The organism is Ottowia thiooxydans DSM 14619 (genome assembly GCF_000422885.1).
GTDB lineage: Bacteria > Pseudomonadota > Gammaproteobacteria > Burkholderiales > Burkholderiaceae_C > Ottowia > Ottowia thiooxydans.
This window is the reverse complement of sequence record NZ_AUGX01000009.1, coordinates 171439-229109: the sequence shown is the minus strand read 5'-3', so window position 1 is coordinate 229109 and position 57671 is coordinate 171439. Positions and strand designations below refer to the sequence as shown.

The following is a 57671-nucleotide window of genomic DNA, read 5'->3' as shown; positions in this document are numbered from 1 at the left end:
CTGCTAAAAGCCTCAAAGAAGCGCGCTATCACCTGCGTCATTCACGCGACTGGGTCATTCGGCTCGGCGATGGCAGCGATGAGTCTCACAGACGTGCCCAAGCCGCCGTGGACCACCTCCTGCCTTACACAGATGAATTCTGGGTGCCTCACGCCGTGGAACGAGACGTGGACGCCAGCGGTGCTGGGGTTGACGTGGCCGGTCTGCGTTGTGAGTGGGATGAGATCGTGAACGAAGCCTTGGAAGAAGGCACGTTGAAACGCCCCGCACCCGTCAAAGGTTACGTCACGCAGGGCAAGCAGGGCATTCATTCCGAACACCTGGGCTATCTGCTCGCGGAAATGCAAAGCCTGGCCCGCGCCCACCCCGGAGCCATCTGGTGAGCCCATTGGCCAGCGTTGAACATCTGCCTGCTGCACACGCCCCAATCGCTGGCATGCAGCAGGCCGAGTTCGACCGCATCTGGGAAGCTTTGGACGCGCTGACCGATCCAGAGATCCCCGTAGTCACGCTTCGCGAGATGGGGATCCTGCGGGACGTGCGGCGAGGCCTCGATGGCACCATTGAGGCGGTCATCACCCCAACCTACAGCGGCTGCCCGGCCATGGAGCAAATCGCTGATGATGTGGCTGCTGCGCTGGAACGCGAAGGTGTGACCGGGCGCGTGGTGACGCAACTCGCCCCCGCCTGGACTACCGACTGGATGACCGATGTCGCTCGCGAGAAACTGCGCGCCTACGGCATCGCACCGCCGCATTGCGCTAGCACCGCAACGCAGGGAAGCGTCATTCAGTTCTCCTCCAACAGAATCTCTGCGAAAACCCAGGCTCACGCGGTTTCATGCCCGCAGTGCGGCTCCGCAAATACCACCGAAATTTCTCACTTCGGCTCCACCGCGTGCAAGGCGCTTTACCGCTGCCTCGATTGCATGGAGCCGTTTGATCACTTCAAGAGAATCTAGAAATGTCCACCCCGCGATTTCACGATCTCACCGTTGCCCGCGTCAGCCCTGAAGCGGCCGGTGCCGTTGCCATTACTTTCGCCGTACCGCCAGAGCTACAAGAGAGCTTCCAGTTCGAGCCCGGCCAGTTTCTTACCCTGCGCAAGAACCTGAATGGCGAAGACATCCGGCGCAACTATTCCATCTGCTCCACACGCGGCCACTACACCGCCGCGAGTGAGCTGGAGGTGGGCATCCGCCCCATGGAAGGCGGCATTTTCTCCAACTGGGCCGCAGCCGAACTCAAAGCTGGAGACACGCTTTCCGTGATGCCACCAGATGGCCGCTTCGTATCCAGGCACCCACGTGCACTGCATCGCGTGGGCTTTGCCGCAGGCTCAGGGATCACGCCCATTCTTTCCATCATTGCCAGCACGATGGAAGAACACCCCACGGCCAAGTTCACCTTGGTCTATGGCAACCGGCGCATGGCCAGCGTGATGTTCAACGAGGCCTTGCAAGATCTCAAAGACAAATACAAAAACCGGCTGACGCTGATCCACATTCTCTCGCGCCAAGCTCAGGAAGTGCCTTTGCTGGAAGGTCGTATTGATGCGGCGAAGGTGCAGCAACTCCTTAGTACGCTACTGCCTGCGGCCAGCATGGACGAAGTGTTCATCTGCGGCCCCGAGGAGATGATTGAAGTCACGGAGACTGCGCTGAAAGATGCCGGCGTGCCAGCAGAGCGCATTCGTACCGAACGCTTTACCTCGCCTCGCCTGGAAGCCATGAGCGCTGAGGCCCGCCGCGCAGCCATCGCGCAATCAGACCCGCAAGCACCTGCGGGGCAAGTTCAGCTCACCGTGATGATCGATGGCAAATCGCATGAGCTTTCGATGCGCAGCGATCAGCACGTGCTCGACGTAGCCCTTTCCGCTGGCCTGGATCTGCCCTACTCCTGCAAGGCCGGCGTGTGCTGTACTTGCCGCGCCAAGGTCATTGAAGGCAGCGTCAGCATGGACAAGAATTTCACGCTGGAGCAAGACGAGATGGCGCAAGGCTTCGTGCTGAGCTGCCAGGCACGCCCGACCACTGACAAGCTGATCGTGAGTTACGACGAGCGGTGAGCGGGTGTGGCGATTAGCTCGCGGATCCGAGTTCAGCTATTCGCGACAAGCCGCCATACCCTCACCCCACCCTATCTCACGGGTGAGGGGAATTGCTCCAATTAGTCGCTAGATGCGGAGGCAGTCGAGCTGGCGACCAAGTCGCCATTTCCTGTTTCCTGCACTTCTTTCAACACCACCGCATCATGGCCACGCGCCTTGATACCCAATGCTGAAGCGGCCGCTCCGCTGAGATCAATCACGCGCCCACGCGCGTAAGGTCCGCGGTCATTGATGCGTACAACTACCTGCTTGCCGTTGCGCGGGTTATGCACCAATACACGGGTGCCAAACGGCAGGGTTTTATGGGCTGCTGTCATCTCACCCATGTCAAAGCGCTCGCCGTTGGCGGTCTTGCGGCCATGAAAGCCCGGCCCGTACCAAGAAGCAATTCCGCTTTGCAAATCTCGTCCGAGCCGCACAGCCGAGCCGACGAGCGCCTCTTCCGGAGCAGCTGAAGTACTTCGCGTTTCGGCGCGCAGGCTCAACCGACCCTTGAAACCAGAGTAATTAGAGCAACGCATGTCATGAACGGCCTTGGCCGAAGAGCAAGACAGCGAAGAGGAGGAGGAAGCGTCCGAGCGCACCGTCTGGGCCGAAAGTGGCCCAGTCACCAGAAAAAAAGCGCCAATCAACAAATATCGGCCTACTGGTGAACGGTGAGCACTTCCCGGAGCCGACGCGCATTGAGGCACGCCGGGAGAGGTGTCCCGTAGCATTGGGCGGATTCTAGCGACTTTCAGCCTGTGAGGAAATGTCGGGTTGTTACATTTCGCACGGACGGCTGCGTTTTGACGGCTAAGTCGATAAGAAGGATTCGCTCATACCTTCTCCGGAATTCATCCCACCCGCTTCATCAGCTCCAAGACCGCTGCAGTTTGATTCAATGTGTAGATATGCAGCGCGGGCGCGCCGCCATCTCGTAAGCGTTGGCAGAGATGAGCGACTACGTCGGCGCCAAAGTCCTTGATGGAGGCAACGTCGTCGCCATAGGACTGCAAGCGCAGGCGGATCCAGCGCGGCACTTCTGCGCCACAGGCATCAGAGAATCGCAGCAGCTGGGTCGAATTGCTGATGGGCATGATCCCTGGAATGATCGGAATATTCATGCCGTGCTTGCGCAACTCTTCCCTGTAGCGAAAGTAAGCATCCGCATTGAAGAAATACTGAGTGATGCCGGTGTCTGCGCCTGCAGATACCTTCGCCTGGAAGGCGTCCAAATCAGCCTGAGGAGACCTGGCTTGAGGATGCACCTCTGGATAGGCCGCCACAGAAATGTGAAAAGCGTCGCCCGTCTCGCTGCGAATGAACTCCACCAACTCGCTGGCATAGCGGAATTCGCCACCCATGCCGTAGCCGCTAGGCAAATCACCCCGCAGGGCCACGACGCGCTGCACACCAGCGGCGCGGTAGCTCGCTAGCCGTTCGCGGATAGATTCACGGGTCTGACCGATGCAGGACAGGTGTGGAACGCCCGAAACACCTTCCAAGAGAACTTCTCGCACGGTGTCCAAGGTGCCCTCTTGTGTGGAGCCACCGGCACCAAAGGTCACGGAGCAGAATTCAGGCTTGAGCGCATACAGCTGCTGCCTTGTCGCGCGCAGCTTCTGGGCGCCCTCAGGCGTCTTGGGTGGAAAAAACTCCAGGCTCAGGGGAAAGCTCATGATGCGACCAGTGTTGAATACCACACTAAGTGGCATGAATGAAAAATTCGCGGTTGCCGTCGCCGCCAGCAATGGCGCTATCGAACCAGCCTGCGACGCTCAGCCCTGCATCAGCGCAGGCCTGGCGTAAGCGTTGTTCTACGACTGGGTAAAGTGCCGCATCGCGCACGATGCCCCCTTTGCCCAGTTGCCCTGGTTGCAGTTCGAACTGCGGCTTTACCAGCATCAACAAGGCCCCATTCGGGGCCAGCAGTGGCGCTAGCGCGGGTAGAACCAGCGAAAGCGAAATGAAAGACAGATCGCCAGTGACGAGATCAAAGCCAGGTGTCTCCACGCCAGCGGCCCGCAGCCCGGCTGCGCTCAACTCACGCGCATTCAGACCTTCCAGGCAACGTACACGCGCATCGGCTCGCAAACGCGGATGCAATTGGCTATGGCCCACGTCCACACCCACCACCTGCGCGGCACCTTGCTTCAGCAAGCAGTCGGTAAAACCGCCTGTGGATTGCCCCACATCGAGGCAATGCCAGCCAGTGACATCAAGCGCAGCCGCGCGTAGCGCGCCTTCAAGCTTCAAGCCACCTCGCGAGACGTAGCGCGCCTCTGCGACGTCAAACAACTCTATGTCTGCATCGGCCGGCAGATCATCGCTTTTGACAAGGGTCCGCCAACCGCTGGGTGCGTGCCAGCGTCCGCCTGCCGCGATCAAGCGCTGCGCTTGACTGCGGCTGGCGGCCAGGCCGCGTTCAACGAGCAGTTGATCGGCCCGCATCTGCCTTAGTAGCGGTAGGTGTCCGGCTTGTAAGGGCCGGTCTTGGCCACCCCAATGTAGCGCGCCTGCTCGCTGGAGAGCTCGCTCAGCTTGGCATTGAGCTTGGCCAATTGCAGGCGTGCCACCTTCTCATCGAGGTGCTTGGGAAGCACATAGACCTGGCCCACGTTATAGCGGTCTGAGTGAGCAAACAACTCGATCTGCGCGATGGTCTGGTTGGCGAAGGAAGAAGACATCACGTAGCTCGGGTGGCCAGTGCCACAACCCAGGTTCACCAGACGGCCCTTGGCCAGCAAGATGATGCGCTTGCCATCCTTGAAGATAACGTGATCAACCTGCGGCTTGATCTCTTCCCACTTGCACTTCTCTTCAAGACCAGCCACATCGATCTCGTTGTCGAAATGGCCAATATTGCAGACGATGGCCTGGTCTTTCATGGCCTTCATGTGCTTGTAGGTGATGACATCCTTGTTGCCTGTGGCGGTCACGAAGATGTCAGCCAGCGGCGCGGCGTCTTCCATGGTGACCACACGGTAACCTTCCATGGCGGCCTGCAATGCGCAGATGGGGTCGATTTCCGTGACCCACACCTGGGCGGAAAGCGCGCGCAGTGCCTGGGCAGAGCCCTTACCCACGTCGCCGTAGCCGCACACCACGGCCACCTTGCCTGCCACCATCACGTCGGTAGCGCGTTTGATGCCATCTACCAGCGATTCGCGGCAGCCATAGAGGTTGTCGAACTTGGATTTGGTAACTGAATCGTTCACGTTGATGGCACGGAACATCAGCGTACCCTTGGCCGACATCTCATTCAGGCGATGCACCCCGGTGGTGGTTTCTTCCGTCACGCCCATGATCTCTGCGCTCTTGCGGCTGTACCAGGTAGGGTCTTCCTTGAGCTTGGCCTTGATCGCCGCGAAGACAATCTTTTCTTCTTCGCTGGTGGGGTTGCTGAGAACCTTGGGATCTGTTTCGGCCTGCTTGCCCAGGTGCATCAGCATCGTGGCATCGCCACCGTCATCCAAAATCATGTTCGGGCCTTCGCCTTTGGAGCCTTTGGGGCCAAATTCGAAGATACGGTGTGTGTAATCCCAGTAATCCGTCAGCGTTTCGCCCTTGATGGCGAACACCGGCGTGCCGCTGGCCGCAATGGCCGCAGCGGCGTGATCCTGTGTGCTGAAAATATTGCAAGAAGCCCAGCGCACTTGCGCGCCCAGTGCTTGCAACGTTTCGATCAGCACCGCAGTCTGAATCGTCATGTGAAGGCTGCCCGTGATGCGAGCGCCTTTCAACGGCTTGGATTTAGCAAATTCCTCGCGGATGGCCATCAGACCAGGCATCTCCGTTTCGGCGATACTGATTTCCTTGCGGCCCCAACCGGCCAATTGGATATCTGCGATAGCGCTGTCTACGACAGCGGTTTTTTTCAGGCGTGCGTTCATGATGGCTCCAAAACAACTTGTGTTGAACCACTAAAGCAAGCGGGAAATAAAAAAGCTCACCGCACTTGCATCAGTGGATGAGCGTCGTTGCAAAGAAAGGTGTCCGAGCCTCACGCCTGGCAGTAAATGCAGGCGCTGCAACGCTCCTCGGAATGTGGGGATTATAGAAGGCTACGCGAACCTTCCACGTAGGTGCCATCGCGTTAGAGCGCGATGGCGTGTCCTAATCCCAGGCATCTGACTCAATTCCGCGCGAAATCTCGGATGGCCCGGTAGAACTGGTCAGAACCGTCCTTGGAGTTGTCAGGGCGAATTTCCATTCGATTAACCCCGTTCTCTGCTGCGCCCTTGAATCTGTCGGGCACGAGAGAAAAATACATTGGGCTAATAAAGCGGGCACCGGCGTCGTATTGCTCGCGCAGTGCAGCCATAGCGGCGTCGGGTTGCTTCCACTGTTGTGGGTGGAACTCCGGTGCACCGTAGTCAGTCAGGTCGCGCTCCTTCATGAAGCCGCGCAGCCAGGCGCTGTGGGTGGTTCCGCCATACATATTGATACCGGGCCGCCATGGGAGGTTGCGCTGCAAGCTGCTATCCACGGCGAACAGCTGGGGATTCCATGACGAGTTGATGCGCGGAATGATCTGGTGGGAAAACAGGTTTTGCGCTGGCAGGCCGGCTTCCCGAGCGATATTGAAAAATGCCGTCATGAAGGCCACCGTCTGGTCATCCCGATAGCGATTCCATTCACGGGCAAGAGGGTTGTAGTAGACATCCTGCAACGACCTGGGCATATCGAGCCAGGAACGTACACCTTGCAATGTTGTGGGGTTGGGCAGCGGTCGGTTAAACCCGAGTTTGCGCAGTACCTTGTCCAGGAACGCCCTGACCCGGGAAACCGAACCTTCAGTTTTCAGATCTTGCACCCCGGCTGGTAAGTCATCCGACACCTTGGCCTGATCGCGCCCAACCACCACGAAGGGGGCTTCTGCCAACAGGTAACGATCTTTACCAGAGACGGCCACAACTTGTGCGCGGTGCCGCCCCACGGACATGGCACTGAAATCCAGGTCATACCGGAATCCCGTGTTGGGGGTAGTGATCTCTTCCACGGCACGATACACATCCAGGCGGTTCATGCCGCGCTGCACAGGCCCCACAAGCTTGCCATCTACATAGAGCAGCAGTTCATTGACTCTGTTCTCGGGATCGAATAGCCAGCCCGATACCGGGAGATGGCCGTCCGCCCAGGCATCGTAATGTTCACTGAAGCGGGTCAAGCTTTCCTTGCGAATGTTCTTGCTGGGCGCGGGAACGGAAGCGAAGGACGTTTCACTGAGCCCCATGGCGGCATTGAGCTTTTCTATGCTGCCGTAGCGCTTTTCCAGCATGCGCCGAAAACCCGCCACGGAAGCGGCGCTGTAGTCTGTCACGCGAATATCTTCGTACGCTCCCATGCCGTTTTCGAAGTCCGGGAAGAGCTGATGCGCTTCGCCCGCGAGCGATATGCCAACGATCCGCTCACGTGCTTCAGCAGGAAGCGCCAGCATGCGCTTGATGACATGCCGCAGTGCCGCAAAACGATAGGCATTGACCGGCAAAGACATATCGGTTGAAAGCGTGAACGGCGCGATGGCAAAACCGAAATACCCCAATTCCGGCGGTTTCCCATCGGCAAAAAGCAAAAGGTTTCGCGGGTCTTTGGCCAGTGCAGTCGGCAGTGGACCTTGAGTGTCGAAGTGGGTGGACTGCAGATAAACCACCGCTGGCCGTTTTACCTCGGTCAGCATGCGCAGCAAACTATCCACGCGTCTTTCGTCAATGACCCATTCTTTGCCCTGCGCCTTGTAGAGGCTAAGCAGTTGTACCGTGAGCAGGTAGCCAACCTGAACCTGCCCCTTCGCGCCACCTGGCTCCAATTCCTCCAGCAGGCGATTCAGGGCAGCGGAACCACCCCGCCCTTTGACTTCACAGGCGGCTTGCGCCTGTGCAAAATTAACTTGCTTAGGGTCGTTACGAGCCTCGTCGCAGAAAAGAAGGCCTTCCACCGTCGGTACGATGTAGAAAGGCTTGCGTGCGGGTAAGTCGGCTTCGGCGGCTGAACACACCGTAGCGCTGAGAATGAAAAACGCTGTAAAGACCGATTTCCGGGAGAAGCGCGCGATAGGGCGAATGACATGCAGCATGCGCTTAGTTTCCCACAGCGCGCTCTTGGCCTCAGCCCTCAAATTCCCAGAAGCTGAGGCTCCGATCCGGCCACTACCCGGATTTGCCTGAAAATAGCACCTTTCGCAGGGTTTCACGCCCTGCTTCGCTTTTACCGGAATTCCGTTTTGTCTATCGTCTCCGAAACGCGGCGCCGCCGCACCTTTGCCATCATCAGCCACCCCGACGCCGGTAAAACCACGCTGACGGAAAAACTACTGCTGTTCTCCGGCGCGATCCAGATCGCCGGCAGCGTGAAAGCGCGCAAAGCCAGCCGCCATGCCACCAGCGATTGGATGGAAATTGAGAAGCAGCGCGGCATCTCCGTGGCCTCATCGGTGATGCAGATGGTTTACCGTGACCACGTCGTCAACCTGCTTGACACCCCTGGCCACAAGGATTTCTCGGAAGATACCTACCGCGTGCTCACGGCGGTGGATTCCGCGCTGATGGTGATCGACGCCGCCAACGGGGTGGAATCGCAGACCCGTCGTCTGATCGAAGTTTGCCGCCAGCGTGACACGCCCATCATCACTTTTGTGAACAAGATGGACCGCGAGGTGCGCGACCCGCTGGACATCATGGACGAAGTCGAGCGTGAGCTGGGCATGCCTTGCTGCCCCATCACGTGGCCCGTGGGCCAGGGGAAAGCCTTCGGCGGAATCGTTAATCTGCGCACCCGCAGCATGACCGTATTCCAGTCTGGCAGCGAAAAGCGCCCGCAGGATTTCGAAGTGATCTCTCTGGACGAAACCGACAAGTTGCGCGCTCGCTTTGGCCACGCGTTTGACGAAGCCCAGGGGAGCATGGAACTGGCAGTGGGCGCGTCGGCCGAATGGGATCATGAAGCTTTCCTGGCCGGAAAGCTCACTCCTGTGTTCTTCGGCTCGGGGGTCAATAACTTCGGTGTGATGGAAGTGTTGGATGCGGTGGTAGACATGTCGCCCTCCCCCGGCCCGCGCAAAAGCTCCTTGCTGGTGAACAAGCAGCCTGTTGAAAAAATCGTTCAACCCGAAGATGAAGGCTTCTCTGGCGTGGTGTTCAAGGTGCAGGCCAATATGGATGCCAACCACCGCGACCGAATTGCCTTCGTTCGCGTGGCATCTGGCAAGTTCACGCCGGGCATGAAGATGAAGGTGCAACGTACGGCCAAGGAGCTGCGTCCCACCAGCGTGGTCACCTTCATGAGTCAGCGCCGGGAGGCCGTGGAGGAAGCGTACGCAGGCGACATCATCGGCTTTACCACGCACGGGGGCGTGCAGCTTGGCGACACCATCACCGATGGCGCCAACCTTCAGTTCACCGGGTTGCCTTTCTTCGCACCCGAGATGTTCATGACCGTGGTCCTCAGAAACCCGCTGCGCACCAAGCAATTGCAGCAAGGCCTGATGCAGTTGGGAGAAGAAGGCGCTATTCAGGTCTTCAGACCTGAGGCTGGCGGCAATATGCTGCTGGGTGCCGTGGGTCAGTTGCAGTTTGAAGTGGTGCAACACCGTTTGAACAACGAATACGACTGCGACGTGCGCCTGGAAGGCTGCCAATACACCGGTGCAAGGTGGATCACGGCCGACACTCCCGCTGAACTGCGTGAGTTCGAAAATGCCTATCCGCTGCGTATGGCGCGAGATGCGGCGAACACACTGGCCTACCTATGCACCAGCCCTTACGACGTCAGGCTGGCGCAGGAGCGGTTTCCGAAGATCCACTTCCATCCGCTGCGCGAGCATGCGGGGTTGGCGCTGCAATCGGGCCACTGAAGTGAAACGTGATGAGCGGTAAGGAATTTGTCCGAAAATAGCGGTTTTCCTACAGGCGCCGTGTTTTGCGCCTTTTTTTAAGCGGAAACCGCATTGCCCTTCGCTTTCGACAAAAACAAGCTATCGTTTCAGGGCGGATCCTTGTCATGGCGAGCGATCATCCTTGTACTTCTGGCCGGCGCCGCGCTGCTCCGGCTTTACGGCCTGGGAAGCGAATCGCTCTGGCACGATGAGCTTTTCTCTGCAGATATTGCGCTCAATCGCGCCTTGCTTTCGCATCCTGGCGTTCCATTCTTCGAGCGCATCAGTCTCAGGGATGTGGGCACCAGTGAATCCTTCTGGACGATCAAGGCGGCAGACCAGTCGCCTCCCTTCTTTGAGCTGCTGAACAAGGTTTCCATTTTCTTGTTTGGTGACAGCGAGGGCGGTGTCAGGGCGCTGAGCGCGCTTTCCGCCCTGGCCTTCCTCGCCTGGCTTGGATGGCGCACCCACCGCTATGCCGGTACAAGATTGGGATTTTTCTACCTGGCCACTCTGGCGATATATGCCACCTCCGGGTTCATGATTTTCTACGCGCAGGAGGCGCGCGCCTATAGCTTGGGCGCGGCACTTTCGGGCACAGCGGTCATCCTGTTTTTCGAACGCGCCTTGCATGGCTGGAAGACAGCGCCCCTGCCCAAATGGTCGGAGGTGTGCCTTTTCATCGCCGCGGCCATGACACACTACAACCTGACCGCCCTGGCGGGAATGATCCTCAGTGTCTACTGCCTGGAAGCGTGGCGCCGCAAAGATTGGCACGCCATACTGCGCATGTCATTGGTGCTGGTGGTCGTGCTGGCCTGGTTGTCGGTGAACCGTCAGTCTTTCCTCAATACCACCGAGGGGCAATTCGGTTGGGTTCACGTGAGCTACGGCGAAGCTCTGGTGATCGGGCTCAGGGGCGTGGCTGTTGAGGTACTGGGCTGGCTCAATGCGGTAGCTGTCCTGGCCACTGTCATGGCAGCTGTCTTCCTCGCTGCGCGATTTCGTCAGCCAACATCGGGCGCCACGGCGGCATCGCAGGAAAATTGGAAGCACGCCACCTGCGCTCTGGCGATCTTGGCCGCCGCTTACTTTCTCGTGATGACATGGATCATGCAGAAGAGCCAGATTCTTCATCTGCGGCACTACATTTTTCCTGCGACCATTTTCTACCCCCTCTTCGCCATCGCGGTCTCGAAGATCTGGCAGAGATCAAACCGGCTGGGCTGGATTTTTCTGGCCATCATCATCGCCACCCAATGGCCGCTCATCCAGAGCTTTCGCTCTGCGCAAAAGGCAGATTTCAGAGGCGCTGCAGCCTCAATAGCCGCGCACCTGAATGACGGAGACATCGTGTTCACAGATTTCATGCTGAACCCTGCGGGATACGACTACTATCTGAAACGCAAAGGCTCCAAGACCTTGGTTCGCCAGCCTTACTACATTCCGGAAAATGTCCCTCAAGTTTGTCAGACCATCCAGGGACGCCCGCGCTTCGCACTTCTGCGAGCATCATCCCGAGATGATCTGAGCGATGCTTTGAGCAAAGCATGCGGTCAAGGCTACAAGATACAAAGGTCCGAATTCTTCAAACTCACCACCGAAATCTGGGAAAAACAACCATGACCCAGCCAGCCATCGCTTACCGCGCTTTCTGACATATGACGACGACCTCACGTCGGCCTCTGGTCATCGATCTGGACGGCACCCTGGTCCTCACCGACACCCTGCACGAGCAGGCGCTGGCGCTGATCAAGGCGCGGCCGTGGCACGGATTGCTCCTTCCTGTCTGGCTGCGGCATGGCAAGGCGAACCTTAAGCAGGAACTGGCGGGGCGCGTGGTCCTGGATGCCGGCACACTCCCCTACAACACGGAACTGCTGGATTGGCTTAGACAAGAAAAAGCCGCAGGCCGCACTCTGGTGCTGTGCACCGCCGCCGACCAACATACCGCACAAGCCATCGCACAGCATCTCGGCATCTTCGATGAAGTGCTGGCCAGCGATGGCGAAACCAATCTGTCTGCCAGCCGCAAAGCTGATCGGCTGATACAGCAATTCGGCCCGCAAGGCTTTGACTATGCAGGTAACTCGCAAGACGACCTGCCTGTTTGGCGAGCCGCGCACCGGGCGATCGTCGTGAATGCGTCCGCCTCAACCTTGGACACGGCGCGCCAGCACGGCAACGTGGACAAGGTGGTTCCCGCGCTCAACCCTCCAATGCGCCACATCACGAAGATGATGCGCATGCACCAGTGGCTGAAGAACTTGCTGTTGTTCGTGCCCCTGCTCGCCGCGCACCAATTGACCAACGCCGCAGCCTGGGGCACCGTGCTGTTGGCATTTTTCTCGTTCAGCTTGTGCGCGTCGGCGGTCTATATCGGCAACGACTTGCTGGATCTGAACAGCGACCGCCTGCACCCCCGCAAGCGCCTGCGCCCTTTCGCCAGCGGGCGCGTGCCCGTAGCTTGGGGCGTGGCCATTGCGCCCCTGCTTCTAATCGTCAGTTTCGGATTGGCCTGGGCAGTGGGGCCAAGCTTTCTTGCATGGCTGGTGGTGTACTTCCTGCTGACCAGCTGGTATTCAGTCTCGCTCAAGCGCTTGGTGTTGCTGGATTGCATGACGCTAGCGGGCCTGTATACGCTACGCATCCTTGCAGGTGGAGCGGCAGCGGATCTGCAAGTGTCCCACTGGTTGCTGGCAGTGTCTGGCTTTCTGTTCCTGTCGCTGTCCCTCCTCAAGCGCCACACCGAGTTGCACACACTCATACAACGCGGTGAAACCGCCACCACCGCCGCGCCCGGGCGCGGGTATGTGACGCAAGACATCGCACTGGTACAGGCCCTCGGCATCGCCGCAGGGTACGCTAGCGCCGTGGTACTGGCGCTGTACCTGCATGGTGAAACCGTGCAGGCCCTGTATGCCTGGCCGGAGGCCATTCTCGCTTCCGTGAGCGTCCTGGTGTACTGGATCAGTTGGTTGTGGCTGAAATCCCATCGGGGCGAGATGCATGACGATCCATTGATCTTTTCCGTGAAGGATCGCACCAGCCTGGCCTGCGGGGCCGCATTCGTAGCTTCGCTGGCGATGGCCACCGTGGGTTCTCCCTGGTGATGCGCGTCAGTTCCTGGGGCCGCCTCAGCGCCGACCAGCACCAGATATTGCCGCTGGATGGCCAGAGTGGCCCTATGCCGAAGCCGGACGTCGGCCAAACTGCTCTACCCTTCGGCATGGGCCGCAGCTACGGAGATGCCTGCCTGAACCCAGGCGGTGCGCTGTGGCTGACGCGAGGGGCGGATCACTGGCTGAATTTCGACGCCGTCAACGGTCTGTTGAGCTGCCAGGCCGGCGCGCTGCTGGCCGATATTCAGCGCCTGCTGATCCCGCGCGGTTGGATGCTACCCGTCACGCCTGGCACGCAGTTCGTCACCGTGGGCGGAGCCATTGCCAACGATGTACACGGCAAGAACCATCACGTGGCCGGGTCGTTCGGTCATCACGTGCGCTCTCTAAGCTTGCAGCGCACCGATGGCCGCACCATCATTTGTGGGCCGGAGTACGAAGCTGAATGGTTTCGGGCCACCGTGGGTGGTCTCGGCTTGACTGGCCTCATCACCCAGGCCACGCTGCAATTACGGCGTGTGGCAGGTCCTTGGCTGGACACAGAGACCATCGCCTTCGATTCGCTGGCGCGCTTCCACACATTGGCAGCCGAATCAGACGCCCATTGGGAATACACCGTCTCCTGGATAGACTGCCTGGACAAACGCGGACGCGGTTTGTTCATGCGGGGAAACCATTGCGCCACGGGCTCCCCGGTTCCGGCCAAAGAGCCCAAAAAAAGCGGTTTGGCGATGCCCTTCACGCCACCGCTCTCATTGGTCAATGCCATAAGTTTGCGCCCCTTCAATGCGCTCTACTACCAAGCCCACAAGCTCCGCACTGAGAGAACCGTTAGCCATTACAAGCCCTTCTTCTACCCGCTGGACGGCATTGCTGACTGGAATCGTATGTACGGCCCCCGTGGCTTCTACCAATACCAGTGTGTGGTTCCATTCGAGGGTGGCGAGTCAAGCATCGAGGCCATCTTGGCCCAGATCGCCGAAAGCCGACAAGGCTCTTTCCTGGCCGTGCTGAAGACCTTCGGCAACCAGCCCTCGCTCGGCCTGCTGAGCTTCCCCCGGCCTGGGATCACGCTGGCGCTGGATTTCCCCAACCAGGGAGACAGAACTTTGCGCCTGTTCGAGCGGCTGGATGCCATCGTCAGCGAGACGGGTGGGCGCATCTATCCCGCCAAGGATGCGCGCATGCCCGCCAGTCTGTTCCAATCTGGCTATCCCGAATGGACAAAAATCCAGCCCTTCCGCGACCCCGGCATCAGTTCGGCCATGTCGCGCCGCCTGCTGGGTAGTTAGGGCGTGTTCACATTAAATTCACCTCCGCGCTTCCAAATGAGCCAACCCAAACGCATCGTCATCGTTGGCGCCACTTCCGCCATTGCGCACCAATGCAGCCGCCTCTGGGCGCAGCAAGGCCCGTGCGACATCCTGCTGGTCGCCCGCAATGCCCAGCGTGCCGAGCCACTCGCCACTGATCTGCGCCCACGCGGGACACACGTCACCGCACGCGTCACGGAGTTGCGCTTCGACGATATCGAGGCCATCAAGGCCCTCGTCCTGGACGCAACCAGTTCAGGCCCACTCGACATCGTGCTGATCGCCCATGGCTCGCTGCCTGATCAGAACGCATGTGAGAACGATCTACATACCGCCCAGGAAGCCATTCGGGTAAATGGCCTATCTCCTGTACTGATCGCTGAAGCCTTCGTTGGTGCCATGCAGCGCGCAGGCAGCGGACGGCTGTGCATCATCGGATCGGTGGCGGGCGACCGAGGACGCAAGAGCAACTACGTCTATGGCGCCGCCAAGGGCTTGGTAGAACGTTATGCGCAGGGGTTGCAGCATCGGCTTGCGCTGGCGGGAAGCGCTGTGCGCGTCACACTCGCCAAGCCTGGCCCCACGGACACGCCGATGACCGCGCACCTGAAACAAGACGGCGCCAAACTGGCCAGCGCAGAGGCTGTGGCCGAGGCCATCGTCAAGGCGGTGGAAGCAGGTCGCCCCGTGGTGTACGCACCCGGCAAGTGGGCGCTCATCATGCTCATCATCCGCCATCTGCCGCGCTTCGTATTCAACAGGATGGATGTCTGATCCTGTGCGCGTTGCTCTGCTCTATACGCTTTTTTGCGTCATCGCCATTGCGGTCAACATCGGCTCGCAAGAGCTTGCGTTGCGGCTCTGGCCCTCGATCATCTGGCTATCGATCATCATCGGTACCGGCACTGGCCTGATCGTCAAATACATCCTGGACAAGCGCTTCATCTTCCGCTTCAAGCCACAGAACGCAGGCCACGATAGCCAGACTTTCGTGCTCTACACCGCAATGGGATTGGCCACCACCGCCATTTTCTGGGGCTTTGAATACGGTTTCTGGTGGATGTTCGAAACCACCCAAATGCGCTACCTTGGCGGCATCATCGGCCTTGTCATCGGCTACTTTGCAAAGTATCACCTGGACAAGGCATTCGTGTTCAAAACGCCGCAGACGCATCCAAGCGCCTGAAGTTGACGACGTTCAGAGCTGGCCCCTTTCCCTCAGCGCTGGCCACTACACCAGCGTCCACTCAAAGAGCCGCTGCTCATCATGCCCCGGTTCGGGCCAGCGCCTTTTCTCCCGGCTCTGGCGGCTGAGTCGACGCGGAACCCTGATCAGAATGACCTGTGACACGGTCGATAAAGTAGAGCGGGCGGCCTTTAGTCTCGTTGAAGATTCGGCCAATGTACTCGCCCAAGATACCAATGAACATGAGTTGCATACCGCCAAGAAATAGCAACGTGACCATCAGCGACGGATAGCCCGGCACTGGGTCACTCCATACCAGGGTCTTGAAAATCACCCAGAGCCCGCGTAGCAACGCTGCGAGGGCGATGAGGCTTCCGAAATAGGTGGCGAGCTTCAGCGGCACGATGGAAAAGGAAGTGATGCCTTCAATGGCAAAGTTCCAAAGCCGCCAAAAATTGAATTTGCTGCCACCCGCCGCGCGTGCATCCCGGTGAAAAGTGACCGCCTTGGACGGATAGCCAATCCAGGCGAACAAGCCTTTCATGAATCGATGGTGTTCCCGTAATTGCCTCACCGCGAGCACGGCTCGGCGGCTTAGCAACCGGTAATCACCAGTGTCGGGAGGGATCCTCACACTCGACATGCGCCCAATCAATCGATAGAAACCCGCCGCAGTGCTTCTCTTAAACCAACTGTCACCGTGACGGGAAAGGCGCTGGGCGTAGACCATGTCGTAGCCGCTCTGCCACTCGTCGATGAAAGCTTGCATGAGCTCAGGCGGATCTTGCAAATCTGCATCTATGAGGATAGTGGCGTCTGCGTCGGCATGATCAAGACCTGCGGCCATGGCCACTTCTTTGCCGAAGTTTCGCGAGAGGTGAACTACGGTTATACGGGCGTCCGACGCAGCCATGGCATCGATCAAGCGTGCGCTAGCGTCGCGGCTGCCATCATTTACCAGCAGTAGGTGCCAGCTGTAGGCAGGCATGGTGTCCATGACTTCAGATATACGCTGGTGGAAGGCGGGCAAAACCTCCTCTTCGTTGTAGACCGGCACGACGATGCAAACACTGGGTTTCATGAGGTCTCTCCGACTGGGAGCTGTACGTAGGCATGCCGGGATGAAGCCCTTGCCAACGGTTGAAAAATCGTCAGGACCCGCAAAGTATCGCGCAAGCTGAATGCCTGCTGATCTGGATCGTAAATTTACCCGACAGTTTTCAACTCTGGCTTCCAGGGCCTGAGGTCCGACTACTCCAGGTGTTGAGGCCTACAGGCGCTCGCTATTTCTATGAGGGCGCAGGAGCAACTACGTCTATGGCGCCGTTAAGGCTCGCCAGCGCGGGAAGTTGCCAATATTCAAAGCCGGTTCTTCAGCCTCAGCGCCGGCTTCTCCACCAGCGTCCACGACAGCCATGCCAACACTACGGTAATAGCCGCAGCCAACGCCAGCCCCAAGCCGAAAGGCAGACGGTTGTCGCTCAGCCAGACTACCGTTTGCTGAACTGGGTAAGCGTATATGTAGAGGCCATACGATATATCTCCAAAACGCCCCGTGCGCCGAAGCACCGGAAGTGAGCCCGTAGCGAACAGCACAACCATCAACGGCACGCCCAAGGTATACGCGATCTCCGGCTTTCCACCGAACCATACGCATAGGATAGCTGCCAAAGATCCGAACCAGACCCAACTGCGATACGGCGACCAAGCCGCGCGTAGCTGGTAAAGGGTGGCTCCACAGAAAAACACAACGGCCATTTGCAAATGCAAGCGGATCGGATGGTCATAGCCCGTTTTGAACAGGAAGAAAAACCAGATCGCAAAGGCCACGAATGCCACTGGAAGCATCCATGTGCGGCGCATCAAACCAAGCAAGCCCACAACCATCAAGGCCAGATAGCACCGGATTTCGATAGGAATCGTCCACAGCGAGCCATTGGCGCTTTCGGGTATGGGGTTGCCCATGAAAGCACCTGGCAAGTGGCTCTTGAACTGCCAGAGGTTCAGTTGCGAGAGATAGTCCCAGGTCGCGGGCGACGCGAAATACGCCCTTGGACCAAGCTGGCTCACCGCTGGACCAAGCACCAGCGCCACCAGCAGACAAACCACGATCAAGCCTGGCCAGATGCGCAGCAAGCGCCGCGCAGTGAAACGCCATGCACTCGGATCGTGACTCCAGCTTCCAGCCACGAGATAGCCGCTGATGGCAAAGAACACCAGCACACAAAAGCCCCCCAAGCTGGACCCAAGCATGACCGGTTCGGGACGCCCCGTCAGGGAAAACTGATGGCTGATCAATACGCCTGCAGCAGCCGCTACGCGCACGAAATCGAAATTGTTGTCTTTATGGGGTTCGGGCTGCATGAAAAAGTTGTAAACAGTGGATGGGCCAGATCTACCCAAAAATAACATCTTTCTCCCGGCGAGATGTCTAACCGCGGTTCATCGGGCGGCCTTCACTGCGGCGCTTGATCGGTAACGGAGTGATCGATCGGCCTTCTATGGAAAGCGCGTGTCACGAGCCTGCGCGACCATTGATGCAGCGGTATTTCAACCAAACGGAAATACACCCAAGACATCACGAGGCAGGTTCCGATATAGACAAGCAGCGACAGCTTGCCACCCCCAACCCATAACAACGGCCCCAAACGCGGAAAGAGCACCCCATACAAAATGACGAGAAGCGGTATGTGCAGCAAATACAGCGCATACGAAGCATCACCCAGCTTCTGAGTCAAACGCAGGAACCAGGAGCGCCCTTCGGGAGCTATGGCCGCCACGGCTACCCACCCCAGAGCCGCGCTGCCAAACAGCAACGCGCGCTCGGGGTAATACAGATAGGCGGCCATACCCACCCCTTCCAATCCTCCCCATTTCTGCACCCACACGCTGAGACCAGTCATCAGCAATGCAAATGGCAGCCAAAACAGCAACCGTTGCCTCGGGAAGCGATGCAATAAGCCGTTTAGCAGATAACCCGCCATGAACTCAAGGATGAGCGGTGAAGTCAAGAACGTGTCGAGTACCAGGTCCCACCGGTTCGAGCCCGGTACATAAAAACCCCGCTGGTGCTGCACGAGTACGTATAGCGCCAGCAGGACGAACAACCCCGCAATCACAGCCATCGCCCGTCTGCTGGTGAAGCATAGGATGACGCCAATTAGCAAATAAAAGAGTAACTCGTAGGTGAGCGTCCAGGCCACGTTCAGCAGGTACTTCTCCTGCGGTAGTAAAAAGAACGAACCCAAGCGGCTAATTTCCGGTTCCTGAAACACGCCCAACCAGACACTGAGGAATAAGACGAGGAAAAAAGCGGGCCAGTACCCGGTATAGATCCGTAGAAAGCGCCTGGCGATGAATTCGGATCCGGCATGCAGACCGCCAGGGCTTTGCCTTGCCGTCTGCGCCATGATGAAGCCGCTAATGACAAAAAAAATGTCTACCCCGGCAAACCCATACAGGGATAACTCAGTGAAAAAATGCGGGATCCGAGCGTAGTGAGCGGGGTGAACGTTAGGTGGCAACGTATGGTGTATCAGAACCAGGAATGCAGCCACAAAACGTAGGGATTGGATGTTCTTGATGACCAAAATGACTTCCCAAGTGATGCCTGCCTGTGTCCATCGGCGCAGCATGCGCCATTGTAGGAGGCCCAGGCAGCATGCTTGAACCGTGCGGGTGCCAGCCACGGCGGCCAATAGCAGGAAGGCATGGGCATCTGCTCCGACTCAATGTACGTCTTCCAGACCAGCGTAAATCCGGATCTGGCGCGTCGGCTTGCGGTTTACGCCTTTCTCGTGTCCTGTCTGGTCGAAGAACATCTTGAGCTCAAGCACCACGCGATAATGCGCATCAGCTTTGAAGCGCTGTTCCTCGTTCTGTAGACCAGTCTCGCCACCGCCGGCTGGAGGAGGCGGGCAGCATTTCCTCCGGCGTTCAGCTCACCCGTCTCTGATTACGAAAGCACCTAGCCGGTATGAATGTGCCTACCGCCCACGAAAAACCCGCCCACCAAGCCAATAATTTCGATGCCATTCGCATCATGGCAGCCCTTTCGGTCTTAGTCAGCCACCACTTTGCTTTGTTGGGGCAATTAGAGCCCTCGGTGCTGCGTATCAATACATTGGGCGGCTTCGCGGTTCTTATATTTTTCACTATCAGTGGATATTTAGTCACAGCGAGTTGGTACAACGACCCACATCTTTTTCGTTTCGCGCAACGCCGCGTCCTGCGCATATTTCCTGCGTACATCGCCGTCATCGTCTTGACGGCCTATGTGCTCGGTGCTTCTCTGAGCAGCCTTCCTCTAAGGGAATACGTACAACACGACTTGACCAGAGCTTATTTATCCAATATATGGATGGGATTAAGCTCCACACTTCCCGGCGTTTTTGAGAAAAATCCACTCCCTGCAACTGTCAATGGCTCTCTCTGGACCATCCCCATTGAAATACAGTGCTATGTAATTCTCGCATTGGCGGGAATTATTGGAATTTTGCGCTCTCGAATTGCTTGGCTCTCTCTAATTGTTGTCACGCTTATTTGGCATCAATTTTCGTATGGCCCCGATTTCCATACAAACTGGAAATTGAAATATGAAATGATTGCCTACTTCCTAGTAGGCTCAGCCATTTTTATACTACAGCCTCATTGGACAAAACGGCCTTCATTTTATTTTATAATTCTCGCTGGCGCAGGGCTATGCATTTGGCATCTTGGCTTTAGATATCTCGCATTTTTGATTGCAGTACCTTATACGATAATATATATAGGCACCAGATCTACGCCTATTCTTAGGCAGTTCGGCCGATGGGGGGACCCATCTTATGGCATGTATCTTATCGCCTTTCCAATACAGCAAACTCTAATTCATTTCCTCTGGCCTTCAGTCGACTCCATGGGAATTTTAGCAATTTCTATCATTATTACCACTATATTGGCATATGCCTCATGGCATGGCCTGGAAAAGATCGCACTCAAGATAAAGCCTCTAAAACCTCAAGAAAAAAACAGCCCAAAGGAGTACGAACTGCCAAAACTACTACAACGTTCTTCTTATCGGTTCGCGCTCCTGTTTCTTTTGCTGGGGGCGTTCTACATTGCATGGATGATTGCTTGCTGGCCAGGAGTTCTGGGCCAGGATAGCCTCGCGATCATGCTGGAGGTCGAAACCGATCGAGAGAGACAGGCGGGCAAGCCGGCTTTCTGGTACCTGTATAACCTGTTGCTCTATGGCCCCTGGCGCTTGGTTGAGATCCCCATTCTGGTTCAAACTTTCGTCAGCGTTACTGTTTGCGCGCGTATCTTGAACTGGATGCTCGGCCACCGACTTTATAAGAGCTTCTGGTATTGCTTATTTTTTGTTGGCCTCGCCCCCAGCGTGCTCTTTTACTCCTCAGCCTTGTACTCCGACGGCATCTACGCCATGGCAATGATGGGCATGCTATTCGAGATATGGATTTGTTACCGCACTCGGCGCATCAATCTCGTCTCAGGCTGCATGTTGGCGTTGACCGTGCCTTTCGCACTTTTCGCCCGCCCCAACGGGTTCATCAATGCTATCGCGCTGATAGCTCTGTTTTTCGCACTTCCCCGACTGCATCGCTGGAAGTTATTGGCAGTTGTTCTGCCGTGGTGCATAGTCGCAATTTTCGCAAACTCACAATACAAATACCGCACTCCTATAGGCAGCGTGTTCCCGCTTGCACTCTATGAAACAGTAGGCTTCCTGGAGCACCGCCCTATGGGGCTATGGGAGTACAACGAACCGCGCATATCGAAAAAATCAGCGGAAGCGTTGACCTCCACCGGAAAATCCCTCGAACACATATCGAAATTCTACGATCACTATTACTGGGATCCGCTTATTTTTTTCCCTGAAGGACCTGCACTCCTTTTCCTCTCAAAGGATGCGAAGAAAACCATTATTCAGGAGTTTTTTAAATACAATTTATGGCACAATCTTCCAGCGTTTTCAGCAAGCAGAGTTAATATTTTCTTGTACTCCGCCCTTGCTAGCGGTGGAATACCCGGCCCACAATCAGCTGACTACATTCTCTCTCAGACCAAATCAAAATCGGAACAACGGTACCGGGACACCCGGCTGCATAAAACGTTGATGCGTTGGTATGATTTCACACTCAAGAATCGCGCCATTTTCTGGGCTCCCTGGCTCGGGCTATTCTTGATCGTCGCTGCCACCGCCCGCGCATGGCGCCAGCGTGACCGTAGCAGCTTGGTGGTGTGCAGCGTATTTGTGTTGCAGCTAACTGCGGTGTTCTTTTTCTCCATTGCGGGAGAATATCGATATCTGCTCTCCTTCTTCACAGCCCCTCTTGTGCTCCTTCCCGTGTACATCTACACCAAAGCAGGAGCTAAAAGCCCTTTCGACGAAAATTCAAGCGCCTCACCAACATAGAGCGCAACATGCCTCCAACACAAATCATTCGGCCCACGCCATGACCCCGTTGCTTACCAGTATTACCGTCCTCTGTGTCCTAGGCATTTCGCTCGGGCAGTTGCTCTTCAAGAAAGCAGCGCAGTCCATTGTCGACGCATCCAACTGGCAACAATGGGTGTTTAACGGCTGGCTCATCACCGCTCTGGCTCTGTACGGTGTCACCACCCTGGTGTGGATCTGGGTGCTGCGCCATGCGCCGTTGCACATCGCGTACCCGTTCATGGGCTTGGCCTTTTTGATCGTGCCGGTGCTGGGCTGGATGATGCTGGATGAAGCAATTACCTGGCAAACATTGGCCGGCGGCGCGTTGATTCTGGCCGGGGTGACCCTGGCCTCCGTGGGTGGACAGGCTTGACATGACACGTATTGCCGTTGCTATCCCCTGCTATAAGGTCCGCGCCCAGATCCTTGGCGTGATTGCCGCTATTCCACCTTTGGTGCAGCGCATCTATGTCGTTGATGACAAGTGTCCGCAAAACAGCGGAGCGCTGGTGCAAAGCGAGTGCCAGGATCCGCGTGTGCGGGTGATCTTTCACGAGGAAAATCAAGGCGTAGGGGGTGCTATTGCCAGTGCCTACCGCGCTGCGCTTGAAGAGCCAGTGGACATCGTGGTCAAGGTGGATGGCGACGGGCAGATGGATCCCACGCTGATCCCGCATTTCGTGCGGCCCATCGCACGCGGCAAGGCCGACTACACCAAGGGCAACCGCTTCTATCGACCCGAATCGCTCAAGGGAATGCCACCGGTTCGGCTGTTCGGAAATGCAGCCCTGTCATTCATCAATAAGCTGAGTACGGGCTATTGGTCAGTGATGGACCCTACCAACGGCTACACGGCTATCCACACCAGCGTGCTGCGGGAGTTACCACTGCACAAACTGGAGAAGCGTTACTTCTTCGAAACCGACATGCTCTATCACCTCAACACCGTGCGGGCAGTGGTGCGAGACATTCCCATGGATGCCGTGTATGCAGACGAGGAATCCAGCCTGAAGGTCTCCAAGGTGTTGCCGGAGTTCATGGTCAAGCACGTCACCCGGTTTTTCAAGCGCTACGTCTACCTCTATCTTCTGCGCGACTTCAACCTGGGCAGCCTCTACAGCATCCTTGGTGGGCTTTTATGCCTGATGGGTGCGATTTTTGGCCTCATGCACTGGGCTATGAGCGATGCGACAGGCCAACCGGCCACTAGCGGCACGGTCATGCTGGCAGCGTTACCGCTGATCATCGGGATCCAGTTCCTGATTGCATTTCTGCATCACGACGTGGAACATGTACCGACAGAGCCCCTATCGGTTGATTTGGCAGATGATGAATGAGCCTTCGCTGATACCGCTGGAACAAAAGCCGAAAGGTGCCTGGCAGGGCGTGCAAGGCGTCTTCACGGACATTGACGACACACTGACCACCGATGGGGCCATCACCGCAGAAGCTCTGGACGCCCTCTCCGCCCTGAAATCCGCAGGCCTTCAAGTGATAGCAATCACCGGCCGGCCCGTGGGCTGGAGTAAGCCTTTCGCGCAAGAGTGGCCAGTGGATGCCATCGTGGCAGAAAACGGTGCTGTCGCATTGATAGAGCGCGAGAAGCTCTATCAGGAAGATGAAGCTACACGTGCCATCAGGTTTGCCCGTCTGCAGGAAGTCGCGTCTTGCGTTCAACGTGAAGTGCCCGGCGCGGTTCTGGCACGCGATTCACACGGCCGTGAAACAGATATTGCCGTCGACCATAGTGAATTCAATCACCTGAACGAGTCACAGATTGGCCATGTGGTGGATGTCATGCGGCGCGAGGGCTTGAATGCCAGTGTGAGCAGCATTCATGTCAATGCGTGGATCGGCGAGCACGACAAATGGCAAGGCGCCTGCTGGATCGTGCGCACTCTGTTTGACCGCGATTTGGCGAAAGAACCAGATCGCTGGGTCTATGTGGGCGACTCCACCAATGATCAGGTGATGTTCCAGCACCTGCCGAACAGCGTGGGCGTGGCCAATATTCGACGTTTCGAAGCGGGGCTGCTGCACAAGCCTCGCTACATCACTCAGGGCGAGCGCGGCGCCGGGTTTGCGGAGATGGCTCGCGCCCTGCTCATCGATCGGCGCACCTGAGATGTTGTTGATCTCCCCACCTCGGAACAAGCCATGAAACTGAGCCGTAGGCTGCTGTGGTTCGGAATAGCGGGCGTTCTGGGCCTCCTGGTAGATGTGGCCGTGCTGACCGCACTGCGTGACACCTTGGGCGTTTACGGCGCTCGGGCAGCGTCCTTCCTGGCGGCCGCTACTGCCACCTGGCTAGTCAATCGCCACCTTTCGTTCGCGGGGCGCTCGGCGGGGGTCAGCCTCTGGCACGAGTATCTGCGCTACCTTGGCCTCATGCTGGGCGGTGGCGCGGTCAATCTGGCCGTTTACTCTTTCCTTGCCTGGCGCTTCTCGCAAACGCCATTTTGGTTGGCCGTCTACGTAGGTGCAGGTAGCTTGGCAGGCATGACCATGAATTACCTGGGCGCCAGCCAGTGGCTGTATCGCCATAAGGCGCCTGACCAACGCTCCTAGCAGCGCGGGCGAACGCCGCTGAGCGTTCACCCGCAACGGGTAAGGCACCACGGCCTCCGATGGGGAAGGGAACTGTTTGGAGCGATCGGTTACTCAAGAGAGTGCCGAGCGCTTAGGTGACCGTCGGGCTTGGAAATCGACGGCCGCAAGGCGCCAAGTAACGATCCTTCACAGTACCCCCTGCATTCATTGCACTGATATCGGCTCTCCCAGCATCACCAAGCTGTCTTCGCTTTTTGCTCCTCTCGCGGAGCCGCCTACGGCCGCTCACGCCCCGAAACGATAGCAGCCAGGCAGCAGTGCAGGCTTCAACAGCTCCTATTTCCCCTTCCCTCCCAGCCATGCCTTTTTGTTGCTTCAAATCAAGTTCAGTCTCCACCAAAAGCGAACGTCCCGCGCCTTCCACGGAGCTTCAGAACAGGCCAACCCACCGCCCTATTGCCGGGCCGGTGGTCGGTACTACGGGTGTGGGTGCACAGCTCACTGCAGAGCGCCAGCTGGAAGAAAATGCCCAACACGTTCCGGAGTCATCGTTCGACGAGCAAGACATCTGCATCCTGGTTGATCCTTCCGATTCTTCTCCTTCTTCAGTCGAGACGGAATCCTTCGATATGGATCATCGATCACATCAAAACTCGACAGACGTCCTCAACCGATCAGATCCTGGCCGCGTGGCGGTACCAAGGCCTCGCACCAGGTCTGAGCGGCTCCAGTCGAGCAGAGAAGCCTTGAATCCTTCGTATGCCGCATCTTTATCAGACACCACACAAGGTCCATTTACGCGTTCCAAGCACACGCCGACGCATCGAAATCGCCTCACTCCTTTGATGACAGCTTCGCAGTCAGGAGAGATCGAGCTGGTGAAAAGTCTGCTGAAACAGCCTGATGCTCAAGTCAATGCCAAGCTCATCCCCTCAGGCCAGAGCGCGCTGACCTTGGCGATCAATAGGAAGCATCAGAACGTGGTCGACGCCCTGCTCGAATCCAAGGCGAATCCAAACTCCTACATTCCAGGCGGCACGAGCGCATTAGGGCTGGCCATTGGAAGTAAGCAACCGGTTGCTGTGGAGGCGTTGTTAAACGCCGGTGCTCAAGCGAATGCCACGTTCAGCAATGAAGTGACTCCATTAACGCTTGTAGCAACAAAAGGATGCCTGGATACCCTGTACGTACTCTTGAAAATGGATCCGGAAAGCGGCTCCGCTGCCAACCTGAATGCCGCGCTTCGGGTGGCCGCAAACTTTGGGCACGTGGAATTCGTCAATGCCCTGCTACAGCTGGGCGCAGTAGCTTCAGCGAAAACCCTTCAAACCTTGGTGGAGAACCGGATCGACGCCAATCCAGCCTGCGGGAGCGCGAAGCTTGAGTTAATAGCCCTACTGAAGCAAGCGGCTCAGCGTAACTGCTGGAATTTCCTGGATGCGATGCTGGAATTTGAAATCCCGATGCATCCCAAGAATCTGTTCGCCGCTCCGCTGTGGCCTCAAGACGAATCCAATCTCAGCGAGATTGACGGCGCATTTATTCATGCAAAAAATATGGGGTGCCGGAACCTTGCCGAACGATTGTTAAATCTGCGTAGAGCGGTCTTGTCCGCAATGGCCCTCGGAACGCTTAGGACCGGGCCGCCGCCTCACTCCCGCCCAAGGCCTTCCAGAGCGTCACACGATTAATCTGCTCCGCCAGACGAAGGGTCAGCAAGGTTTGTTGAGCAGCGTACAGGCTACGCTGGGCGTCCAGCACTGTCAGATAGTTGTCTGCACCGGAGGTGAACCTGGCCTCTGACAGATCGAACGCTTTCTGAGTTGCCTGCACCATGCCTTCTTGCGCACGCAGCCGCTCACTCCATTGAGCTCGGTCCGCCAGCACATCAGACACTTCTCTGAATGCCGTTTGCACGGCTTTATCGTATTGCGCCACGGCAATGCGCTGATTGGATTCAGCCACCAAGACGCCAGCACGCGAGCGCCCGCCGTCAAAAATGGGAAGCCTGACCAACGGGATAAAGCTCCAGGTAGAGTTTCCGCCGCCAAACAAACCGTTCAGTTCATTGCTTCCCGTACCCAGGCTACTGGTGAGCGAGATGGTGGGAAACATGGCTGCCCGCGCCGCACCAATGTTGGCATTCATGCCACGCAGGCTATGCTCTGCCGCCTGCAGATCAGGGCGTTGAAGCAGCAAGTTGGAGGGCAAGCCTTGGGGCGACGGCAAGAGGGTTGCGGCCCCGCCGTTCGAAGCGCTCAAAACGCTTTCCGTAGGCAGCAGGCTTTCTGGCACAAGCCCGCCCACAAGCAACTGCAAGGCATTGCGGCTGCGGTCTGCCTGAGAAGTGAACGCAGCGACATCGCCCCGAGCAGTCTCCACCGTGGAGAGGTTCTGTGCCAACACCAAGCCCGAGGTCGAGCCGATGTCAAATATCTTCTTGGTCAGCTCATAGGATTTCTCCCGTGCAGCCAAGGTAACTTTTGCCAACTGCAGGCGAGACGTATCAGCCGCCAAGGTGAGCCAGGCATTGCTGACATCTGCCACCAAGGCGATTTGCACATTGCGCTGGTTGTCTTCCGATTGAAGGAACGCTTGCAGCGCAGCCTCATTGAGATTGCGCACGCGCCCCCAGAAATCAATCTCGTAACTGGTGAACCCCAGTTGCGCCGTGAACTGATTGGCCAGGCTGGACCGCCCCGTCGTGGTTAAGTCTGCGGCGGTGCGACTACGAGAGCCCTGCGCCTGTGCATTCACGCTGGGCAGGAGATCGGCACGTGTGATGCCGTACTGCGCACGGGCCTTTTCAATGTTCTCGATCGCCACACGTAAATCACGGTTGTGACTGAGAGCAAGTGCCACCACCTCGCGCAGTTGTGCGGCTTGGATCCATGTCTGCGCCTGTGCAAAAGCCAGACTGGCTTCATTGGCCACCACCGGCGTGCCGGTCCCCAGCGAGAGCGTCTCAGGCACTGCCAAAGGAGGTTGCTCGTACTTCGGCGCAACATTACACGCAGAGAGCAAAACGGTCGCAAGTACAGCAGCTACCGCCGGCTGCATGGTCAGGATGCTTTTCTTCATGCCGCAGACGTCTGTGTGGGTGGTTCTGTTGAAGAGGCAGATGCCGTTGCTGTCGCTGTTGGACTCTTGGCTTCAACACTGTCATCAAGACGGGACCGGCTCTTGAACCAACTGCGTATCAGAAGGAAGAACACAGGCACCAGGAACAAACCCAGAACCGTGGAAGCGACCATACCGCCCAGTACCGCCGTGCCGATGGCTTTTCGTCCGCCGGCACCTGCACCGGTACCCAAAGCCAGAGGCAACACGCCAAAACCAAATGCCAGGGAGGTCATCAAAATGGGGCGCAGCCGAATGCGAACGGCTTCCACAGTGGCATCGAAAACGTCTTTTCCTCGCTCTTGCAACTGCACCGCGAACTCCACAATCAAGATGGCGTTCTTGGCCGCCAGCCCCACTGTGGTCAACAGACCGACCTGGAAATACACGTCATTGGTCAAACCGCGCGAGTAAGTGGCCAGCAAAGCACCCACCACGCCAAGTGGCACAGCCAGGATCACAGAGAGCGGCACGGTCCAACTCTCGTAAAGAGCGGCCAGACACAGGAAAACGAACAAAATGGAAATGGCGTAGAGCAGAGGTGCCTGGGCGCCTGACTGACGTTCCTGCAGCGAAGCGCCGGTCCATTCATAGTCAATGCCACTGGGCATTTCCTTCAAAATGTCCTGCACGATCTGCATAACCAATCCTGAGCTTGCGCCCGGTGCGGCGTTACCCGCCAGCTCATACGCCGGAGCGCCGTTGTGGCGCATCAACTGAGGCGAGCCGTAGGCCCAGTAGGAAGTCGAGAAAGCGCTAAAAGGCACCATTTCGCCGTTCCTGTTGCGCACCGTCCATTTGGCAACGTCTTGCGGGAGCATGCGGTGCGGAATATCGCCTTGGATATATACCCGCTTGACACGACTATTGTTCAAAAAGTCATTGACGTAGGTGCCGCCCATCGCACTCGAGAGCACGCTATTGATATCGGCATAAGACAGGTTCAGCGCCGCCGCTTTCCGGTCATCAATCGAGATTCTCAACTCGGCTGCATCGTCCAGGTTAGTGGATCGCACGTTGGTCAACTCAGGGCGCTTGCGTGCCTCCGTGAGAAACTTGTCCTTGGCTGCGAGCAAGGCCGGGTGCCCCAGATCATTCATGTCTTTGAGCATGAGGTTGAAGCCCGCGTTCGAACCCAGGCCACGCACTGCGGGCGGCATGTTCACGAAGATGCGGGCATCGCGAATAGACGCCATTTCACGCGTCGCTTTGTGGGCAATGGCCGAGGCCGATTGCTCTTTGAGCGTGCGCTGATCCCAAGGTTTGAGGCGCACAAATCCGCGCGCTGAACTCTGGTCACCGCTCAACCCGGACACCTGGTTGAAGCTGATGACATCTGGTTGCTTGGCAAAGTACTCACGCACCTGGTCCAACACATCCTGCAAACGGGCATCCGCCGCACCCGAAGGCAAGTTGACGGTGACCGTGACATAGCCTTGATCTTCATCGGGAAGAAACGATGTCGGAAGGCGGCTGAAAAGCAACCATGCCACAGCCACAATGGCCAAGAAGATCAGCATCATCCGCTTGGAGCGGCGGAGTATTCCAGCCACACCCCGCTGGTATCGATCTGCGGTGATGTCGAAGTGATGGTTGAACCAGCGAAAGAACCGGTCACTCAACCCGAACAATCCACGGCGCGGAGCGGCATGGGGGTCCATGTGCGCTGGTGGTTTCAAGATCGTGGCACACAGCGCAGGGGTCAGTGTCAGCGCGACGAAGACCGAAAGGGCCATGGCAGCCACGATGGTGATCGAGAACTGCCTATAAATCACGCCGGTTGAGCCGCCAAAGAACGCCATGGGCACAAACACGGCCGATAGCGTCACTCCAATACCGACCAAAGCCGGTGTGATCTCTCTCATGGAATGCCTGGTCGCCTCCTTGGCCGCCATGCCAGTCTCATGCATCACGCGCTCAACGTTCTCAACCACCACAATGGCGTCGTCCACCAACAAGCCAATGGCCAACACCATGGCGAACATGGTGAGGGTGTTGATGGAGTAGCCAGCGGCTGACAATATGCCCAGAGTCCCCAGGAGCACCACAGGTACGGCAATCGCGGGGATCAGCGTGGCGCGGAAGTTCTGCAGGAAGACGAACATCACCAGCACCACCAGGATCATCGCCTCACCCAGCGCCATGACTACCTCATGAATAGATGCGCGCACGAAGGGTGTGGAATCCGAGCTGACGAAGTAATCAATCTCGTTGGGGAAAAAGGGCTTGAGCTCTGCCAGTTTGGCGGCTACGGCGTCAGATACCTGCATGGCGTTGGCGCCATCGGCCAGCACGATACCCATGCCGGCACCGGCCAAACCATTGATCTTTGATTTCACGGTCAGGTTATCTGCGCCCAACTCCACTCGCGCGACGTCTTTGATCGTGACGATTGAACCGTCTGTTGCCGTCTTAAGCACGACAGCCTCAAACTGTGAGACCGTTTGCAACTTGGTGCGCGCGGTGATGGTGGCATTGAGCTGCTGGTTCTCCGCGGCCGGCAACGCGCCCAATTGACCCGCGGAAACTTGCGCGTTCTGCGCATTGAGCGCAGCGACAAGATCTGAAGGCATCAGCGCATACTTTTGCATCGATGCCGGGTCCATCCAGATGCGCATGGCATAACTGGTGCCGAAGACGTTGACGTCGCCCACCCCGTCAATACGGCCAATCACGTCCACCAGGTTGGCGTTCAGGTAGTCGCCAATATCCACCTGGTTCATGGATGGATCGGTGGAGTAGAAACTGTAGGTGACCAGGAAATCCTGTCCGCCTTTGTTCACGAAAACGCCACGGCTTTTAACGGCTTCAGGCAGGCGGTTGGTAGCCGCTTGCAATTTATTCTGCACCTGCACCTGCGCCACATCGATGTTCGTACCAGGCGCAAAGGTCAGTGTGGTTCTCGCACGCCCTGCACTATCCGCAGTGGAGGTCATGTAGAGCATGTTGTCGATCCCCTTGAGCTGCTGCTCAATGATCTGGGTGACCGAGTTCTGCACCGTTTCGGCGGAAGCGCCGGTGTATTGCGCACCAATAGTGACTTGCGGCGGCGCAATATCAGGGTATTGCTCCAGCGGCAGCTTGAAGATGGACAAAGCCCCCGCAAGCATGATGACGATGGCAATGACCCATGCAAAGATGGGCCTGTTGATAAAAAACTGGGCCATGTGCTGGGTACTTCTGGTTGACTTTACTTTTTCTCAGTGGCGGCGCGCAGCGCGGCAGCCGATGCCTGAGGGTCAGCTTTTCGATCTGTTTTCGGACCGTCGCCTGACTCGGCCACCTTCACCTTGTCCCCCGGCTTGACGCGCTGAAAGCCGTCGATGACCACGCGTTCGCCATCCTTCAGGCCGCCCTGCACCAGCCAGTCGCTCGCGATCGCGCGGCCCAGGTCCACAAACCGCTTTTCAATGGTGCTGTCTTCTTTCACCACCAGGACACTGGCGCGGCCTTTCAGATCAAGCGAGACTGCGCGTTGGGGCAGAAGGATCGCGTCTGGCGCCAAACCCGTGGGAAGCTTGGCCTGCACATACATGCCCGGCATGAGCACGCCGTCAGGATTGGGGAACACTGCGCGCAATGTCACGGTTCCCATCGTCTGGTTGACGATCAAGCCTGAAAAGCGCAACTTGCCTTCGTGCTTGTATTCGCTTCCGTCCTCCAGCGCAATCCGGACCGACATTTCTTCGCCCCCGAGCGCCTGGTAACGGCCAGCCGCCAGATCATTTTTCAGGCGAAGCAACTCGGCGGTAGACTGCGTAAAGTTGACATACATCGGGTCCATCTGCACGATTTCTGTCAGAGGCGCGGTCTGATTCGCCGTGACCAGCGCACCAGGTGTCACGCTGGACAGGCTGATTCGCCCGGAGATAGGCGCCTCAATGCGGCTGTAGCGGAGGTTAATACGGCCGTTTTCCAGATTGGCCTTGGCCACAGCCACATCCGCGGCAGATTGCTTGACGGCCGCCTGGCTTTCCTCAAATGCCTGCTGGCTAATGGCCGTAATCTTCACCAGCTCCGCATTGCGCCGGGCCGTTGCCTCCAAGGTTCGCTGGCTGGCCTCTGTTTTGGCCAGCACCGCCATTGCACTGGCCTCCGCCGCGCGAAGGCTTGCCGCGTCCAACTGATAGAGGGGTTGGCCCTGCTTGACCAGCGCCCCCTCTGTAAAGAGCCGTTTTTGCACGATACCCGTGACCTGGGGCCGCACTTCAGCGCTCAGGAAGGCTGCCGTGCGGCCGGGCAAGGTCGTGTCCAGCCGCTGGCTTTGCTGCTTCAGCACGGTGACGCCCACTTCGGCGACACGCGGCTGTGCCGCAGGTGCAGGGGCGTTCTTGCCGCAAGCACTGAGCAGGGTCACGCCGAGCGCAAGCGCTGCCCACCCCAATCCACTTCGTGCCCCAGGGGAGGTGAGAGATTCCGCAGCGTTTTTCTTGAAAAATCGCTTAGTTGACGTGGCAGGCATTGTTGGAAATCCGAATGTCAATTACCCGTATTCTTAGGGCGGAATGTTGATTTGTGTAAAGCGGCGGGCTAAATGTAAACGCAACTTGAAATCGCTGCACGCGGGGACACCGAACAACGAATATATATAAGCAGTCAGCGCTTAAATGAACAGTAATGCTTCTGCAGACCCGTTAAGACTGCCTGAATGCACTTTTGTTCCTCAAGTTGCCAAGTGTGATTAGCGCGAAAGTATCCTTTTCAATGCCTCGCCGGTGTGCGTTGCGGCACGAACGACGTCTTCCGGTGTGCCAACGCTCACCAGTTGCCCGCCGGCGTCACCCCCTTCAGGCCCCAGATCAACAATCCAGTCGGCTTCGGCAATCAGATCGAGGTCGTGCTCAATGACCAGCACGCTATGACCCCCGTCGACCAGGCGATGCAGCACGCGGATCAGTTTTTCTACGTCCTGCATGTGCAGACCAACCGTGGGCTCGTCCAGCACATAAAGAGTGTGTGGCGCTTTCTGGCCTCTTCGGCCAATGTCATCACGCACCCTGGCCAACTCAGTCACGAGCTTGATGCGCTGCGCCTCGCCGCCCGAAAGCGTGGGTGAAGGCTGCCCAAGAGTGAGATAGCCGAGCCCCACATCCTTGAGCAATTGCAGCGGGTGGGCAATGTTAGGCATGGTGCTGAAAAAGCCAACCGCCTCATCCACTTCCATCCGAAGCACATCACCAATGCTTTTACCGCGCCAAGTCACAGCCAGGGTTTCCGGATTGAAGCGGGCACCGTGGCATACCTCGCACGAAACTTTCACGTCAGGCAGGAAGCTCATCCCGATCGTGCGCATGCCTTGGCCTTCGCACCCAGGGCAGCGCCCCTCGCCTGTATTGAAGCTGAACCTGGCCGGGCTGTAACCGCGCGCGCGCGCCTCCAGGGTCTCGGCAAACAGTTTGCGCACGGTGTCCCAAAAGCCAATGTAAGTGGCAGGGCAGGACCTGGGGGTCTTGCCAATCGGGGTTTGATCAACTTCCAGGACGCGATCAATTTTCTCGAATCCGCGCAGGCCGGTGCAGCCGGCCAAGGCTGGCGCCTTGCCAGCGTCCATGGCCTCGCGCCCAGCCTTGGTGGCGCGCTGGCCCACCCACGCGGCGACGTTGGCAAGCAATACATCACGCGCCAACGTAGATTTTCCGGAACCGCTGACCCCTGTGACCGCCACCAGACGTTTCAGAGGCACATCGACATCCACACCCTTCAGGTTGTGCAGGTTGGCTCCCAGCACCGACAGCGTGGTGTCCACGGCAAACTCGATCGGACGACGCGCCTGCATGGGGTGGCGCATGGCATCACGCAGATAGCGGCCAGTGGCGGAGTCCGGCGCGGCTTCAAGATCGGTGGCCGTACCTTGTGCGACCAAATGTCCACCGCGCACCCCAGCGCCTGGTCCGATGTCGATCAAATGTTCGGCTTGGCGAATCGTGTCTTCATCGTGTTCCACCACCACCAGCGTGTTGCCTTTGTCGCTGAGGGTTTGCAGTGCGTTCAGCAAGATGCGGTTGTCGCGGGCGTGCAGGCCGATGGTGGGCTCATCCAGCACGTAGCAAACGCCTTGCAGGTTGCTGCCCAGTTGTGCTGCCAGGCGGATACGCTGCGCCTCGCCACCACTTAAGGTGGGGGCGCCCCGGTCGAGAGTAAGGTAGCCCAGGCCCACTTGCTCGAGGAAGTCCAGGCGGCTCTTGATCTCAGGGACCAGATCGCGTGCGATGTCGGCGTCGCGGCCGGCGAGATGAAGGCCCTCAAACCAGCCGCGGAGATCGTGCACGCTGAGGTGAGCGAGGTGAGTAATCCCAATGCCGCGGTCTTCCGTGGAGGCTTGGCTGTCTCCAACATGGGAGTGCGCAGATTCCAGCCGTACTGCGCGTGCGGTCGAATTCAAACGTGTGCCATGGCAGGTTGGGCACGCCACGTCAGCCACATCTTCGATCTCAGGTTCGGCGAAAGTCTGCTCCCGCCCTTTTTGATCATCGGCCAAGACCGAATCATCGAGAACCTTGCGCTGCTCCTTGGTTAGCTTGACCCCTGTGCCCACGCAGTCTGTGCACCAGCCGTGCTTGCTGTTGTAGCTGAACAAGCGTGGATCGAGTTCGGCATAGCTCGTCGAGCAGATGGGACAAGCCCGGGTCGTGGAGAACGCGTCCAAACGGCCAATGCCTTTCGTGGAGCGACCCTCTTGCATCGCCGGGCCCAGGCCGTCCAGATCGCTCAACACCTGGACCACGCCTTTGCCGTGCTCCAGCGCCCGTGCAATAGCTAGACGCAGTTGCGTCTCATGGGCCGGCGACACGACCAGACTCAATACCGGGAGCTCAATATTGTGTTCCTTGAAGCGGTCAATGCGAGGAAAACCGGTGGTGGGCAAAAACTCGCCATCCACCCGCAGATGCGTGTAGCCGCGTGGCCGCGCCCAGTCGGCCAACTCGGTATAGACGCCCTTGCGGCCCACAACCAACGGAGCCAGCAGGCCAATGGTCTGGTTGCGATAGCGCGTCATGATCTGCGCTGCAATGCGCTCAGGGGTTTGCGGCTGCACCGCAGCGCCATCATGAATACAGTGCTGCACGCCCAGCTTCACATACAGCAGGCGCAGGAAATGCCATACCTCGGTCGTCGTGCCCACCGTGCTCTTGCGGCCACCACGCGACAAACGCTGCTCAATGGCCACAGTAGGCGGAATACCGTAGACCGCATCCACATCAGGCCGCCCTGCGGGCTGAACGATGCTGCGCGCGTAAGCATTGAGCGACTCCAGATAACGCCGCTGACCCTCGTTGAAAAGGATGTCAAACGCCAGCGTGGATTTCCCCGACCCCGACACACCTGTGATGACATTGAACTTGCCGCGCGGGATTTCCACGCTGATGTTCTTCAGGTTGTGCTCGCGTGCGTGAATAATCTCGATCTGGTTCGAGCGCTGGAGCTTGGGCTCTGCGAGTGAATATCCGGCAGAGGCCTCTTTCACGCTGAACGCCGAACGATTGGCCATCAAGCTTTCATACTCACGCAAAGCCGCGCCGGTATGCGAAGAAGCGTGGCGAGCCACCTCTGCAGGAGTACCTTGCGCGATCAGCTCACCGCCTGCCTCGCCGCCCTCCGGGCCAAGATCGATCAGCCAGTCGCTCGCACGCATCACATCCAGGTTGTGCTCAATCACGATCAAGGAATGACCGGCATCGAGCAGCTTGCGGAATGCGCGCATGAGCTTGGCGATGTCATCGAAATGCAAGCCTGTGGTGGGCTCGTCGAACAGAAAGAGCGTGCCTTTGGTGGCCTTGGGTTGCCGGCTCGCCGTGCTCCCTTTGGCCGCCTCGGCCAGAAAGCCCGCAAGCTTCAAGCGCTGAGCTTCGCCCCCGCTCAGCGTGGGAACAGGTTGACCCAGTTTGACGTAATCAAGGCCCACATCTACCAACGGCTGCAGTACGCGGACGACCTCGCGGTCGCGCGAGAAAAGTTGCACTGCCTCGGCCACAGTGAGGTCCAGAACATCTGCCACGTTCAGGAAAACGCCTCCACGCTCCACGGCTTGCCGCTCTATGGTGACTTCCAGAATTTCTGGCCTATAACGTTTGCCATCGCAATCCGGGCAGCGGAGGTACACGTCAGAGAGAAACTGCATCTCTACATGCTCAAAGCCTGACCCTCCGCACGTGGGGCAGCGGCCATCGCCTGAGTTGAAGCTGAACTTGGCGGCTGTGTAACTACGTTGACGCGCCAGCGGCGCGTCAGCGAACAAGGCTCGGATGGCATCCCAGGCTCCCACATAGCTGGCGGGGTTGGACCTCGCCGTTTTGCCAATAGGTGACTGATCAACGAAAACCACCTCACTGAGGTGATCAGCCCCAAGCAGACGATCGTGCTTGCCAGGGGATTCCGTCGCTTTGCCAAAATGCCGAAGCAGCGCGGGCGCCAGGATGTCCTGGATCAAAGTGGATTTTCCGGAACCGGAAACGCCGGTCACCGTCACCAAACGTTGCAAAGGAAAATCGATCGAGAGATTCTTCAGGTTGTGCTCTGTCGCACCTTCCAGAATCAATCTGGGAGTGTTGTCTGCCACGGGGCGGGCAAAGCCGCTGTCAATGGTTTTTCGGCCACCCAGGTAAGCGCCGGTGAGCGTGTCCGCTCCGCGCAACTCCTCGGGCGTTCCGTCAAACACGATCCGTCCGCCTAGCGTGCCCGGCCCAGGGCCAAAATCAAGCACGCGGTCTGCGGCCATCATCACGGCGGGATCGTGCTCAACCACCACCAAGGTATTGCCGGCATTCTTAAGCCGCTGCATGGCCTGGGTGATACGGTCCATATCTCTTGGGTGCAGGCCGATGCTGGGCTCGTCCAGTACGAAGAGCGTATTGACGAGCGACGTACCCAGGGCAGTGGTCAAGTTGATACGCTGCACCTCACCGCCGCTGAGCGTTCGGCTCTGGCGATCAAGCGTGAGGTAGCCAATACCCACATCACAAAGGTATTTCAACCGCGCCTGGATTTCCTCAAGAATGAGCTTGAGTGCCTGAGCATTGGCACTGGCATTGGCAGCTTTAGCCTCCGCCGGATGTTCTTCCCCACTGCCCAAGCGCCCAAAAAACCGCTGCAATCGCTCCAGCGGCAGCAACATCAGATCGTGCAGGCTAAGCCCTGGCAAGGCTTCCAACTGCTCGCGTGACCACGTCACCCCCACAGGCATGAATCGCTGGCTGGAAGGCAGCTCTGAATCCGCATCAGAGCGCGTGCCCACGCGCCAAAGCAAGCTCTCCAGCTTTAACCTCGCCCCGCCACAATCAGGACACGTGGTGTAGCTGCGGTACTTGGACAGCAGCACCCGGATGTGCATCTTGTAGGCTTTGCTCTCCAGGTATTTAAAGAACCGGCGGATGCCATACCACTGCTTGTTCCAATTGCCTTCCTTGAAATTGGGCGTGCCTTCAATGACCCAGCTTTGCTGATCGGCAGTCAGCTTGTTCCACGACGTGTCGCGGGGAATGCCGGCAGCTTCGGCATGGCGCATGAGATCGTCCTGGCACTCGCTCCAAGCCGGCGTCTGGATAGGCTTGATCGCGCCAGCGCGCAGGGTAAGCCGCTGATCAGGGATCACCAAACCCCAATCCACCCCAATCACCCGCCCGAAACCGCGGCAAACTTCGCAGGCACCCACTGCGGAGTTGAAGGAGAACATCGAGGGAATCGGTTCGCGGTAGCGTAGATCGCTGTCGGGGCAATGAAGGCCTGTGGAGAAACGCCACAGATCAGGTTCGCCCTCGTCTCGCAAGGCATACACGTTCAGCCGCCCCGCGCCTCGCTGCAACGCCACTTCGATCGCCTCGATGACGCGAGCCTGTTCAGCACCACCCATGCGGAACCGATCAGCCACCACATCGAGGATCTTGTTAGCAGCGCCGCCCGGGGTCGCCACCTCACGCTCGGCCTGTACCTTGGTGAAACCGCTCACTGAGAGCCACTGCTCCACCTCTTGCGCGGAAGTGCCTCCGGGCAGCTCGACCGGGAACGTGACCACTAGCCTTGGATCGCCCAGCGCCGCGGCACGTTCGGCCAGGGTGGACGCGATGGTCTCAGGGGTGTCATGTCGCACCGATTGGGCGGTCTGCTTGTCAAACAACTGGCCTGCACGCGCAAAAAGCAGCTTCAGATGGTCGTTGAGCTCTGTCATCGTCCCGACCGTAGAACGCGAACTGCGCACCGGGTTGGTCTGATCGATCGCAATGGCTGGCGGTACGCCTTCCACCTTGTCCACCGCAGGCTTGTCCATGCGGTCGAGAAACTGGCGCGCGTAGGCGCTGAAGGTTTCAACGTAGCGGCGCTGTCCCTCAGCGTAGAGGGTATCAAACACCAGGCTAGACTTGCCTGAACCACTGGGGCCCGTGACTACCGTCAATTCACCCGTACGGATGTCGAGGTCGAGGTTCTTGAGATTGTGCTGGCGAGCGCCGCGTATTCGGATCAGCGGAGAAGACATGAGGCGGGTCCAACAGGTAGAGGCGGGAAATTCTATGCCTCATGCGTTAACCTTGCTCGCCACAGCTCATGTATAAAAGCGTATCTATCGTGCGTTCTGACTCACATCGGGGCGCCGTCGTGGAGAATTCAAGGCAATTCGTCCGGCAGTGGCTTGGCCCCATGCAAGCCGGCTGCCAAAAAAAACAACCGCTTTCACCCACAGCCCAGAGGGAAGGCCTGCAGGTGCCTCATTAGCCTTGGGTCCCGCCTTTGTTTAAGGTGGACCTGGGTGACCGATAAGGCTGCAACGCCTTGTTAAGTAGTTCGAGGTAGCGCTCGCGCTCGGCCCTAAGTGACTCAATCCGACCGCCTATACCAAGAGCCATTGGGGGTTGAGTTGGCGGTGTGGGCATTTCGATGGCCAGCACACCCACTTCGGGGTTCACTGTACCTTCGGTACATGCATATCCATCCTGCCTGATACGGTCCAACTCCTTGAGCAAGTCATTCACCGGCATGCGCTGGCTGGACTCTTCCTCGGCGTTGATACGCCAAAGCAATTGTTGCACCTCCACATCGCTCTTTCGGCTGAGCAGCACTCTGCCCACGGCCGAACGACACAACGGCCGTAGCGAGCCGGGCTTGACATACCAAGACGACACCTGCTGCCGTGCAGATTGCACCATGTGGATATATTGGACATAGATGTCGTTCTGCATGCCCAGGATTACAGCCTCGCCACCACTAGCCGCATGCAGCTCGTCGATCAGATGCGACAGGCTGGTCTGACTGAAAAGTTGGTCATGGACCCAGCCGCCGAACAGCGCCACGCGAAGCGTGGGCACGTACAGGCGCTTGTGTCGGTCATAGTCCAAGTAGCCCAGCCGTGTCAGGCTCTTAAGCAGGGCCGAGGCACTGGACTGGGGGTAGTCCAACCCGCGCACCAGGTCCGTCACTGAAAGCGGACGGCGGCATTCGGCGAAATATTCGAATAATTCAAGCACCCGTTTGGCGGACTTGATGACGCCTTCGACTTCGTGGGTTGAAGCTTTTCCAGAGGCCATAATTCACATCCCGTACAACTCAGCGTTACGCAAAATTCCGTTCCGCAGCAACCGCACCGTGGCCACATCGACCATCACGCCGTCGACATTGATGGAGCCAGAGCCTGCGGCTTCGGCCTCAGCATAGGCACGGACCAGGTGGCGCGCGCTGGCCACACGCACCGGATCGGGGCTGAAGACGTCCCGCGAGATGCCAATCTGACTGGGGTGAATAGCCCACTTGCCGACCATACCGAGCGTGCTGGCGCGCCTGCATTCTTCACGGTAACCGTCCTCGTTGCGGAAATCGGCATAGGGCCCGTCCACCGGATCCAGCCCGGCGGCGCGGCAGGCCATAACCAGCCGGAAACGCGCGTAGTGCCACATGTCACCAGGATAACCGCTACCACCGTCGCTGCCGATAGCCGCATCCAGGCTGATACCCATGGACGCTGAGAAATCCCCCATACCGAAGACCAGGCATTCCAGCCGATCGGTCGATTTGGCGATGGCGTCAACATTCTGCATGCCCTCCACTTCCTCGATCAGCGCCTCCAAGCCGATGCGGCGCGGAAGCTTGAGTTTCTTTTCCATCATGCCCAGCAACCGATCGGCGAACAGAATGTCTGCCGCGCTGGTGACTTTGGTCATCATGATGGTGTCCAGATTCGCCCCCGCCCCCTCGACGATCTCGATAATGTCCTCGTAAGCGTACTCGGTGGACAAGTCGTTGATACGCACGCAACGCACCTTACCGCCCCAGTCCAGGCTGTTAAGCGCTTCGACGATCTTGCCGCGCGCAGCCACCTTCTGACTGGGCGCGACTGCGTCCTCCAGATCCAGAAAAACATGGTCAGCTGCGCTCGCGGCTGCCTTGGCCATCATCTTTTCCGAAGAACCGGGGGTAGACAGTTGGACGCGCCGCGCGCGCCGGGGGCGGGTTTGGGACATGATTGATAGTTCCTAGTCTTGTTGAATCTCGAGGTGGCCGTGCGCAGGTAGGCGTCAGCCGACAGTGTGGTGCTCGTGTAGTTCGGTGATCCGAGCCTCACCCACGCCTATTTCGCGCAAAATCTCATCCGTGTGTTCCCCGGCCAGTGGCGCGCGCCGCGTCACGCGGCCAGGCGTTTCGCTCATCTTTACCGGGATACCAGCCACGTGCATGGGCTGAGATACACCGGGGTGCTCGACTGGCACCACCATCTCCCGCGCCGAAAAATGGGGGTCGGCCACGATCTCGGCCACGTTGTTGACCGGGCCAAAGGGAATCTTGCCGCCGAGCAGCCCGGCCAACTCAGCCTTGGTGTGTGCCGCTGTATAGAGCTCCAACTGGTCGTACACGTAGTCGCGGTGGGCCACACGCGCATCGGCTGTGGCGCTACGCGGGTCCGTCACCAGGTCCGGTCGATCAATCAGGCCGCACAGCTTGACCCACCACGCGTCAAAGTGCGCTGCCAGGGTGACAAAGCCGTCCTTGGCCTTGAAGAGACCGAAGGGCGACAGCAATGGGTGGCGATTTCCCTCAGGATGCGGCACCAGGCCCTGAAAAGAGTGCTGATGCACCGTGCGCTCGCACAGTGCCAGCACCGAATCGACCATGGCCACGTCTAAAAACTGCCCCTGGCCCGTGCGCGCAGCGCGCAACAGTGCAGCGGCAATGCCGAAGGCACACAGCGTGGCGGGGTACAGATCGCCCACGCCTGGCCCCACCTTCAGCGGCGTCTGCGCGTCAGGTCCGTTGATCTGCATGAGCCCTCCCATAGCTTGCGCCACGACGTCGTAGGCCGGCCATTCTGCGTAAGGGCTCTTGCCGGTGCGCGGGTCGCCAAAACCGCGGATAGCGGCATACACCAGCTTCGGGTTTCGCTCGCGCAGCGTCTCGTACGACAATCCCAGGCGCTCCATCACGCCAGCCCGGTAGTTCTCCACCACCACGTCGGCTGTGTCGATGAGTTGCAGCGCCACCTCACAGGCGTTCGAATCCTTGAGGTTCAGGCATATCGACCGCTTGTTGCGGTTGACCGAGGCGAAGTAACCGCCGAAGGCATGCAGTCTGTCGTCCGCGTGGAAAGGACCCGCAACGCGGCTGTCTTCGCCGTCCATAGGCTCGATCTTGATGACCTCCGCGCCGTGGTCAGCCAGCAGTTGCGTGCAAAAGGGGCCCGCCAGCATCTGCGTGAAATCCACCACGCGAACGCCGTCCAGAGCTCCAAATCCGGAGGCGGCCATTAGCGTGTTCCCCAGTGCGAGCGTCGCTTGATGAGCACCGTGCGTTCACCCTCGAACACGATGCTGCCGTCCTGCTTGGTGCCAAGGTGCCGAAAGCGCACGACACCTGCGTCCTCACGTTCCGCAGGCCCCACTTCCAACACTTCTGTGTAGGAAGTGAGCGTGTCGCCGTGGAACACCGGCCCCTGTAGCCGGATCTTGTCCATGCTCAATTCAGCAATAGCGTTCTCGGCCGTGTCCTGACTGGCGATGCCCACGAACATCGCGATATTCACGCCTCCAAACGAGAGGCGCTTACCCATTGGGTGCAGTTTCATCACTTCCTCGTCAAAGTGACCCGAGGCTGTGTTCATCACCATGTTGGTAATCAACACCTGCTCCAGTGGCTCCAGCGTCTTGGAGCGCACGTGCTTCATCACTTCGCCGACGACGAAGTCCTCAAAGTAGTTATCACGTTCGGTCAATTGATTGAGTTGCATGGCCCGCTCCTTTTCACCAGTTCTTCACTTGCCTAACAGGCGATCCGAGATGATCCGCTGCTGGATCTCGGAAGTGCCTTCGAAAATTTTTGTCAGACGAGCGTCGCGCCAATGGCGCTCGGCTGCGTGCAGCGTGGTGTATCCCGCGCCGCCGTGGATCTGTAGTCCCTCGCTGGTCACCCGTTCGGCCATTTCGGTCGCGAACAGCTTGGTCATGGAGGCTTCCAGATCGCAACGTCCGCCGCTGTCGATCTGAGTGCATACGTGGTAGTTGAGCTGTCGAGCAGCTTCAATCTCTGTTGCCATCTGAGCTAACTTGAAGCGAATGGACTGAAACTGAGTGATGGGCGCACCGAACTGCTCGCGTTCCTGGGCGTACGCCATTGCGTCTTCGAAGGCGCCTCGTGCCAGACCGATCGCACGTGCTGCCGTGTGAGCTCGAGCCTTCTCCAGCCCCTGCGTGGCCAGGTAAAAACCATCGCCTTCCTCGCCCAGTAGCGCATCAGCCGGCACGCGGAACTCATCGAAAGAAAGCTCCCAGGTTTTCCAGCCGAAGTAGCCGATCTTCGGAATGGGTGCGCCGTGCAGGCCAGCGGGCAATTCGCCACGCTTCTTGGGAATCATGAATGCCGATAGGCCCTTATGTTTCTTCTCTGGAGGCGGAGCACTAGTGCGCGCAATCACTACCAGGTAGTCGGCACCGTCGGCAAAAGTGCACCAGTACTTGTTTCCATGAATCACCCACTCGTCACCGTCGCGGCGAGCCCGGCAAGCGATGTTAGCCACGTCCGAGCCCGCATTCGGCTCCGACAACGCGAAGGCGCCCAGCCACTCGCCGCGTGCCACGCGTGGCATCAACTCGGCGCGACGCTCGGGCGAAAGTTTTTCCATGCCCGGCAGGTTGTTGGCACGAGCGATCAGCGAGGCCACGCTCATCCAGCCTCGCGCTAGCTCCTCCGTCACCAGGCAATACTCGAACACGCCCAAGCCCAAGCCACCGTACTCTTCGTCGATCAGGATGCCGAAATATCCCATCTCGGCCATCTTCTCGCGCAGAGACATTGGAATATCGCCCTTCTCTGGATCGAGTTTGTTGGCTACAGGCAGCACTTCGCGCAGCGTAAATTCGCGCGCCTGAGCCTGGATCATGCGGCGATCCTCGGTCATGTATGAACCTGTCATGCACCGACTCCGCGCAGGAACACGAGGTTGGAGCGATGGAACTCGCACACCAATTCTTCGCGCTGGTTGAATCCCTGTGTATGCCATCCGACGATACCCATGTCCTGACGGCTGGAGGACAAGCGCCTCTCCAGCACTGTGGAACGCGCGAACAGGGTGTCGCCCGGATAGAAGGGTCGCGTGTGCTTGAGCTTGTTCACGCCCAGGAACGCGGTGCCATGCTCGCTCAAGTCCTGTACGGATAGGCCAAATACGGTGTTGAACACCAGGAACGGATTGATCGGCGTCTCCGGGTGTCCCATGGCCTTCGCCACTTCCACATTGGTGTACTGCGGATTGAAATGCAGCGTCAGAGTCGTGAACAGCGCGTTCTCGGCCTGCGACAGCGTCCGGCCCCAGTGGTGCACGAACACGCGCCCTGGCTCAAAATCCTCGTACCAGTGACCCTTTTCGCGCACCTTTGCGCGAGCGATGATGTCTTGGCTCATAAAGCGGTTTCCTTTGGTTGGCGGAGCAGGGACATCAGCGAGCGGATATCCACCATGCGATCCAGCGCGCCGATAGCGCGTTCGATTTCCACGGCACGCGCTGATCCCACTACGGGCACGGCCAGCGCCATGAACTTACGGGTAAGCCGATCGCGCTGGCGTGCGAGGTCGGGATCGGGGACGCTGCTGTCATGGACTTTCTGCAGCACGCGACCATCACACGTGGTGATACGGACCATCGACGCCATCGGTGGCCAGTCAGGCGGCATGAAGTGCACATTGACGCGATCACGCACTGCCACCAGATCCGTGCGGCTCACGATTGCATCACTATAGATAGCAGGTGAGGCGGTATCTTCGCCCAGCACGGCTAACGCGGCGTTCAGGCGCAGACTGAACTTGGCCTGCAGGCCCGATTCAGGCCGGGCAATATTGCACATCGCACGTGCCCTTGACTCCACGTCCAGGTCGATGCGCGTGATCATGCCGGCTGTAAGGTCATGCTCAACACACAGCGCGCGCACAGCTTCCAATGTCGCGTGCGTGCCGTAGCAGGCCGCGTGGTATCTGAAAAGATTGCCGTTCAGGTAGCTGCCCCCCGGTGGCGGCGCCAGTGCAGCGCGTACGTCAGGTTCGGGGCTGGTGGCGGCGCCGAAACCCTGTGGCGCCGCCAGGAGATCCCTACAGCCGGTAAACCCGCGCGCCGCAAGCTGCGCACCAACCACACCGTTCTCGGCCGCTTTACCCGCATGCAGCGGCTTGCACATGGTCCCGAACTGGGCTTTCATGCCGCCGGCCTGAGTTCCGGCGATGCCAAGGGCTATGGCGGTCGACTGCGCATCCAGCCCCATTAGCAAAGCGGCTGCGCAAGCTGCTCCGAAGCTGCCGACCGTGGCAGTTCCGTGAAAGCCAAGTTCATAGTGCGTACGCCCCAGGTACTGGCCCACCGCACCCGCCATTTCGTAGCCAGCAGCGAACGCGCGCAACACTTCTTCACCGCTAGCGCCATTGGCCTCCCCAACGGCCAAAACGGCGGGTAGCACCGCGGCAGTCACATGACCTTGTGCCGCCACGTTGGCGTCGTCATAGTCCAGCGCGTGGCCAGTCGCTCCGTTCACCAGCGCAGCCTGGCGCACGCTCAACCGCACGCCGCCACTTCCGACGATAGAAGCCACAGGCGTCCCGCCGTCTTCCTCGGCCTGCTCCCTCAGCAGTCGTGCCAACGCGTCCTGTGATCCGGCCAACGCTACGCCCACCCAGTCGAGGACGCACTGACGTGCCAGCTCGCCGACGGTATCACTCAGTGGCTTTTGTGCCCCTGCTACCGAACGCGCCACCAACTCTGCCGTCAGCGATGCGTCGGGTTCGCGGGCTTCGGATGTACTCGATGCTTCGTTTTTCACGCTTTTTTGTCGTGGTTGTGTCTCGCTATGACTATGCGACAAAACCCCTTCAACGCAATCGATAGAGACTCGATATGTCATGAGATAGCACGTACGTGATGCTTCCAGCGACTCACGCATCACGTATGTGCTCATTGCGCTCGTCTTCTTTACACGCTGACGTGCGAATCGCAATATGGCGACCGCATCCCAGCCTACGCAACGCCTTGCTCAGGTAGACGGAGGGCTTTCACATCAGCAAGCGTCCCGTACGCACGCATCACCAAAAAAAAGGAGACATGACATGCAGAGTTCACAGGTATCCAAGCACACATCGATTACTCGCCGCGGCCTGCTGCGCAACACAGCCGCCCTTGCAGTCACAGGTAGCGTCCCCGCACTTGTACGGGCACAACCCGCACCCATCAAGATTGGTATGAGTGCTGTCACCACAGGTCGCTTCGCCTATGCAGGGCTGGGCCAAGTGGTAGCCACGCGGCTGCTGTTCGACCAAGTCAACGGAGCCGGCGGCATCGAGGGCCGCAAGCTCGAACTAGTGGTGCGTGATTCACGAAATCTGCCGGAGGAAGCGGTCAAGAACGTCCGCAGTCTCATCAATGCCGAGGGCTGCACGCTCATCATGAGCGCCGAATCTTCGTCAGCCGCCGCTGCCATCAATGAGGGCCTGCGCGACACCAAAGCCGCCTGCTTCCAGCTGAACTCCGAAGCCTCGTCACTGACGGCAGATCCGAAGAAATTCAACCCACTGGTCTTTCGCGTGGCGCGCCAGGGCATTCACGATGCGATCGCGGGAGGCGCAATCGTCTCGCGTATGGCCAAGGAGCGCGGTATCACGCGCTGGGCGACCTGCGCACCAGACTACGCTTTTGGTCGCGAAACTACTCAGCAGTTCATCGACTATTACCGCCACTTCGGCGGCAAGATGGATGTGGCCGTACAGGCTTGGCCCAAGTTCGGTGCGCCCGACTTCACCGATGTCGTGACAAGACTGCTTTCCTCCAACCCGCAGGCCATCTATTCGCTGTGTTTTGGCGGCGACCTGATCTCACTGGTGGAACAGGGCAACCTGTACGGCCTGTTCAAAGACAAGTTGACTGTGCTGCCGCTGTATTCCGACTACGGCGTGATCGACACTGTGAAGCAGGCTCCGCCCAACGTCATCGTGCAAAACCGCTACAACCGAAGCTACCCAGACACCCCGGCCAACCGCAAATGGTATGACGACTATGTCAAGCTCAGTAATGGCGCCAAGCCACACAACTGGTCCTGGCAAACCGGTGCGGCCGCGCAATTCATCGTAGATGGTCTGCGCGCTACCAAGGGCGATCCCGATCCCGTCAAGGTCGCCGCCGCCATCCGGGGCAGCACCGCACAGGTGCCCTTCGGTGTGGACGGAAAGGTCACGCTGCGCGCATCTGACAACACCCTGATCAACTACCCCATGGCCTATGGGACAGCCATAAGCACGGAACCGTTTGTCAAGGATTGGGTAGCCGCCGCCTGGAACGTCATCCTGGAGGAGGAAGCCAACTGGAAAAAGAAACAGGGTTACGTCTGATCCGCGCGCCCCTCGGCCAAGGAAGTAATCATGGATTTCGACGCGCTGACGCAATGCCTTTCATCCGCTCCCTGCCTGGTGACGCAATTCACCAGCGGGCTGGTGATCGGGCTATTGATGTTCCTCACAGCCTCCGGGTTGACATTGGTCTTTGGCGTACTGGGGATCGCCAACTTTGCCCATGGTGCCTTCTACATGTTGGGCGCCTATATGGCCTATACGGTCTACACCCGCACTGAAAGCTATTTGTTGGCCCTCGCGGCTGCAGCCGTGTTCACGGCAGCGTGCGGGATCGTCTTTGAACGCTGGGTGGTGCGCCCGCTCAAGGAAGCCGACGTGATGATGCAACTGGTGGCCTGCTTCGCCCTGGTGCTCATCATCGACGACGTGGCCAAGCTGATCTGGGGGCCAGCCGCGATCTCGTTGGGAGTGCCGATCTCCATGCGTGTGCCACCAATGCAATTCCAAGGCGGCGTAGTCCCTGTGTTCTACCTGGTGTTGATGGCGATTTCTGCGGGTTTCGGACTGGCGATCTGGTGGCTTATCACTCGGACTCAATTCGGTCTAACCATGCGTGCAGTGGCCGAACTCCCATCCATGGCTTCGGCCCTGGGAAAGAACGTTAACCGCTACGCCAGCGCCGTACTCGCTTTGGGCTGCGGTCTAGCCGGCGTGGCCGGTGCACTGGCTGCACCCATGCGCGCCATCCTGCCAGGTACCGGCTTCTCGATCTTGCTCGAATCGTTCGTGGTGGTGGTTATTGGCGGCATGGGCTCCATTCCCGGTGCGTTGGTAGCGGCGCTACTGCTGGGCTTCACACGCTCCTTCGGCTCCATCGGGTTTCCGCTCTTCACAGAAGGGTTGATGTTTCTCTTTATGGTGACTGTACTCGTGCTGCGACCGCAAGGACTTTTCGCACGCACGGCGCGGACCCACTGACCGCAGGCATGCCATGACGACCTTGTCTATCCAATCCCCCTTCTCATCCTCCGGTGCCGCACGACTACTACCGCTGCTGCACTTGGCGCCGCTGCTGCTATTGGTTGTTCCGTGGATCACGCAGGCTGGCGGCACACTCGATCTGATCTCCTTCGTACTGGTCTACGGCCTGTTCGCCATGTCGCTGAATCTGTTGGTTGGCTACACGGGTCTGGTGTCCTTCGGACATGCGATGTTCTTCGCTTTCAGCGCCTATGGCTTCTGTCTGCTGCTACAGGCGGGGTGGGCTTTGATTCCGGCGATGCTGGGCGCCATCGCCGCATCCACGCTTCTGGCCTGCTTTGTAGGCGCCGTGTGCGTTCGGCTACACGAAACGTACTTCTCCTTCATCACTCTGGCCATGGCCATGCTGCTATACAACATGATCGAGATCTGGGCGCCCTTGACCGGCGGTGACCAAGGCCTGACTGGCATGATCCGTCAAGCCACATTGTTTGGCACTCCGGTATCAACAGGCCTGCCTCGCTACCACTTCATCACCGGGGTATTTTGCGTGTCCGCCTTCGCAATGTACGCGCTGATACGCTCGTCCTTTGGCACCACGCTGCGCATGGTGCGCGACAACGAATCCCGCTGCGCCTACCTGGGTGTGAACGTCTACGTGACCAAGCTCGCTGTCTTCATCCTGGCAGGGTTGTTTGCTTCGGTGGCAGGTGTGCTTGCGACGCTGCTGGTTTCGGGCGCGTACCCCACTATGGCGTTCTGGCCCACTTCGGGTGACGCCATCTTCGCCATTTTGCTGGGTGGCTCGCGCGTGTTCTATGGGCCACTGGCCGGCGCGCTTCTGTTGCGTCTTCTGGTAGACGGCACCACGCGTTACACCGGCAACACCAGCCTGGTCCTTGGCGTGCTGATCCTGGCCATCGTGTTGTTGGTACGCAAAGGACCTGTGGATAAGCTCAACGATTGGTGGCAGCAGCGTAAGGGCCGCCCGATGGCCCCTGGCACTGCGGTCACAACATCACCGCTGGCCGAGCCACCCAAGGAAGCTCGCCCATGCTGAGCATTCGCCATATCTCCAAGTCCTTTGGAGGCAACCACGTGATCCAAGACGTTTCACTGGACTTTGCCACGGGCAGTCTGTCAGCCATCATCGGCCCCAATGGTGCGGGCAAGACAACCCTGTTCAACCTGATCTGCGGCAGCGTGCGCCCTGATCGAGGCGATATCTTGCTAGACGGACAACCGCTACAAGGCCTGCCGCCACGCAAGGTGGCGCGACGGGGGTTGGCACGCGCATTCCAGATCGCCAGCCTGTATCGCAGCTTCACGCCGTGGCAAAGCTTCTGTGCCGCTGCCGTGCCCGAGCGCTTAGGCGTGGCGGGTCTGCTTTCGGGCTTTCCTCGTCCGGAGGGACACCAGCGCGCCGACGAAGTGGTGGCGTTGCTGGACCTGGGCGCGGTGGCCCATACGCCAGTGGAGCAACTCAGCCACGGTGATCAGAAGATGGTGGATATCGGCATCGCGCTATGCGCCAAGCCCAGCGTGCTTCTACTGGACGAGCCCACAGCAGGCATGGGCCCTGAGGAACGCTGGCGCATGGTGGAGACGGTGCGCAGACTATGGCAGACCACTGGCCTGACAGTTCTCTTCATCGAGCACGACATGGACATTGTTTTCTCTGTAGCGCAAGACGTGACCGTGCTCTCATACGGCGCCATCCTCGCACGCGGACTCCCGCAGACAGTGCGATCCGACCCCGGGGTAATCCAGGCCTACCTGGGCAGTTATGCCAAGGAGACAACATGACGACAAATTCAGCGCTGCTACTGGATGTGGATGGCCTGGACACCTTCTATGGCCAAAGCCAGATTCTTTTCGGTCTCAAACTGGCCGTAGCTCGTGGCGAATCGGTGGCCTTGCTGGGCCGCAACGGCGCCGGCAAGAGTACGACCATGAAATCCATCATGCGTATCGCGCCGCCGCGACGCGGCACAGTAAAGGCCATGGGGCGGGACCTAGCTCGCCTGAGGACCGATCAGATCGCCGACCTGGGACTAGGGTATGTCCCTGAGGACCGCCAGATATTCAAGCTGCAAACCGTGGAGGGAAATCTACGATTAGGCATGAAGCGCGGCCCCAAAGGACAGGACGAATGGCCCCTGGAACGGTTGTACGAGCTGTTTCCTCTGCTGGCCGACGCACGGGCCAAATCCGCCGGCGTGCTGTCAGGCGGGCAGCAGCAGATGTTGACCATCGCTCGAGCACTCGCGGGCAACCCCGAGTTGCTTCTGCTGGACGAACCTAGCGAGGGATTGGCGCCTGTGATCATGGACCAGATTCAAGCGCTGATCCTCGAGTTGCGTCAACACGGCATGACCCTGCTGGTAGCCGAGCAAAACATGCGCTTCTGCCTGGACATTGCCTCGCGTGTGGCAGTGATTGACCACGGCACCATCGTGTTCGCCGGCAGCTTGCAGCAATTCCGAGATGACCCTGAAGTGGCCCGTCGCTACCTCGCCGTCTGACCCTCCTGACTGATCGCATCACCATCATGGACACATCTACTTCTTCTCTGGAACACGACTACGTCATCGTGGGCGGTGGCTCTGCCGGTTGCGTTCTCGCCAACCGGCTGAGCGCAGAGCGTGGCACCACCGTATTGCTACTGGAGGCCGGCCCGGATGCCGAGCCATTCTGGGTGCGCACGCCAGCCGGCGTGGGAAATGTATTCTTCGACGAGCGCATCAATTGGAAATTCTTCACAGAGCCAGAGGCCAAACTGGCTGGACGTCGCCTGTATTGGCCACGCGGCAAAGTCATGGGAGGCTCCAGCGCCATCAACGGTATGGTGTACGTACGTGGCTTTGCGAGCGACTACGATCACTGGCGCGACCAGGGCAACGCGGGTTGGTCGTGGCAAGACGTCGTGCCCTACTTCCAGCGCTCGGAAAGTAGCGACAGCGGCGAAAGCACCTGGCGCGGTCGTGGTGGACCATTGCGCGTTTCCTTCCCGCATGGCCAGCATGCAACCACTGACGCTTTCGTGCTCGCAGGCGTGGCGGCGGGCGTCTCACGCAATCGGGACATCGCAGGCGCTACTCAGGAAGGTGTGGGGTACCTGCAGCACACCATCGGCGATGGTGTGAGATCTTCCACCGCACGCGCCTACCTCGCCAGCGCTCGCAGCCGCCCCAACCTGGGAGTGCTGGGTGACGCGGCGGTGACCCGGCTGTGCATCGAGAACGGGCGCGCTACTGGCGTGGAGTTCGTCCGGAACGGCACGCGCCAGTTCGCAAAAGCACGCAAGGAGGTACTGGTCTGCGCCGGTGCCATTGGCTCACCTCAGTTGCTCATGCTTTCGGGCATTGGCGCACCTGATCGCCTACAGGCGCATGGTCTGCCGGTGGTGCGAGCGCTACCTGGCGTGGGATCCAACCTGCAGGATCATCTCGCCATGAACGCAGGTTACGAAGTACGCGAAGGTGCCTCCCTGAACGCTGCGCTGTCAGGCTGGCGCAAATTTAGCCATGGCGCCAGATACCTGCTGCACCGGCGTGGACCGCTGGCAGTGGGTGCTTCGCACGCTGTGGCCTTTGTGCGCAGCGACACACGGATCGAGGTGCCCGACATCCAGTTGAGCTTTCGGCCGCTGAGCTTCGCTTTTGATTCAAAGAACCAATTGCGTATGCACCCCTTCCCAGGCGTGCAATTCGCAAGCGCTATGCTTCGCCCCCGTTCGCTAGGCTACATCGCGCTGCGTTCAGCTGACCCAACAGCACCTCCACTGATCCACGCCAACTATCTCACCGACCCCGACGACGAGCGCGTGATGATCGCCACATTGCGTTGGATCAGACGTATCGCGGCAGCAAGCCCTCTAGCCGAGCTGATCGTGCGTGAAGACTTGCCCGGGGCGCAGGTGGACAGCGATGAGCAGATCATGGACTTCGTGCGCAAGAACAGCCAGACGCTCTACCACCCGGTAGGCACCTGCGCTATGGGCTCAGGGCCACAAGCTGTAGTTGATACCCGGCTGCGTGTACACGGTGTGCCGGGCTTGCGTGTGGTCGATGCTTCCATCATGCCGACCATTGTGAGCGGCAACACCAACGCCCCCACCATCATGATCGCAGAGAAAGCTGCCGACATGATCCTCGAGGACGCTCGCCGTCCGTCATCCGCAACATCCACTGAATCTCGACATGACGCTATACACGCTTGATCTATTTATTGATGGCACCGATCGCACGCCATCCCAAGGCCGTTACGCTGATGGCTTCGATCCACGTACCGGTCGAGTCATCAGCAAGGTGGCGCTGGGTGATGCGCAGGACGTCGCCCTGGCCGTTTCCGCTGCGCAACGCGCCTTCCCGGCTTGGCGTGACATGCGCCCGCTGGCACGGGGACGGCTGCTGACACAGGCCGCGCTGACCATTCGCGCGCAGGCCAGCGAGCTAGCAACCATAGAGGCAAGGGAGACGGGAAAGTCCTTACCACAGGCGCTGGGAGAGATCGAAGGCGTTGCGCAGTACTTCGAGTTGTACGGCGGCCTGGCCACCGCGCTTCAGGGCGAGACCATCGGCCTGGGTTCAGGCTACCATGCCTACACGCGACGTGAACCTTACGGAGTAGTCGGCGCCATTCTTCCCTGGAACGCACCGCTCAACCAAGCTGGTCGCGCGTGCGCGCCCGCACTGGCGGCAGGCAACACAGTGGTGGTCAAACCTTCGGAGGCAACCTCAGGCTCCGTGCTGGCGCTGGCGCGTTTGTTGCTGGACTGCGGCGTGCCGGCAGGCGTCTTCAACGTCATTACCGGCCTGGGTCCCGAGGCGGGCGAGGCACTGGTGCGCCACCCCGACGTGCGCAAGGTCGCCTTCACTGGTTCGCTGCGCGCGGGCCAGCTGATTGGTCGTATCGCCGCCGACAGAATACTACCTCTGACACTGGAGCTGGGCGGAAAGTCGCCCGACATCGTGTTTGCCGATGCAGACCTATCTCAGGCTGCACCTGGCGTGCTCAAAGGCTTCCTCACGCACGCCGGACAAGTCTGCCTGGCAGGCACGCGTATCCTGGTAGAACGCTCAATTCACGACACCTTCGTAGTTGAACTCAAGCAAGCCATGACGGCATACCGCATCGGTGAAGCGGACAGCACCATTGGTCCCATGACCACCCTGGCACAGTTCGAGAAAGTACAGGCCTACTACGCCATCGCACAGGCCGAAGGAGCTGTGGCTGAAGTAGGCGGCCATCTACCCCAGGATCCTGCACTGGCGGGTGGCTGGTTCGTTTCACCCACGCTCTACACCGGCGTAGACAATGGCATGCGCATCGCGCGCGAGGAGGTTTTCGGACCGGTCGCCTGCGTCATCCCATTCGACGACGAGGCACATGCCATCTCCATTGCCAACGACACGGACTACGGCTTGGCCGCGGGCATCTGGACGCGCGATCTGGCGCGCGCGCACCGCGTGGCATCCCAACTCGAAGCGGGACAGATATACGTCAACGAGTACATGGCCGGGGGCGTGGAAACGCCACTAGGCGGCTACAAGCAAAGTGGCTATGGCCGTGAGAAAGGACTGGAGGCACTGCACCACTACACGCACCTTAAGTGCGTCACGGTTCGGCTCTAGAACCCAGCGGGCGCCCTGCCCGGTGCCCTCTCCATCAAACCTTCCGGGCCTGCGCGATGGCGGCGTCCATCGCCAGTGTCTCGCGTGCGATCTGAGCATGTAGCAACTCGACCATCCGCCCGCCGACTTTCAGTACCCCCTTGCCTTCATTCTCGGGCAGAGCGAAAGCCTCAACCACCACACGGGCATCTTCCACCTCTTGTGCACTAGGTGAGTAGGCGCGATGGCAAGTTTCGATCTGCGCGGGGTGAATCAATGTGCGCCCATCGAAGCCCATCTGCCGCCCTTGCTCGCAGGTTGCAGCGAAGCCATCCGTATCCTGAATATCGTTGTGAACGCCGTCCAGCACGCACAGTCCGTTAGCACGTGCGGCAGCCAAAGCGAAAGCCAACATCGGTACCAGGCCTTCCCGCATGGGAGTGTGGCGCCCGCGCAGATCCTTGACCAGGTCGTTGGTGCCCAGAACCCAGGTGGACATCCGCGTATCAGCCTCCAGAGCGAGTTGCCCCATCGCCGGGGCGTTGAGAATAGCCCGCGGTGTCTCGATCATGCACCACAGCGCCGTACTCTGAGGCACTCCATAGAAGCTCAACATAGCCTGAGCCACTCTCACGTCTTCCGGGGTATTGATCTTGGGGAAGAGGATGCCGGCGGGTCGCAATGCGGCCACGGCACGCACGTCATCTTCACACCAGGTTGAGCCAATAGCATTGACACGCACAACCACGTTGCGCGCGGCCACTGCAGAGTCGGCCAGCGCACTGGCTACGGCTTCGCGAGCCAACGGCTTGCTCTCAGGCGCAACAGCGTCCTCCAGGTCGAAGATGAGGACATCGGCCTCAGAGCGTGAGGCTTTGAGCAAGATGGCAGGGTTGGCGCCGGGGGTATAGAGAGCGCTGCGGCAAAGCATAGTGTGTGTCATAACCGGATTGTGCGGGCGCTCGCGGCTGATGCCGCATCGGCCGACACATTCATCACGCATCTGATGAGCACACTGCATCACGTCCATGATGTTTCGGATGTTCAGGGGCTCGCTCTCTTGCGCATTGCGCTACGCGCCTCTGTAATGGCAACAGAGTACACGGCAAAGTAGCCGGTAACGACATACATGTGAGCCATTTGGAGACCGCCCATGATTGACCGCAGACAACTACTTGCCGCTGCTGCATGCAGCGCGCTTTCACTTTCAGCCAGGGCAGCTCAAGGGGGTACCGAATGGCCTCAACGGGCCGTCAAGATCATCCTGGGCTTTCCCGCTGGACAAGGTAGTGATGTATTGGCGCGTCTGTATGCTGCCGAACTGAACAAGGCGCTGGGCCAGCCCTTCGTAGTAGACAACCGGCCTGGCGCTGGCGCTACTCTGGCGGCGCGCGACGTAGCGAGATCAGCGCCAGACGGCTACAACCTCCTGCTCACCTCCAGCGGCCCGCTTACCGTGGCTCCGCACCTCTACTCAAACCTCGGCTTCGACCCGATGAAGGACCTGGACACCATGGCCCTGATCGGCCGCTCGCCATTGATCCTTCTGGTGCGCCCTGATTCTCCGATCAAAACCTTGCCTGAGTTAGTGGCGGCGGCCACCCGACAGGAAATGACCTGCGGTTCTGGAGGCAACGGCGTGACCAACCACTTGGCGTTGGAAATGTTCAAGGTTGCTTCGGGGGCACGTCTAATGCACGTTCCCTACAAAGGCGCCGCTCCAGCCCTGACCGACCTCATGGGCGGCCAGATACAGACACTGTTTGAGGCCACTTCGGCCGCGCTGGCCCATGTGCGCAGCGGAAGGCTGCGCGCGCTGGCAGTGAGCTCACCCACACGTTACTCCCAACTGCCCGACGTGCCCAGCGTGGCAGAGTTCTACCCCGGATTCGACGCTACAGCCTGGGCCGCGTTCGCGGTGCCCCACGGCACGCCGCAAGGGATCGTCGACAAGCTGGCCTCTGAGTTGAACAAGTGCCAGCTACAACCCGCGATGCGCGAGAAGTTAATCCAGTCGGGCGTGGAACCGACGCCAGACTCAACTCCGGCCACCGCCAGAGCTTACGCACAGGCCGAGTTCGAGAAGTGGCGGGGCATCATCCGCCACGCGGGCGTCAAGCTGACTTGAAATCTCCGCAGCAAAATTTCCGTCAGGATTTGGCGGCAGAGGTCGTCGACGCGAAACGCGCGAAGACCTCTGCCGCTCGCGCTGTCATGCCATTTCTTCATCGAATTCCAGCAAGGACTCCGCGCCGCGCTGGACAGCGTGCGCCCAACCCGACGTCAACGGCAACACGTGATCGGCGAAAAATCGTGCGGTTCGGATCTTTCGCGTCATGAAGCGCGGATCACCCTCTTGGCGAGACCGCAGCGCATTGGCAACCCCTGCGGCTCGTGCCAGTTGCCAACCCCCAGCTACAGCGCCGAAAAGCCGCAGGAACGGCACCGCACCCGCGAGCACGCGCGCGGATTCCAGGCCGAAGGTCCGAAGGATGAAGTCCACGCTCGCCTCAAGCGAACCGACACTCTCTTCCAAGGCTGTAGCAATCGCCGCAAGCTCCTCGGAACCTGCCTTGCGCAGGGTTTCACAGGTCTCGCGCATTTCCACAATCACTGCTCGAATGGCCACCCCTCCGTCACGCGCGATCTTCCGGCCAACAAGGTCGTTCGCCTGGATGCCCGTCGTGCCCTCATAGATGGGCAAGATGCGCGAGTCGCGCAGGTACTGAGCTGCCCCGGTTTCCTCCACGAAGCCCATCCCGCCATGGACCTGGATACCCGTGGAGGCCATGTCCACCGCCATCTCAGTGTTCCATCCCTTGACGATGGGAGTCATGAGGTCCACAAGGGAACGGGCCTTGGCTCTGGCCTTTTCCTCAACCTCGTGGTCCGCTGCAATATCCATCGCCGCGGCAGTGACGCACACTAAGGCGCGGCCGGCCTCCGTATGTGATCGCATCCATGCAAGCATGCGCCTCACGTCGGGATGGCGAATGATGGGAACCCGCCCTCCGCCGCGTGTCTGAGCATCCGATCCTTGGACACGCTCCCGCGCGAATCGCGCGGCGCGTTGCAACGCGCGTTCAGCCATCGCCACACCTTCAATGCCGACCGCGATGCGAGCTTCATTCATCATGACGAACATGTAGTCGAGGCCCCTATTTTCCTCGCCAACGAGCCACCCCTGCGCGTTCTCGTAAACCATGGTGGTGGTCGGCGACGCCCGCAGACCAAGTTTATGCTCAATGGACACACAGCGTGCCTCATTGCGTTTTTCCAGGCCCCCTCGCCCATTAGGAAGAAATTTCGGCACCAAGAACATGGAAATGCCCTTGACGCCCTCAGGAGCTCCAGGCGTGCGCGCCAGCACCAGATGCACGATGTTTCCGCTCATGTCGTGCTCGCCCCAGCTGATGAATATTTTCTGGCCGGAGATCCGCCAGCTGCCGTCGGGATGCGGAACAGCCCGAGTTCGGACCGCAGACAGATCCGAGCCCGCCTGAGGTTCGGTAAGATTCATGGTCCCGGTCCACGCTCCCGTCACCAAGCTTGGAAGAAATTGTCGCTTCAGCTCCTCGGATGCGTTCCGAGAGATCGCTTCGATAGCGCCTCTGGTCAGTGCGGCGCATCCGCTAAAGGACATGTTTGCACTACGCCACATCTCTTCGACCATCGCGGACAACGCGCGGGAAAGCCCCTGCCCCCCTTCTTCCACGTGACAGGAGATCGCATTCCAGCCCCCTTCGACAAACTTTGAATACGCCTCTCGAAAGCCTGCTGGCGTGCAGACCTCACCGTTCGAGTACACGGAGCCCTCCCGGTCGCCAGACATATTCAACGGCGCCAATACACCGCCTGCGAAGCGCGCTGCCTCATCCAGCACGGCGTCTGCAAGATCTGATACGGAGCCCGACGCAGACAATGCGCCCATTGGCCCCAACAGAAAGCGCATGTCCGCCAGTGGTGCCTCATAACTGTCAGAACCAACGCTCATATAGCCTCCTTGCAACGTGCATGACTTGTGAATTTCTTGACTAGACGCGAAAAATCGGGCGTCTTTGAGCAGCGCAGGAATGCGGCGCGTTCGAGCGCCAAATGATCAGCGATGCCTACATCAGTTGCCTCGCGAATCAGCGCCTTGATCTCGCGGACTGCTTGAGGAGATCGGGCCGCTAAAGCACGAGCAGCTTCCATCGCCGTCCTTTCGATTTGGTCGTCCTCGACCAGTTGCTGAATCAGACCGAGCTCCTTGGCCCGATCCGCCGGGATGTAATCCTCCATCAGGAAGATTGCCATCGCCTGAGCTGCCCCGAGCCTGCGGCCGAGCTGAAAAGTTAGCCCACCATCGCTGGATGTACCAATACTCGGATAACCTGCCACCAGCTTGCTCGAACGCGTGGCAACAACCAAATCGCAAGCCAGCATCAAGGAAAGACCCGCGCCTGCGGCCGCACCGTGCACCTGGGCAACCACCGGTATCGGAAGTGCCCGCATTGCGAGGATGACTTCGTGGAAACGATCGATCAGGGGTGCAAGCAGGCGATCTGGATCCGGGAGGTATCCTTCGATCGCAAATAAATCCCCCC

Annotated in this window: 45 protein-coding genes, 1 pseudogene and 1 riboswitch (2 of these 47 only partly in view); of the genes and pseudogenes, 24 read left to right on the top strand and 22 right to left on the bottom strand. The window is 59.0% G+C overall.

Annotated features, from left to right (window positions below; genetic code table 11):
- The 3 genes in view from paaC to paaE are tightly spaced (at most 53 nt apart) and all read left to right on the top strand, a layout consistent with a single transcriptional unit that may run on beyond the window.
- On the top strand, positions 1–383 hold the final stretch of the coding sequence (gene paaC, locus G518_RS0106975; RefSeq protein WP_051236155.1) for a 1,2-phenylacetyl-CoA epoxidase subunit PaaC. Its footprint begins 439 nt before the window's first position; 383 of the gene's 822 nt are visible here — the last part of the coding sequence; the start codon falls outside the window, past its left edge; its stop codon occupies positions 381–383.
- Between the two features lie 53 nt (positions 384–436).
- On the top strand, positions 437–961 hold the full coding sequence (gene paaD / locus G518_RS0106970; protein ID WP_028601904.1) for a 1,2-phenylacetyl-CoA epoxidase subunit PaaD: 525 nt from the start codon (positions 437–439) through the stop codon (positions 959–961).
- 2 nt (positions 962–963) lie between these two features.
- Positions 964–2067 (top strand): 1,2-phenylacetyl-CoA epoxidase subunit PaaE, encoded by a 1104-nt coding sequence (paaE, locus tag G518_RS0106965; protein WP_028601903.1) that lies wholly within the window; start codon positions 964–966, stop codon positions 2065–2067.
- Positions 2068–2237: 170 nt separating this feature from the next.
- Here paaE and G518_RS41515 read toward each other — a convergent pair.
- The 5 genes and pseudogenes from G518_RS41515 to G518_RS0106940 form a co-directional block, all read right to left on the bottom strand.
- Positions 2238–2507: pseudogene (locus tag G518_RS41515) on the bottom strand (septal ring lytic transglycosylase RlpA family protein); the annotation flags it as partial.
- A gap of 438 nt (positions 2508–2945) precedes the next feature.
- Positions 2946–3770 carry a methylenetetrahydrofolate reductase [NAD(P)H] gene (gene metF, locus G518_RS0106955; protein ID WP_156909306.1) on the bottom strand — a complete coding sequence of 275 codons (825 nt, stop codon included), beginning with the start codon at positions 3768–3770 and terminating at the stop codon, positions 2946–2948.
- Positions 3771–3795: 25 nt separating this feature from the next.
- Complete coding sequence (locus tag G518_RS0106950) at positions 3796–4542, bottom strand: TlyA family RNA methyltransferase (protein ID WP_028601901.1); 747 nt, start codon at positions 4540–4542, stop codon at positions 3796–3798.
- Between the two features lie 5 nt (positions 4543–4547).
- Positions 4548–5984, bottom strand: coding sequence for an adenosylhomocysteinase (ahcY, locus tag G518_RS0106945; RefSeq protein WP_028601900.1), 1437 nt, complete (start codon positions 5982–5984; stop codon positions 4548–4550).
- 72 nt (positions 5985–6056) lie between these two features.
- A riboswitch (S-adenosyl-L-homocysteine riboswitch) is annotated at positions 6057–6139 on the bottom strand.
- Positions 6140–6226: 87 nt separating this feature from the next.
- The gene (locus tag G518_RS0106940; protein ID WP_245597915.1) at positions 6227–8167 is read right to left on the bottom strand and encodes a hypothetical protein; all 1941 of its coding nucleotides are present in this window, start codon (positions 8165–8167) and stop codon (positions 6227–6229) included.
- 147 nt (positions 8168–8314) lie between these two features.
- On the opposite strand from G518_RS0106940, the gene G518_RS0106935 reads away from it, so the two are divergent.
- From G518_RS0106935 to G518_RS0106910, 6 genes are all read left to right on the top strand, one after another.
- Positions 8315–9943, top strand: a complete 1629-nt coding sequence (locus G518_RS0106935) for a peptide chain release factor 3 (protein ID WP_028601898.1) — start codon at positions 8315–8317, stop codon at positions 9941–9943.
- A 93-nt stretch (positions 9944–10036) separates the two neighbouring features.
- Positions 10037–11590, top strand: coding sequence for a hypothetical protein (locus tag G518_RS0106930; RefSeq protein ID WP_028601897.1), 1554 nt, complete (start codon positions 10037–10039; stop codon positions 11588–11590).
- Between the two features lie 35 nt (positions 11591–11625).
- Positions 11626–13077 (top strand): UbiA family prenyltransferase, encoded by a 1452-nt coding sequence (locus G518_RS0106925; protein ID WP_028601896.1) that lies wholly within the window; start codon positions 11626–11628, stop codon positions 13075–13077.
- A 74-nt stretch (positions 13078–13151) separates the two neighbouring features.
- A complete protein-coding gene (locus tag G518_RS0106920) occupies positions 13152–14378 on the top strand; it encodes an FAD-binding oxidoreductase (protein ID WP_245597914.1) in 1227 nt (408 codons plus the stop codon).
- A gap of 36 nt (positions 14379–14414) precedes the next feature.
- On the top strand, positions 14415–15173 hold the full coding sequence (locus G518_RS0106915) for an SDR family NAD(P)-dependent oxidoreductase (RefSeq protein ID WP_028601894.1): 759 nt from the start codon (positions 14415–14417) through the stop codon (positions 15171–15173).
- Positions 15166–15585 (top strand): GtrA family protein, encoded by a 420-nt coding sequence (locus tag G518_RS0106910; protein WP_028601893.1) that lies wholly within the window; start codon positions 15166–15168, stop codon positions 15583–15585. The genes G518_RS0106915 and G518_RS0106910 overlap by 8 nt, the downstream gene beginning before the upstream one ends.
- Positions 15586–15664: 79 nt before the next feature.
- Here the strand turns inward: G518_RS0106910 and G518_RS34225 are convergent, their stop codons facing one another.
- The 3 genes from G518_RS34225 to G518_RS0106895 form a co-directional block, all read right to left on the bottom strand.
- Positions 15665–16666 carry a glycosyltransferase family 2 protein gene (locus G518_RS34225; RefSeq protein ID WP_084651549.1) on the bottom strand — a complete coding sequence of 334 codons (1002 nt, stop codon included), beginning with the start codon at positions 16664–16666 and terminating at the stop codon, positions 15665–15667.
- A 278-nt stretch (positions 16667–16944) separates the two neighbouring features.
- Complete coding sequence (locus tag G518_RS0106900) at positions 16945–17949, bottom strand: acyltransferase family protein (protein ID WP_028601892.1); 1005 nt, start codon at positions 17947–17949, stop codon at positions 16945–16947.
- A 92-nt stretch (positions 17950–18041) separates the two neighbouring features.
- Positions 18042–19220, bottom strand: coding sequence for an acyltransferase family protein (locus G518_RS0106895; RefSeq protein ID WP_169457909.1), 1179 nt, complete (start codon positions 19218–19220; stop codon positions 18042–18044).
- A gap of 75 nt (positions 19221–19295) precedes the next feature.
- Here G518_RS0106895 and G518_RS39860 point away from each other — a divergent pair, with 75 nt between their 5' ends.
- From G518_RS39860 to G518_RS0106855, 7 genes are all read left to right on the top strand, one after another.
- Positions 19296–19469, top strand: coding sequence for a hypothetical protein (locus G518_RS39860; protein ID WP_156909304.1), 174 nt, complete (start codon positions 19296–19298; stop codon positions 19467–19469).
- A 92-nt stretch (positions 19470–19561) separates the two neighbouring features.
- Positions 19562–22003, top strand: coding sequence for an acyltransferase family protein (locus G518_RS38335; protein ID WP_051236153.1), 2442 nt, complete (start codon positions 19562–19564; stop codon positions 22001–22003).
- 40 nt (positions 22004–22043) lie between these two features.
- Complete coding sequence (locus tag G518_RS0106875) at positions 22044–22400, top strand: DMT family transporter (RefSeq protein ID WP_028601890.1); 357 nt, start codon at positions 22044–22046, stop codon at positions 22398–22400.
- 1 nt (position 22401) lies between these two features.
- Positions 22402–23364: a glycosyltransferase family 2 protein gene (locus G518_RS0106870; RefSeq protein ID WP_028601889.1), complete on the top strand. Its 963-nt coding sequence runs from the start codon at positions 22402–22404 to the stop codon at positions 23362–23364.
- Positions 23354–24151 carry an HAD-IIB family hydrolase gene (locus G518_RS0106865; protein WP_084651546.1) on the top strand — a complete coding sequence of 266 codons (798 nt, stop codon included), beginning with the start codon at positions 23354–23356 and terminating at the stop codon, positions 24149–24151. Before G518_RS0106870 ends, G518_RS0106865 begins: the two co-directional genes overlap by 11 nt.
- 33 nt (positions 24152–24184) lie before the next feature.
- Positions 24185–24595 (top strand): GtrA family protein, encoded by a 411-nt coding sequence (locus G518_RS0106860; protein ID WP_028601887.1) that lies wholly within the window; start codon positions 24185–24187, stop codon positions 24593–24595.
- A 467-nt stretch (positions 24596–25062) separates the two neighbouring features.
- Positions 25063–26268 carry an ankyrin repeat domain-containing protein gene (locus G518_RS0106855; protein ID WP_169457908.1) on the top strand — a complete coding sequence of 402 codons (1206 nt, stop codon included), beginning with the start codon at positions 25063–25065 and terminating at the stop codon, positions 26266–26268.
- Here G518_RS0106855 and G518_RS0106850 read toward each other — a convergent pair.
- From G518_RS0106850 to G518_RS0106800, 11 genes are all read right to left on the bottom strand, one after another.
- Positions 26210–27658: an efflux transporter outer membrane subunit gene (locus tag G518_RS0106850; RefSeq protein ID WP_028601885.1), complete on the bottom strand. Its 1449-nt coding sequence runs from the start codon at positions 27656–27658 to the stop codon at positions 26210–26212. The genes G518_RS0106855 and G518_RS0106850 overlap by 59 nt on opposite strands.
- On the bottom strand, positions 27655–30864 hold the full coding sequence (locus G518_RS0106845; RefSeq protein ID WP_028601884.1) for an efflux RND transporter permease subunit: 3210 nt from the start codon (positions 30862–30864) through the stop codon (positions 27655–27657). Before G518_RS0106845 ends, G518_RS0106850 begins: the two co-directional genes overlap by 4 nt.
- 23 nt (positions 30865–30887) lie before the next feature.
- Positions 30888–32159 (bottom strand): efflux RND transporter periplasmic adaptor subunit, encoded by a 1272-nt coding sequence (locus G518_RS34210; protein ID WP_084651544.1) that lies wholly within the window; start codon positions 32157–32159, stop codon positions 30888–30890.
- Positions 32160–32378: 219 nt separating this feature from the next.
- Entirely contained in the window at positions 32379–38165 is a 5787-nt protein-coding gene (uvrA, locus tag G518_RS0106835; RefSeq protein WP_028601883.1) for an excinuclease ABC subunit UvrA, read from the bottom strand.
- A 232-nt stretch (positions 38166–38397) separates the two neighbouring features.
- Complete coding sequence (locus G518_RS34205; RefSeq protein WP_051236152.1) at positions 38398–39210, bottom strand: IclR family transcriptional regulator; 813 nt, start codon at positions 39208–39210, stop codon at positions 38398–38400.
- Positions 39211–39213: 3 nt separating this feature from the next.
- Positions 39214–40140, bottom strand: a complete 927-nt coding sequence (locus G518_RS0106825; protein ID WP_028601882.1) for an HpcH/HpaI aldolase/citrate lyase family protein — start codon at positions 40138–40140, stop codon at positions 39214–39216.
- A 54-nt stretch (positions 40141–40194) separates the two neighbouring features.
- Positions 40195–41418, bottom strand: a complete 1224-nt coding sequence (locus G518_RS0106820; RefSeq protein ID WP_036593808.1) for a CaiB/BaiF CoA transferase family protein — start codon at positions 41416–41418, stop codon at positions 40195–40197.
- Positions 41418–41897: a MaoC family dehydratase gene (locus G518_RS40350; RefSeq protein ID WP_028601880.1), complete on the bottom strand. Its 480-nt coding sequence runs from the start codon at positions 41895–41897 to the stop codon at positions 41418–41420. Before G518_RS40350 ends, G518_RS0106820 begins: the two co-directional genes overlap by 1 nt.
- Positions 41898–41921: 24 nt before the next feature.
- On the bottom strand, positions 41922–43079 hold the full coding sequence (locus G518_RS0106810) for an acyl-CoA dehydrogenase family protein (protein ID WP_028601879.1): 1158 nt from the start codon (positions 43077–43079) through the stop codon (positions 41922–41924).
- Positions 43076–43567: a MaoC family dehydratase gene (locus G518_RS0106805; protein WP_028601878.1), complete on the bottom strand. Its 492-nt coding sequence runs from the start codon at positions 43565–43567 to the stop codon at positions 43076–43078. Before G518_RS0106805 ends, G518_RS0106810 begins: the two co-directional genes overlap by 4 nt.
- Positions 43564–44970, bottom strand: a complete 1407-nt coding sequence (locus G518_RS0106800) for an MmgE/PrpD family protein (protein WP_169457907.1) — start codon at positions 44968–44970, stop codon at positions 43564–43566. The genes G518_RS0106805 and G518_RS0106800 overlap by 4 nt, the downstream gene beginning before the upstream one ends.
- Before the next feature lie 283 nt (positions 44971–45253).
- Between G518_RS0106800 and G518_RS0106795 the strand changes: the two genes are divergently transcribed.
- The 7 genes from G518_RS0106795 to G518_RS0106765 are packed head-to-tail and all read left to right on the top strand — an operon-like array spanning position 45254 to position 53106.
- Positions 45254–46528 carry an ABC transporter substrate-binding protein gene (locus G518_RS0106795; protein WP_036593805.1) on the top strand — a complete coding sequence of 425 codons (1275 nt, stop codon included), beginning with the start codon at positions 45254–45256 and terminating at the stop codon, positions 46526–46528.
- Between the two features lie 30 nt (positions 46529–46558).
- On the top strand, positions 46559–47467 hold the full coding sequence (locus G518_RS0106790) for a branched-chain amino acid ABC transporter permease (RefSeq protein ID WP_028601875.1): 909 nt from the start codon (positions 46559–46561) through the stop codon (positions 47465–47467).
- A 13-nt stretch (positions 47468–47480) separates the two neighbouring features.
- Positions 47481–48530: a branched-chain amino acid ABC transporter permease gene (locus G518_RS34200; protein ID WP_051236148.1), complete on the top strand. Its 1050-nt coding sequence runs from the start codon at positions 47481–47483 to the stop codon at positions 48528–48530.
- The gene (locus tag G518_RS0106780) at positions 48524–49276 is read left to right on the top strand and encodes an ABC transporter ATP-binding protein (RefSeq protein ID WP_028601874.1); all 753 of its coding nucleotides are present in this window, start codon (positions 48524–48526) and stop codon (positions 49274–49276) included. Before G518_RS34200 ends, G518_RS0106780 begins: the two co-directional genes overlap by 7 nt.
- Complete coding sequence (locus G518_RS0106775; protein ID WP_028601873.1) at positions 49273–49995, top strand: ABC transporter ATP-binding protein; 723 nt, start codon at positions 49273–49275, stop codon at positions 49993–49995. Before G518_RS0106780 ends, G518_RS0106775 begins: the two co-directional genes overlap by 4 nt.
- Before the next feature lie 26 nt (positions 49996–50021).
- The gene (locus G518_RS0106770; RefSeq protein ID WP_028601872.1) at positions 50022–51692 is read left to right on the top strand and encodes a GMC family oxidoreductase; all 1671 of its coding nucleotides are present in this window, start codon (positions 50022–50024) and stop codon (positions 51690–51692) included.
- The gene (locus G518_RS0106765) at positions 51673–53106 is read left to right on the top strand and encodes an aldehyde dehydrogenase family protein (protein WP_036593804.1); all 1434 of its coding nucleotides are present in this window, start codon (positions 51673–51675) and stop codon (positions 53104–53106) included. Before G518_RS0106770 ends, G518_RS0106765 begins: the two co-directional genes overlap by 20 nt.
- Positions 53107–53140: 34 nt before the next feature.
- Here the strand turns inward: G518_RS0106765 and G518_RS0106760 are convergent, their stop codons facing one another.
- On the bottom strand, positions 53141–54028 hold the full coding sequence (locus G518_RS0106760; protein WP_028601870.1) for an HpcH/HpaI aldolase/citrate lyase family protein: 888 nt from the start codon (positions 54026–54028) through the stop codon (positions 53141–53143).
- Between the two features lie 210 nt (positions 54029–54238).
- On the opposite strand from G518_RS0106760, the gene G518_RS0106755 reads away from it, so the two are divergent.
- Complete coding sequence (locus tag G518_RS0106755) at positions 54239–55213, top strand: Bug family tripartite tricarboxylate transporter substrate binding protein (protein ID WP_028601869.1); 975 nt, start codon at positions 54239–54241, stop codon at positions 55211–55213.
- A gap of 84 nt (positions 55214–55297) precedes the next feature.
- Here the strand turns inward: G518_RS0106755 and G518_RS0106750 are convergent, their stop codons facing one another.
- Positions 55298–57079 (bottom strand): acyl-CoA dehydrogenase family protein, encoded by a 1782-nt coding sequence (locus G518_RS0106750; protein WP_028601868.1) that lies wholly within the window; start codon positions 57077–57079, stop codon positions 55298–55300.
- A protein-coding gene (locus G518_RS34195; RefSeq protein WP_051236146.1) for an enoyl-CoA hydratase/isomerase family protein crosses the window boundary here: on the bottom strand, positions 57076–57671 show its 3' portion. The gene runs 187 nt beyond the window's last position; 596 of the gene's 783 nt are visible here — the last part of the coding sequence; the start codon falls outside the window, past its right edge; its stop codon occupies positions 57076–57078. Before G518_RS34195 ends, G518_RS0106750 begins: the two co-directional genes overlap by 4 nt.

Coding starts and splice junctions, on each gene's coding strand:
- G518_RS0106910 (WP_028601893.1), top strand. CDS start 15,166: ATGTCTGATCCTGTGCGCGTTGCTCTGCTCTATACGCTTTTTTGCGTC.
- G518_RS0106825 (WP_028601882.1), bottom strand. CDS start 40,140: ATGTCCCAAACCCGCCCCCGGCGCGCGCGGCGCGTCCAACTGTCTACC.
- G518_RS0106870 (WP_028601889.1), top strand. CDS start 22,402: ATGACACGTATTGCCGTTGCTATCCCCTGCTATAAGGTCCGCGCCCAG.
- G518_RS0106805 (WP_028601878.1), bottom strand. CDS start 43,567: ATGAGCCAAGACATCATCGCTCGCGCAAAGGTGCGCGAAAAGGGTCAC.
- G518_RS0106875 (WP_028601890.1), top strand. CDS start 22,044: ATGACCCCGTTGCTTACCAGTATTACCGTCCTCTGTGTCCTAGGCATT.
- G518_RS0106750 (WP_028601868.1), bottom strand. CDS start 57,079: ATGAGCGTTGGTTCTGACAGTTATGAGGCACCACTGGCGGACATGCGC.
- G518_RS0106915 (WP_028601894.1), top strand. CDS start 14,415: ATGAGCCAACCCAAACGCATCGTCATCGTTGGCGCCACTTCCGCCATT.
- G518_RS34210 (WP_084651544.1), bottom strand. CDS start 32,159: ATGCCTGCCACGTCAACTAAGCGATTTTTCAAGAAAAACGCTGCGGAA.
- ahcY (WP_028601900.1), bottom strand. CDS start 5,984: ATGAACGCACGCCTGAAAAAAACCGCTGTCGTAGACAGCGCTATCGCA.
- G518_RS0106950 (WP_028601901.1), bottom strand. CDS start 4,542: ATGCGGGCCGATCAACTGCTCGTTGAACGCGGCCTGGCCGCCAGCCGC.
- G518_RS0106770 (WP_028601872.1), top strand. CDS start 50,022: ATGGACACATCTACTTCTTCTCTGGAACACGACTACGTCATCGTGGGC.
- G518_RS0106780 (WP_028601874.1), top strand. CDS start 48,524: ATGCTGAGCATTCGCCATATCTCCAAGTCCTTTGGAGGCAACCACGTG.
- paaE (WP_028601903.1), top strand. CDS start 964: ATGTCCACCCCGCGATTTCACGATCTCACCGTTGCCCGCGTCAGCCCT.
- paaD (WP_028601904.1), top strand. CDS start 437: ATGCAGCAGGCCGAGTTCGACCGCATCTGGGAAGCTTTGGACGCGCTG.
- G518_RS0106755 (WP_028601869.1), top strand. CDS start 54,239: ATGATTGACCGCAGACAACTACTTGCCGCTGCTGCATGCAGCGCGCTT.
- G518_RS39860 (WP_156909304.1), top strand. CDS start 19,296: ATGGGCATCTGCTCCGACTCAATGTACGTCTTCCAGACCAGCGTAAAT.
- G518_RS0106865 (WP_084651546.1), top strand. CDS start 23,354: ATGATGAATGAGCCTTCGCTGATACCGCTGGAACAAAAGCCGAAAGGT.
- G518_RS34205 (WP_051236152.1), bottom strand. CDS start 39,210: ATGGCCTCTGGAAAAGCTTCAACCCACGAAGTCGAAGGCGTCATCAAG.
- G518_RS0106920 (WP_245597914.1), top strand. CDS start 13,152: ATGCCGAAGCCGGACGTCGGCCAAACTGCTCTACCCTTCGGCATGGGC.
- G518_RS0106760 (WP_028601870.1), bottom strand. CDS start 54,028: ATGACACACACTATGCTTTGCCGCAGCGCTCTCTATACCCCCGGCGCC.
- G518_RS38335 (WP_051236153.1), top strand. CDS start 19,562: ATGAATGTGCCTACCGCCCACGAAAAACCCGCCCACCAAGCCAATAAT.
- uvrA (WP_028601883.1), bottom strand. CDS start 38,165: ATGTCTTCTCCGCTGATCCGAATACGCGGCGCTCGCCAGCACAATCTC.
- G518_RS0106765 (WP_036593804.1), top strand. CDS start 51,673: ATGACGCTATACACGCTTGATCTATTTATTGATGGCACCGATCGCACG.
- G518_RS40350 (WP_028601880.1), bottom strand. CDS start 41,897: ATGCAACTCAATCAATTGACCGAACGTGATAACTACTTTGAGGACTTC.
- G518_RS0106940 (WP_245597915.1), bottom strand. CDS start 8,167: ATGCTGCATGTCATTCGCCCTATCGCGCGCTTCTCCCGGAAATCGGTC.
- G518_RS0106810 (WP_028601879.1), bottom strand. CDS start 43,079: ATGACAGGTTCATACATGACCGAGGATCGCCGCATGATCCAGGCTCAG.
- metF (WP_156909306.1), bottom strand. CDS start 3,770: ATGAGCTTTCCCCTGAGCCTGGAGTTTTTTCCACCCAAGACGCCTGAG.
- G518_RS0106925 (WP_028601896.1), top strand. CDS start 11,626: ATGACGACGACCTCACGTCGGCCTCTGGTCATCGATCTGGACGGCACC.
- G518_RS34225 (WP_084651549.1), bottom strand. CDS start 16,666: ATGAAACCCAGTGTTTGCATCGTCGTGCCGGTCTACAACGAAGAGGAG.
- G518_RS0106900 (WP_028601892.1), bottom strand. CDS start 17,949: ATGCAGCCCGAACCCCATAAAGACAACAATTTCGATTTCGTGCGCGTA.
- G518_RS0106850 (WP_028601885.1), bottom strand. CDS start 27,658: ATGAAGAAAAGCATCCTGACCATGCAGCCGGCGGTAGCTGCTGTACTT.
- G518_RS0106895 (WP_169457909.1), bottom strand. CDS start 19,220: ATGCTGCGCCGATGGACACAGGCAGGCATCACTTGGGAAGTCATTTTG.
- G518_RS0106820 (WP_036593808.1), bottom strand. CDS start 41,418: ATGGCCGCCTCCGGATTTGGAGCTCTGGACGGCGTTCGCGTGGTGGAT.
- G518_RS0106790 (WP_028601875.1), top strand. CDS start 46,559: ATGGATTTCGACGCGCTGACGCAATGCCTTTCATCCGCTCCCTGCCTG.
- G518_RS0106775 (WP_028601873.1), top strand. CDS start 49,273: ATGACGACAAATTCAGCGCTGCTACTGGATGTGGATGGCCTGGACACC.
- G518_RS0106845 (WP_028601884.1), bottom strand. CDS start 30,864: ATGGCCCAGTTTTTTATCAACAGGCCCATCTTTGCATGGGTCATTGCC.
- G518_RS34200 (WP_051236148.1), top strand. CDS start 47,481: ATGACGACCTTGTCTATCCAATCCCCCTTCTCATCCTCCGGTGCCGCA.
- G518_RS0106795 (WP_036593805.1), top strand. CDS start 45,254: ATGCAGAGTTCACAGGTATCCAAGCACACATCGATTACTCGCCGCGGC.
- G518_RS0106860 (WP_028601887.1), top strand. CDS start 24,185: ATGAAACTGAGCCGTAGGCTGCTGTGGTTCGGAATAGCGGGCGTTCTG.